This is a genomic window from Paraburkholderia rhynchosiae, assembly GCF_002879865.1.
GTDB lineage: Bacteria > Pseudomonadota > Gammaproteobacteria > Burkholderiales > Burkholderiaceae > Paraburkholderia > Paraburkholderia rhynchosiae.
This window is the reverse complement of the sequence record NZ_PNXY01000012.1, coordinates 1-57,671: the sequence shown is the minus strand read 5'-3', so window position 1 is coordinate 57,671 and position 57,671 is coordinate 1. Positions and strand designations below refer to the sequence as shown.

Genomic DNA, 57,671 nt, shown 5'->3' with positions numbered 1-57,671 from the left:
GCATTGGTCCGCCCACGACCTTCGACGCACGACCCGCACACTGCTTGCAACACCTGGTTGTCCGAACGAAATCGCCGAGGCCGTCCTCGGTCATGTCCAGCCTGGAATCATCGGTATCTATAACCGGCATACCTACGATAGAGAGCGGCGCGAGTGGCTCACGAAACTGTCGCATCGCTTGGAAGAGATCGAAGAACCCGTCGTTTTCCTTGGATGGTCTCCACATCAGATGAATCTGGACATCAAGATGCAGTATTTGACGGGTGGCGACAACGTGTTCGGTCCGGACTACGGAGCCGCCAAGGTCTACACCGTTCTGTCTACAAGCTTTTCAGGCACGTGCCCCAACGCGTCGAAGCTGCTGGCGCAGCTACGATTCACGCCCGATATGGAAAGCGAAATTATGGCTCAGATCATGGCGAAGAAGGACGCCACCGACTCGGCGAAGGCCTACCTTCGAAGCCGCCACGACTTTCTTTCTTCATGGCTTTCGGGAGTAACGACCATCGACGGCAAAGAAGCGCTTCCTGCAGTAAAGCGCTCGCTGGGCCTGTAAGGGGTCCGCTCCGTCTACTCAACGAAAGGAAGCATCGCAATGAACTCCATTTCCTTCTATGCAGACAAGACTAGCGCCCGCATCGACATCATCGTGGACGGTCAGCGCCGTCCGGTGAGCGCCCTCTGGCTGCGCGAGCGCAGCCAGAACCCAGCCCATCTCGACGCTGTCACCAAGCAGCGACTGTTTGACCCGCATGCTCTCGACTCGAACCTGCGCCTTGTTCGTGTTGACAGTGCGGCTGCTGATGAGATTACCGTTATCTTCAGCGACGGCTACACAGGGACATTTTCATCCAGCAACTTTCGAACGAAGACCCTGAGGGAGTCGAGTTGCTGGCCTCCGTATCGGTCAAGTTCCGTTTTGCGGACGCGGAGACGGAGCTCATTGCGCGCCGCACGATGATAGAGCTTGATCATCAGAAGCGCCCAAAGGGCGTGCACTACAGCCCGAGGCTCGACTATCTGCCGCTCATGGACGCGTTCACAACAGCGGCGTTTCATCGTGCACGGCGTCGCCTCGGCGAGCTCTTCTCGGACTCTCGCTATGAGATGCGCTTCAGGCTTCAGCCGGGCGAATTGATGATGTTTGATAACAATCGAGTCTTGCACGGTAGAACCGAGTATGACCCGAACGAAGGCAGACGACATCTCCAGGGCTGCTACATTGACCTCGACGGACCGCGCGGTCGCTATAAAGCACTTCGTCGTAAGCTAGCTACGGGAATTGCGACCATTGGCCCGGCTGTGGAGGCAGAGCATGAATGAGAGAGTCGCCTTTAGACAGATGAAGGATGGAACTGCAGACGAGTATTTGCTCTTGCGTCGTCTGGAGGAGCCGTTCCTCAAGCGCACCGCCGACCGCCTTCTGAGCGAGTTGCGACGTCAGCAGAACGAGACCCTTGAAGGCTACCGCATCACCCGATACGAGCATGCATTGCAAGCCGCGACCCGGGCAATGAGGGAAGATGCTGGCGACGACTGGGTTGTGGCAGCGCTGTTTCACGATATTGCGGATGGCATCGCGCCGCAGAATCATGACCGCGCTGCCGCCGAGATTCTCAGACCATTTGTTAGTGCCGAGGTGTGTTGGGTTGTCGAGCAACATGGTCTGCTCCAGACGTATTACTACGGCCATCACTACGGATGGGACAGGCATGCGCGGGAGCGCTTCCGTGAGCATCCGTATTACCAGCTAGCTGTAGATTTTTGCGAAAAATGGGACCAGGCGTCGTTCGATGACGAATACGTTTCCGAATCTCTCCAGACCTTTGAACCCATCGTGCGACGAGTCTTTGCTCGGCCTACTTACGGCGACTGACGTGATAATGTCTGAGAGGCGGGTATGGCAGTTATGAATGCGTCGCCGAACCGGCCGCGACGTTGCCTGAAACGCGATTGGTCCACTGGCAAGTGGCTGTTCTATCCCATAGCGCTGGTTGCGATGGGACATTCCTAGCGCACTTACAACTCCGGGTGACAAGAAAAGCAATGCCCGAAGCTTCCTCCCGGGTAGGCAAGCGATGATGGGCGATGAGGCCGAAGGAGGTCGCAAAAATGGTCTCTGTCACGATTAGTGGCCCAGCCAGCCCGATCGGAAGACTGTAGTGGTCTAATTTCCTCGTCGATTCCGGATCGTCCTCCTATCGACCTGTCCGAGGAAATTAGACCACTACACGGTACCCTCGGACAACGGCCGGCGCGACTACAAGCTAAGCCTTAACGTACGAAAAAATCCCCTTCTTAAGGGCCGCCCCAGTCAGCGCCTACGACGCTGGCGGGCGAGCCGCTCATTCCTCTGTAAGGTGGCGCAGGCTTGGCGACGATATAGCTATAGCCAGCGCATTTGTATGTCATGTGCGCATAGCACCTTTATGCAAGGACGATTGGAAAAAGAAAAGCCTTTTGCTATCCGCCTGGATAAATTGCGACAAACCCTCAATTCAGACCGCAAATTAGATTGTGCCGCAGGGCGCGGATTTCCTTCTGAATTTGTGAGGAAATCCTTACGTGCGCTTGCTCTGGACAGGAAAGCTCGTCCCAACCTATGGGCCCTGCATATCGGCGACTGTGGGCAAAACAGTCTCTGCACCGTTTAGTATCGCTGTTTTTAACGCAAGTTAGATTCGATGCTGTGACACACAAACCGGTGTCGTCAGTCCAACCGGCAACTCCTGATTGTTAAATCATGCAATACGTCGCTGTCAGGCGGTGCTTATTGTGGACAAACGAAATGCCTTATGAGAAAGTCCCAACGCGCACATATGTTTCAATTGCTTTCCTTTGCTGACCGACGGAAACCTCCTGTTGGTCCGCAGTGGGCGCAATGGTCGTCTCACAGGGTGCTTAGGATGTTGCAGAGAAAAGAGAAATGGCGCGCACACCCCGCATGAGAAGGCTGCCATGTGCACGCAGAGCAAACGTTTGCCATAAGATAATTAGGGACCGGTAATCATGGGTATTCCAGGCGGAATCGAGCCGCGCATGGGCTCGGCAGAACAATTATGTCAGTCACGCATGCAATGTGTGCTCCGCCGTCCGCTGTGCATCGCTATGCCACGATCATTCGGACCGCCGTAAAGCGAACCGCCACTGGCTGTCCAAGCCGTCGGCGCAACGCATAACGGGTCTTTTCGCCGCCCTTCACCGATCAGTTAGACGTTTCAATTCCTCGCTTTCGAGGACGGGATTCGCTCGCTTTAAAGATTCTTCTTGATCGAAGACGGAAGCCGGCTTCAAACCTAGTAAAGCGTCGTATCGCGGCTCGACTTATCAATCACAAATACATAGTCATCCTTCAGAAGAGGATGAATGCACACGCTCGTGCTGAAGAAGCCGCATTCCCCACAATACTATCGATTGAGGAAACGACCATGAACAAGGCATATCGCACAATCTGGAACAAGGCGATAGGCGCTTTTGTCGCCGCATCGGAGCTTGACCGGTCATGCGGCAAAGGCAAGTCGGGTGCCAATGCAGCCCTTTGCGATGGGCGAACCGTTTCCGGTGGCGATCCGCGGGTCATCGCCGCGCTGTTGCTGATCGGGCTCGGCGGATGGGGCACGCAAGCAGAGGCGCAGGTGAGCTGCGCTACCTCACCGTACAACTTTTATAACGGCAGCAATTCGTGCATGGGCCTGTCGTCCACCGCGAGCGGTGGGGGGGCCACTGCGTTAGGGTATGCCGCTAGCGCCATAGGAATTAATGCCCTGGGCGTCGGCTATCAGGCCATTGCGACGGCGACTAACGCCATCTACCTTGGCGCGCGCAGTGCTCCCGGTACCGGTGCGACCGCCCAGTCGGCAATTGCCATTGGTACGGATGTCGTTGCTAACGCGTCGGGTGCCATTGGCATTGGTGTGGACTCCGTTTCTAAGGGTACCCAGTCGACTGCTATCGGCCCACTGGCGACCGCATCAGGAACCAACAGCGTGGCACTGGGCACCAGCGCGGTCTCAAGCAACATCAATTCAGTGGCGCTAGGAACCGCTTCCACAGCGACATTAGCCGGCGATAGTGCGTTGGGCTCCTTCGCCAATGCCTCGGGCGGAAACTCCACCGCTCTCGGTTCCGGCTCCATCGCGTCGGGAGTCGCTTCTCTGGCGTCAGGGCGGTCGAGCAACGCGAGCGCGCAGAACTCCGTGGCTATCGGCTTTCAGGCCATTGCTAGCGGTTCCAATTCCATTTACCTGGGTCCGCGCGCCGTCGCGGGCACCGGCTCCACGGGGACGTCTTCGATTGCGATTGGCACTGACGTCACCGCTACCGCCGACTATGCCACCGCGATTGGCTACCAGACGGTCGGGAACGGGGTCGCATCTGTCGCAATGGGGTATATCGCCACGTCGTCCGGGACGCATGCCGTCGCTGTCGGCTTTCAGTCCATCGCCAGCGGCCTCAATGCCGTGTATCTGGGCGCGCGTTCCGTCGCGGGCACGGGCGCAACGGCGGCGGGCGCGATCGGTGTTGGCACGGACGTCACGGCTTCCGGCGCGTCTTCGCTAGCTGCGGGCACGCTCGCTGCCGCCAAAGCGGCGAACGCGGTGGCGCTCGGGGCGGGCGCCGTCGCATCCGGCGCGGGCGCACTCGGCATGATGAACGGCTCCAACGCCAGCGGCACGAACTCGATTGCGTTGGGTGCATACGATACCGTCGCGGAAGGCGGTTCGTCCGCACCCGCCGCGGTGGGAGGCGCCGCCGCATCGGGGATTCGCGCCATTGCATTGGGTACCGGCAGCACTTCGGCGGGTTCCTCGTCCATCGCGATAGGCGATTCTGCTGCGACGGGAACCAACTCGAATGCGATCGCGATGGGTACGAATGCATCGGCGTCTGGAAGTAGCGCGATCGCGTTGGGCAACCAGACGGTTGCGAGCGCCGGCAATGCGACGGCCATAGGCTTTACGTCGCAGGCGCTTGCGGCGTCGAGCGTGGCCATCGGCGACAGCAATAAGGTGGCGGCGGCGGCCGGCGCGGGATCGATCGCGGGCGGGCACAGTTCGCAAGTGCTCGCGGGCACCGGCGCGGTCGCGCTCGGTGAAGGCCAGACGGCAAGCGGCAACGGCGCGGTGGCGATTGGCGATCCGAACACGTCCATCGGCAACGGAGCGGTCACGGCCGGTGCCGACAACAGCGCGAACGGCCAGGGAGCGATTGCGCTCGGCAACGCCAATACGGCGAGCGGCCAGGGCTCGGTCGCGCTCGGCAATGCGTCGCTGGCGAATACCGCGGGTGCGGTAGCGCTCGGCGATAGCGCCGTGGTTCTGGGCGCCGCAAGCAGCGGCGTCGCGCTCGGTTCGCGGGCGACGGCAAGCATCGCCAACAGCGTCGCGCTCGGCGCGGGTTCGACCACGACCGCCGCCACGCCGACTTCTAGCGCGACAATTGGCGGCGTCAGCTACAACTTCGCAGGCGCGACTCCGACCACCGTCGTCAGCGTGGGTTCGGCCGGCGCGGAGCGGCAGCTCCAGAACGTGGCCGCTGGCCAGTTGAACGCCAACAGCACGGACGCCGTCAACGGCTCGCAACTCTTTGCAACCGATCAGCAGGTCACCGCCAACTCGACAGCCATCACCAACATTAACAACGGCGCTGGCATCAAGTATTTCCACGCGAATTCGACGCTAGCCGATTCGTCGGCCACCGGCACCGATGCCATCGCCGTGGGCGGCGCCGCGCAGTCCTCAGCGGCGAATGCGGTGGCCGTCGGCCGCGGCGCGGTAGCCAATATCGCCAACAGCGTTGCGCTCGGCGCGGCTTCCGTCACAACCGCAGCTACGCCGACGTCGAACGCGACAATTGGGGGCGTCAGCTACAACTTCGCAGGCGCGACGCCGGCAGGTGTCGTCAGCATCGGTTCGGCCGGCGCCGAGCGGCAGCTCCAGAACGTGGCCGCTGGGCAGCTCAATTCGTCCAGCACCGACGCCGTCAACGGCTCGCAACTCTTTGCAACCGATCAGCAGGTCACCGCCAACTCGACGGCCATCACCAACATCAACAACGGCGCGGGCATCAAGTATTTCCATGCGAATTCGACGCTGGCCGATTCGTCGGCGACCGGCACCAACAGCGTCGCCATCGGCCCGCTCGCGGTCGCGAGCGCAACCGACAGCTTCGCGGCAGCCAACGGCGCGCAGGCACTGTCGAACGGCGCACTGGCGCTCGGCGCGCAATCGACGGTGTCGGTGGCGGGCGGCGTCGCAATAGGCTCCGGCTCGCTGTCGGATCGCCCGACTGCTTCCGGCACCGGTTCGATCGCGGCGGGTAGTTTCTCGATCCCGTTCAACACGAGCGACGCAACTTTGCTCGGGGCAGTCTCGTTCGGCAACTCGACATCGGCCAGCCCGACTTACCGCCAGTTGACCAACGTTGCCGACGGTACCGACCAGCACGATGCGGTCACCGTCCGGCAGCTCGCCGGCGCACTTCAAGCCTTCGCCGTATCGCCGACCTTGTACTTCCATGCCAACTCGGCGCTGGCCGACTCGCTCGCGGTCGGCGCGAATTCGGTCGCCGTCGGTCCGACGACGGTGGTCAACGGCGATAACGGCATCGGCATGGGCAACGGCGCGATTGTCGATATGAACGCGCCGGGTGGCCTCGCCATCGGCCAGAGTGCGCATTCGGGCCAGGCCGACGCGATGGCGCTCGGCAGCGGCGCGTCGGCGCTCGGCGCGCAATCGATCGCGCAAGGGGCGAACGCGAGCACGACCGCTGCCGGCGGCGTCGCGCTCGGTTCGGGCGCGAACAGCAGCGCCGTCGATGGGCTCGCGCTCGGCTCCGCGTCGACGGCCAACATCGCCAACAGCGTCGCGCTCGGTGCGGCTTCCGTCACGACCGCAGCCACGCCGACCTTGGGCGCGACCATCGGCGGCGTCGGCTACAGCTTCGCGGGCACGGCGCCGACAGGCGTCGTCAGCGTCGGGTCGGCCGGCGCGGAGCGGCAGATCCAGAACGTCGCCGCTGGGCAGCTCAATTCGTTGAGCACCGATGCGGTCAACGGCTCGCAACTCTTTGCAACCGATCAGCAGGTCACCGCCAACTCGACGGCCATCACCAACATCAACAACGGCGCGGGCATCAAGTATTTCCACGCGAACTCGACGCTAGCCGATTCGTCGGCCACCGGCACGGATGCCATCGCCGTGGGCGGCGCCGCGCAGTCCTCAGCGGCGAATGCGGTGGCCGTCGGCCGCGGCGCGGTAGCCAATATCGCCAACAGCGTTGCGCTCGGCGCGGCTTCCGTCACAACCGCAGCTACGCCGACGTCGAACGCGACAATTGGGGGCGTCAGCTACAACTTCGCAGGCGCGGCGCCAGCTGGTGTCGTCAGCGTGGGTTCGGTCGGCGCCGAACGGCAGATCCAGAACGTCGCCGCCGGCCAGTTGAACGCCAACAGCACGGACGCTGTGAATGGCTCGCAGCTGTTCGCGACGGACCAGCAGGTCGACGCCAACACCACCGCCATCACCAATCTTAATAACGGCGGCGGCATCAAATATTTCCACGCGAATTCGACCTTGGCCGATTCGTCCGCAACCGGCGCCGAGGCCATCGCGGTCGGCGGCAACGCGCTGTCGTCTGCGGCGGACGCGGTGGCAATCGGTGCGCGTGCTGCCGCAACGACCGCGAACAGCGTCGCGCTTGGCGCGGGTTCGACCACGGCCGCGGCGACGCCGACTTCCGGCGCGACGATTGGCGGGGTCAGCTACAGCTTCGCGGGCGCGGCGCCGGCAGGTGTCGTCAGCGTCGGGTCGGTCGGCGCCGAGCGGCAGATCCAGAACGTGGCCGCTGGCCAGTTGAACGCCAACAGCACGGACGCCGTCAACGGTTCGCAGCTCTTCGCAACCGATCAGCAGGTCACCGCCAACTCCAACGCCATCACGAATATCAACAACGGCGCGGGCATCAAGTATTTCCACGCGAATTCGACGCTGGCCGATTCGTCGGCGACCGGCACCGACAGCGTCGCCATCGGCCCGCTCGCGGTCGCGAGCGCAACCGACAGCTTCGCGGCAGCCAACGGCGCGCAGGCACTGTCGAACGGCGCACTGGCGCTCGGCGCGCAATCGACGGTGTCGGTGGCGGGCGGCGTCGCAATAGGCTCCGGCTCGCTGTCGAATCGCGCGGTTGCCTCCAGTACCGGTTCGATCGCGGCGGGTAGTCACGCGATTCCCTTCGATACGACCGACCAGACACTGCTCGGCGCGGTGTCGTTCGGCAATTCGACTGCGGGAAGCGAGTCCTATCGGCAGTTGACGAACGTCGCCGACGGCACAGGCCAGCATGATGCAGTCACCGTCCGGCAGCTTGCCGGCGCGCTTCAGTCGTTTGCCGTCACGCCGACGATGTACTTCCACGCCAACTCGACGCTGCCGGATTCGCTCGCGGTCGGCGCGAATTCGGTCGCCGTCGGTCCGACGACGGTGGTCAACGGCGACAACGGCATCGGCATGGGCAACGGCGCGACCATCGATATGAACGCGCCGGGCGGTGTCGCCATCGGCCAGAGTGCGCATTCGGGCCAGGCCGACGCGATGGCGCTCGGCAGCGGCGCCTCGGCGCTCGGCGCGCAATCGATCGCGCAAGGGGCGAACGCGAGCACGACGGCTGCCGGCGGCGTCGCGCTCGGTTCGGGCGCGAACAGCAGCGCCGTCGACGGGCTCGCGCTCGGTTCCGGCGCGACGGCGTCGTTCGCGAACAGCGTCGCGCTCGGCGCGGGCTCGTTGACGACCGTCGGCGCGTTGAGCAACTACATCGCGTATGGACTGAGCAGCCCACAGTCGTCGGCGGGCGAAGTGAACATCGGCAACCGGCAGATCACCGGCCTCGCGGCGGGCCGGCTCAGCAGCGACGCGGTCAACGTCTCGCAACTCGACGCGGTCTCGACGCAGTTGACGACGCTGATCAACCAGCGCACCAGCAACAGCAACAGCAGCGGCGGGAGCTATACGTCGACGCCGTCGGGCAACACGACCGCGCCTTCGTCGACCGGATCGAATTCGTCGGCGGGCGGATCGGGCGCGGTTGCTTCGGGCTCGAACAGCACGGCGGTCGGCAACGGTTCGCAGGCAACCGGCAACGGCTCTACCGTGGTCGGCACCGGCGCGACCTCGACCGGTTCAAGTTCCACGGCGATCGGTTCTGGCAGTAACGACGGCGGCCGCTCGAACGTGGTCGCCGTGGGCGCGGCGGATTCAACGCGGCAGGTCATCAACGTGGCGGCGGGCACAGCGTCGACCGATGCGGTCAACGTCGGGCAGCTCAACAGCAGCGTGAGCAACGCGCTGTCGCAGGCAAACAGCTATACCGACAGCCAGGTAGCCGGGCTGCGCAACAGCCTCGACTCGTACCGTCGCGACGCCGACGGCGGCACTGCGACGGCGATGGCCGTGGCGGGCTTGCCGCAGCCTTCGGGTCCGGGCAAGAGCATGGTCTCGCTAGCGGGCAGCGTGTATCGCGGCCAGTCGGGACAGGCACTCGGCCTGTCGACCATTTCGGAGAACAACCACTGGGTGTACAAGGCCGCCGTATCGACCAACACGCGCGGCACCTACGGCGCGGTCGTCGGCGCGGGCTATCAGTGGTAAGCGGCGTACGTCACGACAGGCGTGCGGAACCGGATCATGCGGGCAAGCCGCGCCCGGGTTCCGCGCAAATCAGAACGTCATTGGGACTCTTACTATGAACATCAGATCGATTGCACTGTCATGGGCCACGCTTTCCTGCCTGGCGGGTCTTGCGGGTCTCGCCGGTTGCGTCGGACCACTCGGCACCGATACCGCGTTTCCGAAAGCCGACACTTCGACCTGGCCGGAAGGGTCGTTCCCGAACTCGGAAAACCTCGGCAAGGTCGCGCCCGGCATGACGAAGACCCAGCTTTACGAACTGGTCGGGCCACCGCATTTTCATGAATCGGTTTTCCATGTACGCGTGTGGAACTATCTGTTCCATTTCCGCACCGCGGACGGCATCGCGAACTGTCAATACCAGGTTCAATTCGACGACGACAGCCGCGTGCGCGCGACCCGATGGCGCGATCAGGCTTGCGAAAAGTTCAGCAGTTCGAGCAGCACGGCGACGAGCGAAAGCGCAGCCGTGCCTCTGAACGTCGAGCCGGCAAACTGACCGGCGCCGCGCCCTTCGTCGCTGGAAGGGCGCGGATTTGTTTCACCGGCGACCGGCCGCGCGGAAGCGTTTAATCTATGCGCTTTCGCGCGAATCGCAGGATTCGCAACCCGAACGGAGATGTGAATGAAGAGCATCAGCAGCGTGTACAGGCTGGCGGCAACCTGCATGTTCACGGCGTTTTCCATACTCGCCCATGCGGCGCCGGCCGGCGCTTCGCCCGACCAGCTGCTGCAGGAAGCCACGCTCGTGCTGCAGCAGATCGATGCCAGCCAGTACACGGCGCTCTGGCAGGAAACCGTGCCGTTCGTACGTTCGGCCTATACCGCCGACAGCTTCGCCAAAGGGCTGACGCAGTCGCGACAGTCGCTCGGCACGATCGATCACCGCAGTTGGGCGTCGATCACCCGGTTGACTTACTTGCACGACAAGAGCGTGCCGGACGGCGTGTATGCGAACGTCGACTACGCGACGCAACTACGCGACGGACGCATCGTCTATGAAAAGGTCAGCTTCCAGTTGGCCAGCGACGGCCGATGGCTTTTCACCGGCTATGCCCCGCGGCAGGACCAGGTCGCGGCAATGCAGCCGTGAACGATGGATCGCGTCATTTCATGCATGAGTTAAACACCGCCTCGGCTGCGAAGTGGTCGAACGTGCAGAAGCACTTCGAAGCGGGTGAACTGTTCGAAGCGTCCACGTTCATCGCCGACTGGTTAACGACAGCGCCCGCCGACGCCAACGCCGCCACCGCACAAGCGCAATTGCTGCGACTCTGCGGCCAGTATCAGCATGCGCAGGCCGCGCTCGATCGCGCCTTCGTGGCAGCACCCGAACACGGTCCAGCGTGCCTCGAAGCCGCGCGGCTCGCGGCTCAACTCGGCGAACTCGAACGCGGGCTTCACTGCTTCGAGCGGGCCCATCGCGCGATGCCGGATGCGACGCGCTGGCTCGGAGAATGGACCGCGCTGGCGCATCGAGCGCAGCCGGAGAGTGCCGTCGAGGTGGCGAAGCGGTGGTGCGAAGCCGCGCCCGAAGCCGCCGAAGCCTGGTTTGCGCTCGGGCTTGCGCATCAGCAGGCGAACGCGTTCGATGCGTCGCTCGACGCCTATCAGCAAGCCTTGGCACTGAATCCCGATCTGCCGATGCTGCGCAACAATCTCGTCGCGCTGCACTACAGCCGCGGCGAAAACGAGGCGGCATTGCGCATCGGCATGGAAGCGCTGCGCGCTGAACCGGATCACGCGCTCGCGTGGACCAACCTCGCCAACGTCAGCCTGAAATTGCACGAGCCCGCGAAGGCGCTGATTGCCGCGCGGCGCGCCGTCACGCTGGCGCCCGATTACAGCCTCGCGCTGCTGGCACTGAGCAATGCCGCGCGGGAATCGCAATTGTGGGACGAAGCATTCGAGGCCGCCGTGCGCGCGGCGAAAGCGCCGGGCGTCGATCCGCAAGTGCAGTTTTCTGTGGCGATGCTGCAACTCATGCGCGGCGATTACCGCAACGGCTGGATCAATTTCGAGGCGCGCTGGAGCGGCTCGCCGGAGCTGAAGAGCGTCGCGCCGTTTTGTCCCGAGCGGCGCTGGCGAGGTGAAGCGCTGGCGGGAAAAACGCTGCTCGTGTGGGGTGAACAGGGCTTCGGCGATGCGATCCAGTTCATTCGCTTCTTGCCGCTGATGGCCGAGCGGGCGCGCGCTGCGGGCGGAACCGTAATCTGCTGCTGTTTTCCTCCGCTGTACGAGCTATTCAAGCGCAGCCTCGGCGAATGCGACATTGAAGTGCTCCACAGCGACACCCCACGCCTGCCGCCGTTCGACTATCAGATTCCGCTTGGCAGCTTGCCGCTCGCGCTCGAAGTCACGCTCGAATCGCTGCATGCGCCGCCTTCCTATCTGCGTGCCGACGCTAGACGCGTGAGCCGCTGGCGCGACCAGATGGGCAGCAATGCTCCGATCCAAGTCGGCCTTGTCTGGACCGGCAGCCGCGGGCATCAACGCAATGCGCTGCGCGCCATCGCGCCAGAAAGCTACGCGCAGACCTTCGCGGGCATCGACGGCGTCGAGTTCCACAACTTGCAGCCAGGCGCAGCCGATGACCTCGCGATCATGGCAACGCACGGATTGCACGTGATCGACCGAAGCGGCGAATGGCAGAACTTCGACGATACCGCCGCGCTGGTATGCAGCCTTGATCTGGTGGTGACCGTCTGCACGTCGGTCGCGCATCTGGCGGGCGCGCTCCGCGTGCCGACGTGGCTGCTGCTCGACGTCAATCCGCACTGGCTGTGGATGCTTGAACGCGACGACAGTCCGTGGTATCCGTCAATGCAGATTTACCGGCAGGCGCAGTATCGCGAGTGGCTGCCGGTGCTGGGGCGCGTGAAGGCGGATCTGGTGGCGATGACGGAGCGGCGATTGGCGGCGGATTGACGCGACAGGGACGATTCCGTTTCCTTACTCACGCCATCGACACGTCGAATACGCGTCGAGAGTTCGTTTCAGTGCCCTCGGAGCCGTCCGAGGTCTTACCTGGAGGGCGCCATCCAACAATGATGCACCGGCGCTTTTATCACATAACTGCAACTGTTGTTCAGAACTACTAATGAGAAAAATGGGAAATCTGATCTCATCTGATCTGTGTTCCTTGGGGGCTTCTGGTCTTGGGTGCTGTGGATCGTCGTGGCGCTGCTTTGCTTTGTGTCCATAGTTGGAATTCCTTGGGGTCGCGTCTGCTACAAGGTGGCGGAATTCTCTGCTTCGCCGTTCGGACGGAAGCAATCCGACCGGCATCAATGAACGCAGCAAAAAGACATCGGCACGACAATTCTCGGGACGCCGGCAATCTGGGCTGGTTCCGGCTCATCGGCCGGTGGTTCGCCTTCGCGCACGTTGCAGCGGGCGTTCTATGCTTCGACACGATCACATGATTTCACGTTCAACGAACGAAAAAGGTGCATAAAGCAATTGTCGCGTTATTCACCGTTGTGGCGACTGCAACGTCCTACGCTTAGGACCTTCCGCTTCGATAGGTCGAAGGTCCGCTTCGCGCTCGAAATAGTCCGCCGAGCTTTCTCAGGCGGGACTTTCTCCGGGCTCCCCGGTTTTCGAGGAACGGGCGCGCCACTTTGCCGGCGTCGTGCCTACCTGGCGTTTGAACACGCGCTGAAACGCGGCTTCCGATTGATATCCCACCGCTTCGCCGATCTCGGCGACAGACATCCCTGTTTGCGCCAGTTTGCGCCCGGCAAGCGCCATGCGAATTTCGGTGAGCACGTCGCTCGCTGAGCGACTGATCGCTTCTTCGAAGTGGCGTGCAAACGTGGCGCGCGACATGTGACAGAGCTCGGCCAGTTGAGGAAGCGTCCACGGCTTCCCGGGTTCGTCGAACATGGCCGCCAGAGCCGGTTGCAGCCGCTGACGCTGCGCAAGCGCCAGCAGGCCGCGCGGCGCCTGGTCGGTATCGGAGGCGCAACGCAGGGTCAGCGCGAAGAGGGCGCCCGACAACTGGTTCACGACCGTCGCGCTGCCCGGGCGTTGCTCGAACGCTTCCTCGCGCATCAATTCAATGACTCGGGCAAGCCTGGTTGCTGCAAACGCGGCGTCGCGCGCCTCTCCGTCGCCTTCGGTCACGCTGCTCACGAGCAAACGCCCCGGCAGATGGTCGCGCATCAACTGCTGCGGCACTGCCGGCAGCACGAAGCGGCCGCACAGCACATCGGCGCCACCCCGTGCGCTGCCGTTCGTGACAATGGTGAGGCCGTCCTTGTCCTGCTCGCGCGCCGGGCGGGGCGAATTACCGCTGCCGTCGTGCAAGCTGTGCGCGCTGCCCGAAGGAAACAGCACGATATCGCCGGCTTTCATGCGAAGCACCGGTTCGCTTTTCCCTCCGGTGTCGCTTTCCACCACGGCCTCGCCGCGCAACAGCACGTGATAGGGAAACTCCCACTCGTTCGACTCTGGATGGTCGATGCGCCACGGCGAGCCGAAGTGGCATCGCACATCGAGCCGTCCGGTGACCGGCATCAGCGAGAGCAGTCGGTCCAGCAGTTCCATATGAGACGTTTGAGCATGAAGTTGCAGAAGTATGGCATTAAAGAACTCGCCGTGCATCCCTACACTGACTCCCATGCCACACGACATGGCTAAGCAGTTCAACCACCAACCTGAAGGAAGGAGTCAATCATGTCCCGTCTGACCACCATTCGCCCTGAAGAAGCAACCGGCGCGGCCGCTGAAGTGTTCGCGAAGATCAGGAAGGCTGTCGGCAAGGTGCCCAATGCGTACGCTACCGTCGGCACGCACAGCCCCGAAGCGCTCGGTGCGGCGCTCGCGTTCGACGCAGCGGTGGCTGCCAGCACGCTCGGCAAGGCAGACATCGAAGTCATCAAGCTGGCTGTCAGCGAACATGTGGGCTGTGACTACTGTGTCGCCGCTCATACATTGATGGGCAAGCTTGCCGGACTGTCGAGCGACGACATGAAGCAGGTGCGTGCTGGCGTTGCAACTGGTGACGCCAGGCGCGACGCCCTGGTGACGTATGTGCGTACGCTGGTCGGCACGCGTGGCACGGTGCCCGAGGCGGCCGTCGATGCGGTGCGGGCGGCTGGTTACACGGACCGCCAGATCATCGAAATCAACCTTGCCATCGCGTCGATTACGTTCACGAATCTCGTGAACCGCGTGAACGACACGACGCTCGACTTTCCGGCAGTCAAGTAATCCGTAGCTCCAGTACCCAGTCCCCGACAGGAGAGATTGTCATGCGCACCATTCGTACAGACGTCGCCGTTATCGGCGCAGGGACGGCCGGGCTGTCGGCTTACCGCAGCGCGAAAGCCGAAGGCCGCACGGCCGTGATCATCGAAGGCGGTGAATACGGCACGACGTGTGCGCGGGTGGGGTGCATGCCGTCGAAGCTGCTGATCGCGGCGGCGGAAGCCGCTCATGCCGCGAGCCACGCCGGCGCGTTCGGCGTTCGTGTCGAGGGGGTGCGGGTAGACGGCAAGGCGGTCATGGATCGCGTGCGCAGCGAGCGCGACCGCTTCGTCGGGTTCGTCGTGGACGGCGTCCACGCGTTGCCGGAAGCGGACCGGCTGGTTGGCCATGTGCGCTTCATCGACGACCGGCTGCTGCAGGTCGGCGGCGATACGCTGGTGCAGGCGGCGAGCGTGGTGATCGCGACCGGCTCGACCCCGGTCATTCCCGACGTGCTGCGTGGCGTGGGCGAGCGCGTCGTCGTGAACGACGACGTGTTTGCCTGGCAGACGCTGCCGCACAGCGTGGCGGTGGTTGGCCCGGGCGTGATCGGGTTGGAACTCGGTCAGGCGCTCGCCCGCCTTGGCGTGGAGGTGAGCGTGTTTGGCGCTCGCGGCGGGGTGGGACCGCTGACGGACCCGTTGATCGTGGAGCAGGCGCGCTCGACGTTTGCGCAGGCGTTCCACTTCGAGCCGCAAGGTACGCTCGAAGCGGCGACGGCGGTTGATGGCGGCGTGCAGATACGCTACGCGCGCGCCGACGGAAGCTACGTTGAACGCACCTACGAGTTCATCCTGGCAGCGGCCGGGCGACGGCCGAACGTTGCGGACCTCGGCCTTGAAAACACATCGCTCGAACTGGACGGTCACGGCGTGCCGCGCTTCGATCGCGACACGCTGCAAGCGGGCGCGCATCCGGTCTTCATTGCCGGCGACGCTAACGGAATCCTGCCGCTTCTGCACGAGGCCGCCGACGAAGGCCGTGCGGCCGGCCGCAATGCCGCGCTTTATCCCGGTGTGGTGCCGCTGGTGAGGCGTGCCCCGCTCGCGATCGTTTTCTCGGACCCTCAGATTGCCATGGTCGGGGCACGGTACCGCGATCTCTTGCCTGGCAGTTTTGTCGTGGGGGAAGTGAGCTTCGAAGATCAGGGGCGCAGCCGCGTCATGCTGAAGAACCGCGGATTGGCGAGGGTGTACATCGATCGTGCGACGCGGCGCTTCGTGGGCGCGGAATGGTTCGGCCCGGCTGGGGAACACATCGGTCATCTGCTCGCGTGGAGCTTGCAGATGCAGATCACGGTCGACGATATGCTCGGGATGCCGTTCTACCACCCAGTCGTCGAGGAGGGCTTGAGGACGGCGTTGCGAGATGCGGTAGCGCGGCTGTAAGCCGGCGCGTAAACGCAGACGTCTTGAGGACGAAGGCGGTCGAGAATCATCTGCGGGATGCGTCGAAGAACCGTGTGTCGGCGCTCGACGATCAAAACGAGATCGCGCGGAGAATCGACCGTCGCATCAGGCACGTCACGACCTATGCGCGCACCGGGCAGGACCACCCTCGGCGGCGGTGCCGGCTGGGTAAAACAGCACGCCTGAATCGAGGCTTGTCGAAGCTGCGCAGGCGAGAACAGCGCACCAGATTCCACGACTACAGTGTCCGCACGCTCCCTAGAGGTTATGCGATCGTGGTCCCGCTGTCGCGATGGGCATCCTTTCGTCGGTACGGTCAAACACCTTTTCCGGCTCGTCCGCTTCCTCTGGAGTCTCGTTATCCAACACCCGGCGCATTCTGGGTTGGTCGAGTTCGTTTGTCCACTTGGCGACCACCAGCGTAGCCACGGCGTTGCCGATGAAATTCGTCAGCGCGCGCGCTTCGGACATGAAGCGGTCGATGCCGAGGATAAGCGCAAGACCTGCAACGGGTACGTGTCCGACCGCGGACAGCGTTGCCGCCAGCACGATGAACCCACTGCCCGTCACACCCGCAGCGCCTTTGGAGGTCAGCAGCAATACGGCTAACAAAGTCAGCTGATGCGTGATGTCCAGCGGCGTATTCGTCGCCTGGGCGATGAAGATGGCCGCCAGTGTGAGGTAGATCGACGTGCCATCGAGGTTGAAAGAGTATCCGGTGGGAATGACGAGTCCGACAACTGATTTCTTTGCACCAAGATTTTCCAGCTTCACCATGACGCGGGGCAGCGCTGCTTCGGACGAGGAGGTTCCAAGAACGATAAACAGTTCCTCCTTGAGATACTTGATCAGCTTCCACACGCTGAAACCATGGAACCGGGCAATCAGTCCTAGCACGACGAAGATGAAGAACAGGCAGGTCGCATAAAATGTGAGCATCAGCATCCCCAGGGAGAGCAGGCTGCCAATGCCGTATTTGCCGATGGTAAAGGCCATCGCGCCAAAGGCGCCAATCGGCGCCACTTTCATGATGATGCCGACGATGCGGAAGAACACGTGTGAGATCTTCTCGACAAAATCGAATATCAGTGTGCCTCTGCCGCCGAACCAGTGCAACGCGAAGCCGAACATCAATGCGAACAACAGGACCTGAAGTATCTCGCCCTTGGCAAACGCGTCGACCACGGTCGAGGGGATGATGTTCATCAGAAATTCGGTTGTGCTCTCCAACTTCCGCCCGCTAGTGATCGCAGCCACTGCCTTCGCGTCCAGCGTGTTCGGGTCCACGTTCATGCCGGCGCCGGGCTGTACCACGTTGACGATCACCAATCCGACCACCAGCGCGAGAGCGCTGACGACCTCAAAGTAGAGCAACGCCAATCCCCCTGTCTTGCCCACCTTCTTCATGTCTTCCATGCCGGCGATGCCGATGACCACGGTGCAGAAGATGATGGGGGCGATGATCATTTTGATCAGTTTGATGAAGGCGTCGCCGAGCGGCTTCATCGCCTCGCCAGTGTGCGGGGCGAAAAATCCCAATGCCATACCGGCGACGATCGCGACGATCACCTGAAAATAGAGGGATTTGTAAAGCGGTTTGCGCGAAGCCATTTGAGCCCCAAAGCGATCACGTCAGTCGTCATTCAGGAGCATTGCTTGACACACCAGCGTGATCCGTATGGCGACGGGCAAGCATCCCGGCACCGAACTGTGAGTGCAGTCGAGATACCTGTGCAAGCTGTGCGGATCGAGAGAGCGGCTCGCTAATCCGGCAACCTGCGAATAGATTGTTACGAAATCATCACGAAGCCTATGCTTTGCATCCGCTCAGAACAACCGGGCAAACCCGAGCGTGCACTGCAGCGAACCAGCAGCAAACCTGTCGCTGCGTTGGCGCCGGGTTTGATCCCGGGTGAGTTCGCAAGCTGCGCAGTCCTGGCAGCCGAATAGTGACCTACGCAGACGATCCCGTCATCCTTTGCAAGCGAGGCAAGGCTGACGAGGCATTGCTGAAACTGCGCGAGATCATGAGCAAGCTGAAGCTGACGGTCAACCGCACCACGCGCCAAGTTCTGTCGCGGGGTCCGAATCCGCAGCTTGACGACCGCTCCCATCGCATGCCGCCGATCGCCGTCAGGCACTGCGCGGCCATTAACTGCCGCTCGCAGCTACATTTCCATCGAATGCCTTTGGCGATGAGCTAAGCTGATTTGATGGCGATCACCAACGCCGTCACGGTCTGGGTCCGCCGTCGCTAGCCATCGTGGTTGGCGTCCGGTTCTGAAACGTAAAACGACCCTCATTGGCCGCTTTCAAGCGGCGCATAAGAAGGGCAAAAGGCAATGGACATTCGTCGTCGCTGCTCCGGTTGTTGCTTGCTGATTCGTTAGCCCGTCCATACGGCAAGCGTTCTGTCGACACCCATGTTGTAAAGGAGGATGGCAATGAAATACATAATTAGCTGGTTCGAACGCACGCAAGGTTCCCCTGTAGAGTACGAGAATGCCCAGAAGCGAATCCTCGATGTATTTGGTCAGTGGAAGGCGCCAGACAACTTCAAGATCGAGTTTTTCGTGGTGCGCGTGGGAGAGTGGGGTGGGCACATGTTGGTTGACTGCGACGATCCATTGGCGGTTCACAAAGTTTGCTCGACATTCCCTGCATTTGAATTTCGGGCGCACCCCGTAGTTGCCGTCGAGGACGCAGTCCGGGTCGAACTCGAAGCGATCGCCTGGCGAGACGGACTGAAAAGTAAGTGACATCCGGAGGGTTATGTTGCTTTCACGGCGAGTGAGCCTGAGACACTGTGCTCTTTTGAGGTGGTCAGTGTTCTGGCATTGCCGCCGAGTCGCGGGCTTATTCCCGCTCAGTCGGACGGCCAACGGCCTGCACCCGCTGGCCGTCGTTGACCGTGAGTCCGCTTCAGGGAAAGATGAAGGGCTGGAGCGGGTCGATTGGACAGACACAGCCAACCATGGGTCGCGGCAATGGTCAATCACGCGTTCCTGGCGCACGGGGTGGTAGCTACCGACGAGGTCGCGCGCTCAATGGGATGACGCACAAAGTCAGGCCGGCTGACCGGCGAATGAACCGACACGTCAAAAATGGATGTTCCTGGGTCGGAGCGCTCATGCACTTCCCGGACGGACTGCCGACGGTTTACCTACGTCATCGCAATGCCTCGTACGGAACCAGTTCATCTGGAAAATCGATCATTCTGTAAGCGGCCACCTGACAAAGCGGCGTCCGCTTTTTTTTGGGGATGATCGCAGGTCCGATCGCGCCACATCGGATGCAAAGCTTTCCGGGTCGCGCGTGATTGCAACGGATACTTCCATGTCGCTGCGGGCAAACGCCTCTGCAAGAGCCAGGCCGATCCTGCCGAAGCCCGATAATTGCGTAGCTCATCCATTAACTTAAACCAACCAGCCTCCGCGATTCCCGGGGCGGTTCACGCTAAAACAAGCCGAAGTCGTCGTTGCTGTCGGGAATTGCGTTGAGCAAATCCCGAAGCGCGCGCCAGCCTACCAGTCCCACCAGAGTCAGCACGACCGCGAGCAAGCGGCTCACGTTGGCGCGCGTGCGCATCGTTCGGCATTGCAAGGCACAGGTCGACATATCGGTCTCCCGTTAAGCGCTGCGCATCAACCCATGCGGCACGATTGCGGCCAACACGTCGGCTAAGGTGGTCGAGGCGAATCGCCGTTCGCCGACGCCGGCCTGCACGTCGATATGCCCCGCGTTGTGAGCGTCGTAGAGATCGACGATGAGCCGCGCGTGCTGCTCACCGAGCCCGGCGCCTTCGAGCATCGCCGCCCATTGCTCGCGCGGCACTGCCTGTGCGGCGACCGGGCGGCGCGCCAGTTCGCTGATCGTGCGCGCGACGTCGAAAGCACTGATCCTCTCTTCACTTTCGATGCTCACTACGCGCGGCGAACGCTGCGGCGGTTCCTCATCGAGCAGCAATTCGGCACAAAGCGCGCCCACATCTCGCGCGGCAACAGTCGGAAAGCGCTTTTCCAGCGGATGATGCAGGCTCGGCAGCACACCTTTGGACAATGCTAGCGGCAGCACGCGTGCCCAGTTGTGCATATGCTCGGCCGCGCGGACAAACGTCAATCGCGCATCGACGGTAGCCAGTTGCACTTCGAGGTAGTGGAACAGCGTGGTGATGCCGGTGCCGCTCGCGTGCTCGGCGCCGTAATCGGAAAGCGCGAGCACATGTTGCGGCGGCTTCGCGCGCAGTGCATCGACGCTCACGTCGATCATGTGCCGCATTGCGGTCGCGGGATCGTCGTTATCGCGTGGCACCGGACACAGTAGCTGCACCGCGTGCGCATCTTCAAGGGCGGGCGACACTGCGGCCCGATCATGCAGATCGGCGATCGCAATCTCGCAGCCCATTTCCGCGAGAGGCCCGGCCTGCGCCGCGCTATGAATCACGGCGCGCACGTCGTGGCCCGCGCGCCGCAACGCGGCTGCGCTCACTCTGCCAACATTGCCGCCCGCTCCAAAAATCACGAACATGTGAGGCTCCTTGTCGGACCGTTATGGCTCGATCATAAGGACGTATCCAGCGAAAAACGCGCATGCGAAGATGTGAACGAGCAGATTCGGATGATGATTTGCTTGCCGCGCGAAGGCACTCACCCGTTGTATGGCCGTACCGAGCGGGGCCACGAAAAACCAGGCACAATGCACGCAGATCGAACGCCATCCGCGAGACAAACGATGAATGCCGTGATACCCATTGCACCCGCGCAGTCACCCTCTGCGATCCCGCTCGCGCACAGCGGCGCCCGTATTGCCCTTCGTTCGAGCAGGGCGCTCGGCTGGCAGGGCTTCGGCGCGGAACTGGTCAACGTGTCGGCGGGATTGCACCGGATACCCGCATTCAAGCATCATCGCGTCGGCGTGCATGTGGGCGCGCCAGTCAGGGCGCGCTGTCTTTGCAACGAAAAGCCGCACTCGCGCATTCAGGCGCACGGCGACGCCGATGTGATTCCCGCGGGTCTCGACGGACAATGGAGCGATGAGTCCGCCTGCACCATCTTCAGCGTATGGATCGGCGACGAATTCGCGCGCAGGACGGTCGAACAGTTGGCGCTAAAGACGAGCAACGCGCAGATTCGCCCGCAATTCCAGATGCGCGATCCGCGCTTTCAGCACCTCGCGTGGGCATTGCGCGCCGAACTCGAAGCCGACGAGGCATCCGATCCGCTCTACGCCGAAAGCCTGTGCACGGCAATGGTGGTGCGTCTGATCGGCGGCGCTCCTTCGCTCGACGATAAACGGCGGACGCTGGCTCCCAAAACAGCGGCGCGCGTGACCGAGTTTATCGAAGCACACCTCGACCGTCGGCTCACATTGAGTGAACTGGCTGCGCTTGCGGACCTCAGCGTGCCGCATTTCAAGGTGCTGTTTCGCGCGACGCTCGGCGTGCCTGTGCATCAGTACGTGGTGCAGCGGCGTGTTGAGCGCGCGCGAACGCTGTTGTTGCAAAGCCGGCTGAGCGCAAGCCAGATTGCGCTCGATACCGGCTTCGCGCATCAGAGTCACATGGCGCATTGGATGGGGCGGCTGTTAGGCATGACGCCGCGAGAGCTTATTAAGGCGGGCGCGCGATAAGGTCGCAAGCTAAAGCCGCATGCTAGCGGTGCACCCGCATCAACCCGGCGCCGCGCCCGTCAACTGCGAGTACACGGCATGCGAGAGCTGCAACAACTGCTTGCGGTCGATGCCGCCCGACACCGCATAGCCGAAATCGCCGTCGACCCAATAGAACACATTGACGGGTCCGTCCTGATACAGCTTGAACGCCGTCGTGTTCGCATTCACCTGGCGACGCGAGATGCACAGCGTCACGCGCTCACCATTCGGGCCGCGATACATGAACTGCGCAGTCGGGCCGTCCGCGCCAGGCAATAGCCGTCCGCCGGAGAGCGCGAAGCCGTCCTTTGAGAGCATCGGCGGATGCACGTTGGTGCCGAGTCGATTCGCGAGCCACTGCACGAAATCCTGCTCGTGATCCGCGCTCATGTCGGTGGGCCGGTCGACCGCCGGCATATAAACCACATGCGCGACCGCGGCCTGTCGCGCGAGTACTTCGGAACTGTCCGCACTCACAGGTCGCGTGTTCGACGAACTGGCGACCGGCGACAACACGTCCTGCCCCATATGCGCGCCCACGCCGATGCCGATACCCATCACGAGCGCCGCCGCCATCCCCGCGAATTGCGGCCAGTTAGCGGCAATGCGTGAGCGGCGCGGCGGGCTCGCCTGCAAACGCTTCGGCACGGGTTCGCTCAACACGCGGTCGTAGCGCTCATGGAACATGCTGTTCAGCGAAAAATAATCGCTGGCGCGCGTAGCCAGTTCGGGATTCTGTTCGAGCGCGCGCTCGACATCCGCACGCCGTTCTTCGGACAGCGTGCCGTCCACGTACGCGTGCAGATCTTCTTCGCTGATCGGCGTATGTTGCTCGCTCATCGCACCACCTGTAATTTCGCACCGGGCTGCGTGCCCGCCATCAACGCCCGAAGCCGTTCGCGCCCGCGCGAAAGCCGCGACATCACCGTGCCGATCGGCACGTTCAGCGCGAGCGCGACGTCGGCATAGCTCATTTCCTCGAGGCCCACCAGCAGCACCACTTCGCGCTGCTCGATCGGCAGACGCTGCAACGCGTAATCGAGGTCGCGCATTTCGAGCGAGCGGGCCTGTTGCGCCGGCACGGCGAACTCGCTTTCATGAACGCTTTCGTCGTCGACCGCCACGTGGATCGCACGTGACGATGCCTTGCGCGCCTGATTGGCGAACACGTTATGCATGATCGTGAAGAGCCACGCGCGCAGATCGGTGCCGGGCTCAAACATGCCGGTGCGGCCGAGCGCGCGTTCGAGTGTGTCTTGCACCAGATCGTCCGCGAGGTCGCGATTGTTGATCAGCGCCCGTGCGTAGCGCCGCAAACGCGGCACATGTTCCATCAACTCGTCACGCACATCCATTTTTCATCCCGATGAGGGGTCTCGTGGACACAGAGCGGCGGCGCTCCAGCGAACGCCGCACGCGTTCCAGATGCAAACACGCGTGAGCGCATTTTATTCCGTTGCGTCGGATCGATTGATGACATGCGCGCATGCGCTTCATTGCGCGGTCATGACGTCGGCTGCTCGCATCAGGCCGTGCGTGCGTGCATTGCCGACAACCACGAAACGCTGCCATTGCGCCGTCCAGGTCAGCAGACGCACGTCGCCGATTCGGCGCGCGGACCATTGCGGCTGCGCGGGCGCGAGCAGCGCGAGCGTCGACAGAACCACCACGGGCTGGTTGTCGCCATTCAAGTAGACGAATTCGCTGGCACGCTGCAATAGACCGAGCGATAGCACGCGCTGATCCACGAGCCGCAGTCCGATCGCCGCGAGGTTCGGCGCTGACGGATCCATGCGAGTTGGCGATGCCGCCGAAAAATGTGCGGCGGTGGTTTCGGCCAACGCCATCACGGCCGCGTTGTTGAGCGCCTGCGCGGTGACTTGCGTGCTTGCGAGCCACCCGCTCGCGGCGATCAACGCAATGACCAGCACGGCCAGCGCTTTAAGCGGCTTGCTCATGCCCGTCCTCGCTGCTTTGCCGATGCGGCCACCCGCGCCGCGCCGGCCTTTGATTGCGGCGGCCGCGGGTTCGTCGGCGGTCTGAAACGAACGCTGAATCTGCGCGTTCAGTTTGCCGTAGAAGGCCACGCGGCGTGCTTCCGCCGGATCGCGGCCCAGGTAGTCGCGCAGAAACGCGGCGCGCGCCGGCGACAGCGTGCCGTCGGCGTAGGCCTGAATGTCGGCTTCGGAAAGCGGCGAGTCGGCGGGGTCGGTCGGGTTCATGATGACGAGTCTCCGGTCAGAGTCCGGCTATTGAGGAGCGAACACGCGCGGACGCGGGTTTATTCCACTCTTTCTACGGAATCATGGCGAACATCTTTGAACGCGCCGGTATGACGTTGCTGGCGGCAGAGCAAACCCCTTCGCAAAACGCTTTATTCCGCGCGCCGAAAATGTTTTTCACGGGACGCTCGCTCAGGAATAAAAGTCCGTGGAGCGTGGTTCTCCCTGATGCGAACCCGCACAAAATTCACCGGAGTCCATCATGAAGAAGATCGCTTTTGCCGCATTGTCCGTGGTCGTTCTGGCTGCTTCCTCGAGTGCTTTTGCGCAAGGAAAAACGCGCGCCGAGGTCTACCAGGAACTAATCGAAGCACAACAAAACGGCCTGAATTACGTGACCGACGCATCGTATCCGGACGTCAACCCTGTCTTCGCGCGGCAGGTCGAGCAGCACAAAGAGGCGCTCGCCGCTCAGGCAGCCGCGAGCCGCGTGGCGAGCGAAAGCGCGTCGACGGGCAGCATGAATTGAAAGTGCCGATGGCCGGCGCGCCTGTTGAACCCTCTCGCGGGCGCGCTGTTTCATGGGCTCATCCATCGCGACGGCGTGCTTGCGAGTATGGCGCGCGATGGGCGTCAACCGCATGGCTAGCTTCTCACCCGTTCCGAGCGCGGATCATACGGCGCCTTCAGATGAAGCGCAGCCCCCAGCAATTCGCCGGCGACGTCGATTGCATAAGCGCCGCTCATCAGATACGCGGCGTCGGCCGGGCCATCCGGATTGTTCACATAGCCCATCGCGACCGGACAGCCGAGCGTGTGGCCGAACGCCGCCGAACTCACGAAACCGACGGGCTTGCCATCGCGGAGAATCGCTTCGCCGCCCCACAACATGCGATCCGCTGCGCCGTCGGCGGTCAGCACGACCATACGGCGACGCAGCGGTTCGTCGCGTAATTTCAGCAATGCGTCGCGGCCGCGAAACGCAATGTCCTTGTCGAGCTTGCACGCGAAAGAGAGGCCCGCCTCGAACGGATTGGTGTCCGGCGTCAGTTCACGCCCCCACGCGCGATAGCCTTTTTCGATGCGCAAGGAGTCGATCGCGTAGTAGCCCGCATTCACGAGTCCGAATGCTTTGCCTGCTTCATGCAAGCCTTCGTACACGCCGACCGTGAATTCGACCGGCACGTACAGTTCCCAACCGAGTTCGCCGACATAAGTGAGACGCGTGGCGCGCACCGTCGCATAACCGATGTCGATCTCGCGGCTTTGGCCGAACGCGAACGCTTCGTTGCGCCAGTCCGCTTTCGATACGCTTTGCAGCAGTTCGCGCGAGCGCGGGCCCATCACGGCGAGCACCGCATATTGGCCCGTCACGTCGACGAGCATGCAGTGCTTGTCGGGTGGAATCGCTTTTTCAATCACGTCGAAGTCGCGCGTGGATTGCGCGGTGCCTGTAACGAGCAGGTATTGATCCGCGGCGAGGCGCGTAAGCGTGAAGTCGGACTCGTAATTGCCGCGTTCGTTGAGCATGCCGGTATAGACAGTCCTGCCGACCGGCACGTCCACATCGTTCGCGACAAGGCCTTGCAGAACGCTTTGCGCGTCGCGGCCTTTGACGAGAAATTTGGAGAACGACGTCATGTCGAACAGCGCCACACCTTCGCGGCACGCGCGATGTTCGGCGCCGCTCCACGGCAACCAGTTCTGCCGGCCGAACGCGTAATGGATGTGCGCTTCTTCGCGCGTCGGCGCGAAAAAGTTGGCGCGCTCCCAGCCCATCTTGCTGCCGAAACAGGCGTCGTCATCGCGCAGCAAAGCGTACAGCGGCGAACGGCGAAACGGCCGCGCGCTGTCGAGTTCGCGATTGGGCCACGGCATCGCATAGTGCAAGCCGAGCGTTTCCTTCACCCGGTCGTGCAGCCACGTGTCGTTGCCATTGAAGCGCGCGAAGCGGCGGATGTCGACCGGCCACAAATCCATGGTCGGCTCGCCCGCGACGATCCATTCGGCGAGCGCCATGCCCGCGCCGCCCGCGGATGCAATGCCCATCGAGTTGAAACCCGCGCCGACGAAAAAGCGCCGCAGTTCGGGCGCTTCACCGAGTATGAAGTTGTTGTCGGGCGTGAACGATTCGGGGCCGTTGTAGAACTGCCGGACCTGTGCCGTTTCGAGCGCCGGCACGCGTTGGAGCGCGTTTGTCATCAGGATTTCGAACTGGTTCCAATCGTCGGGCAGCAGTTGAAATTCGAAATTTTCGGGGATGCCGTTCATGCCCCACGGCTTGGCATCCGGTTCAAAGCCGCCCATCACCAGACCGCCGACTTCTTCCTTGAAATAGATGAAACCATCCGGGTCGCGCATGACCGGCAGATCGGGATGCACGCCAGCAATGCGTTCGGTGACGATGTAATAGTGCTCGGCCGAATGCAGCGGCACGGTGACGTCGCACAGTCGGCCCACAGCCTTGGCCCATTGGCCGGCGCAATTCACGACGATCCAGCCGAGCTTCGTCAGATGGTAGGCAGCATCGCGAGCATTACCGGAACCCACCTGTGGAGCGTCATGCGACGCTTCTTCAATCACGCCGATGTCATTGGCGCCCACCACTCGCTGGCTGCGGAAAAATTGCGGCGGGCGAGCCCGCACTGGATGCGCCATACGCACGCCACCCATGCGCTTGCCCGAGGCGCGGAACTGACAACCGTGCGGGACAACCTGCGCCACGCTTCGATCGCGACTACCTCGATCTACCTCCGGAGCGACGAGGTCAAACGCGCCCGTCAGTTCACTCAGGCGTTCGCTGCACGTTAGCGGGAGCGCCGGTCGAGAAAGGGTCTCCAGGTCTTAACGTGCTTGATTTTCCGTTTTCTGAAGCGCCCCCAATGAGCGGCCATAAGCCGCTGCAAACGGAGTGGCGTCTGGCGATGAAACCCGTCGCTGCTTGAAACGCGTCTTCGTGCGAAAACGGCTGTCCGCCCGAAAACGCGACGCCGCGCCAAGCGCGTCCCGCAGGAAACCCTTTTGCGCACAGAACGCATCCCCGCACGAATCCCTTCCGCGCACAAAATCCGTAGCCGCATGAAACCGGTCCCTGCACAAAACGCGTGGCCGCACAAAACCCGCATGCGCGCAAAACCCGCCCCACACAAACCTCCACGCCAGCACCGCCTCGCACAGCCAAATCCCGCCAACGCGTAAAATGGCCGGTTATCACTGGCAATCGACGCTACGCAGAAAACGCACCGGCAGGCAGCGCGCCGTCCGCCGGGCCCATTGCGCTCGCGCCGCTTGCTTTGGCCGGCTTGAAGAGGATGCATGCTGATGTCGTCAGTTTTCTTTGATCGGGAACGGATTGCAGATTGGCTCGGGGATCACACCGTCGCCAAGGCGCGCGCGGTCGGACCCGTCAGCAATATGCACTGGCACGGCGCCACGCTGACGGGCGACGTGCAGGGCACCCAGCCGCTTCCGTACAGAACACGCGTGCGGTTTCGCACCGATGGCGGCTCGCCCTGGGCGCAGAGCGACTGCACCTGCCCGGTCGGCCGCAATTGCAAGCACGTTGCCGCGCTGCTGCTCGCCGAGCTCGAGTATCACGACGAGATGGACCACATCATCCGCGTGGACCAGGATGAGCGCGACGACAGCGCCGCCGCCTTTGCCAAACTGGCGGCGGCGGAAAGCGCCGCTCCGCAGCCGGGCGTGCGTCCCGAGCTGGTCAGTTGGCTCGAACGTTTCCGGGCGCGCGCCGAGGCGGCCGATGCAGCGGTCCAGAAGGCGAGCGCTGCGCGCACCGAGACACTCGCGTACCGGCTGAACTGGTCCGACTTCCATATGCGGCACGAGGTCGTGCTGTACCGCGCGCGCTGCCATCCGGAAGGCCGGGTGGTCTCGGTGGGCGAGAGCTGGGGCAATGTCGAGGCGGCGCTAGTCAAGCAGCCGAGATTCGTCTCGGACGAAGACCTGTCCATCTTGCGCGGTCTATGGCTCGGCCGTTCGCGCGAAGACTTCGGGCAATTCATTCTGCGCGGCGCGAGCGGCGCCGAGATGCTGCAAAAGCTGATCGCCACCGGGCGCCTGTTCGTCGACTTCAAGGTCGCGCCCGGTCATGACGGGCCCACGCCGCTCGCGCGCGCGGCTGACCGCCCCGGGCGCATCGAATGGGAACCGCTTGCCGACCAGCGGCTGCGCCCCGTTCTATGCACCGAGCCACGCGCCAGCATGGTGCTGCCGACGGAGCCCGTCTGGTACGTGGACGGCGTGGCCAACGAGGCCGGCATCGTGCACTCGTCGCTGCCGTTCCAGCAATTGCCCGATTACCTCGCCATGCCGCCGATCTCGCTCGCCGAAGCGCCGCTCGTCGCCTCGGTGCTGCGCGAGGTCGCGCCCGAATTGCCGCTGCCGCCCACGCAGGATGCTTCGGCGATTCGCGTCATCGATGTGGATCCCGTGCCGGTGCTTACGCTCAACAGCCACGCGCTGCCATCGACGGGCAAGGGCAAAGGCAAGGGCGAGGCGGTGGAACTGGCCGGCGTGAGTTTCGACTACGACGGTGTCAGCATTAATGTGGATAGCAGTGTGACGCTCGTGCCGGTGCCGGGCGGCGATGTGATTCATATTCGCCGCCGCTACGAGGCCGAGAAAAAGCGCCTGCTCGAACTGCGCAAGAGCGGACTGCAGAAAGTGCCGACCAGCCGCGTGTTCGCCTCGCGCCTGCAGCCCGACACGATGCTCGGGCTGCCCGATGCCGACGCGTGGTCCGCGTTCGTCAACGACGCCGTGCCCGATCTCGTCAGTAAAGGCTGGCGCGTGACGATGGCGCCCGAGTTCCGCTACAACATCATCGAGATCGATGCAATCGACGGCGCCGCACATCAGGCGGGCGACGGCTGGTTCGATCTGGAAATGGGCATCCGCATCGGCGAGCGTAACGTGCGGCTCGAACCGCTGCTCGCCGACCTGTTCCGGCGCGACCGGCGCTGGCTGAGCGGCGCGCTCGAAGCCATTCGCGACGACGAACCCATCGAGTTGAAGACCGAGGAGAACAAGCGTTTGCGGCTGCGCGCGGACCGGCTGAAGCCGGTGGTGCGCGTGCTGGTCGATCTGTTCGACTCGCTGGGCGGCACGCTGGCCGACGGCGCGCCGCTGCGCGTGCCTTCCGTCGACGCAGGGCGCCTTCAGGCGTTGAGCGATACCGGACGCTGGCAATTTCGCGGCGACGATTCGATCCGTCAATTGGCGCAGCGTCTGCAAGCCGGTCCTGGCTTGCGCGAGGTGCCCGTGCCGCGTGGCCTGCGCGCGGAACTGCGCGCGTACCAGCATCAGGGCCTGAACTGGATGCAGTATCTACGCGAGCAGGGTCTCGCCGGTGTGCTCGCCGACGACATGGGTCTCGGCAAGACTGTGCAGACGCTCGCGCATATTCTTGCCGAGAAGGAAGCGGGGCGGCTCGACCGCCCCGCGCTGATCGTGGTGCCGACCACGCTCGTGCACAACTGGCGCGAGGAAGCGCGGCGCTTCGCGCCCGAACTAAAGGTGCTGGTGCTGAACGGCCCGCAGCGCAAGGAGCGTTTCGAGCAGATCGGCGAACACGAACTGATCCTGACCACGTATGCATTACTGTGGCGCGATCAGAAGGTGCTCGCCGAATACCAATATCACTTGCTGATTCTTGACGAGGCGCAGTACGTCAAGAACGCGACCACGAAAGCCGCGCAGGCAATTCGCGGCTTGAGCGCGCTGCACAGGCTGTGTCTGACCGGCACGCCGCTCGAAAATCACCTCGGCGAATTGTGGTCGCAGTTCGATTTTCTGCTGCCGGGTTTTCTCGGCAGCCAGAAGGACTTCACGCGCCGCTGGCGCAACCCGATCGAAAAGAACGGCGACGGCGTGCGCCGCTCGCTGCTCGCGCGCCGCATCCGGCCATTCATGCTGCGGCGTCGCAAGGACGAGGTCGCCAAGGAGTTGCCGGCCAAGACGACGATTGTCTGCTCCGTCGATCTCGAAGGCGCGCAGCGCGATCTGTACGAGACTGTGCGCACGGCGATGCAGGAGAAGGTGCGCGCCGCGGTCAGCGCGCAAGGTCTCGCGCGCAGTCACATCATCGTGCTGGACGCGCTGTTGAAGCTGCGGCAGGTCTGTTGCGATCCGCGTCTCTTGCGCACGCTGAGAAGCGCGAGCGAGGTCGACGAGCGCAGTCGGGATGCGGCCGGCAAGCCGGCGAGTCCCGATAAAGCGGAGAAGGGCGCAAGAGGCATGCGCTCTGCCAAGCTCGATCTTTTGCTGTCGATGCTGCCGGAGTTGATCGACGAAGGGCGCCGCGTCCTGCTGTTTTCGCAGTTCACTGGCATGCTCTCGCTGATCGCCGAGGCACTCGAAGAAGCCGCCATTCCATATGTGATCCTGACCGGCGATACGACGGACCGGATCACGCCCGTCGAGCGTTTCCAGCAAGGCGAGGTGCCCTTGTTCCTGATCAGTCTGAAGGCGGGTGGCGTGGGCCTGAACCTGACCGCCGCCGATACTGTGATCCACTACGACCCGTGGTGGAATCCAGCCGCTGAAAACCAGGCGACCGACCGCGCGCATCGGCTGGGGCAGGACAAGCCCGTGTTCGTCTACAAGCTGATTGCGGCGGGCAGCATCGAAGAAAAGATCGTGGAGTTGCAGGAGCGCAAGGCGGGACTCGCCGACAGCATTCTCTCCGAAGACGCCGCCGGCGCCGCCAAGTTCTCGGACGACGACATCGACGCTCTGTTCGCGCCCATGCCGGAGATCGAAGGCGGAAGATGAAGCACACGGTCTTCAGGACCGTGTGCGGCCTCCGCGTCTCGCGGACGTCACTAGCGAACAGCCATCAGAAGCCATCACAAGCCGGGCCTCTTCGCGGCATTCAATATCACCACATCTGACTCCCAATTGTTCAAAGGCGTCACAAATCGTCAAGGAATGCAGAGTTTCCCTTGATGCCGTCAACGGTTTCTTTCGGCACTCGTTGAACACGCGACCATCAACAGGTCAGTCAACGAATACGTTAAGGAAAAACCGTAATGAACAAGCAACTTCTCGCCGCCGCCGTCGCCGGCCTGTTCTCGATCGCCGCGTTCGCACAGGCTTCCGCGCCCGCAGCCGCGCCCGCACCGGTTGCTGAATCGTCGCAAGCCGTTGTTGCCACTTCGCATGAAGGCAAGCCGGCAGCGAAGCATCATCACGCGAAGAAGCATCACAGGCACGCGCACAAGCATGCGGCATCTGCGGCTAAGAGCGCAGACAGCGCCGCACCGTCGAGCGACGACGCAGCACCCGCCAAGCCGTAACTTTTTCGCCGATTAGCGAGCCTGTGAAGACGCGGGCCGGTGCGTGTCATCGGCCCGCACGCCCCCCGCGAATCCGCTCGCCGCGCAAAGCGCTCTTTGTATGCGGCCCGTGCGGCCCGTGCGGCCTTCGTATCCGGCCTCCATATACGGCCTCCATATATGGCCTTCGTATGCGGTCGACGCCCTCGATCACCGCCGTCAATCGTTCCGGATCCTGTCGTTCAGCGTCATATTGATTTAGTTAGGAGTATTGCGTGAATCGTTTTTGTCTTTCCGTCGCGATTGCCTCTGCGATGAGCCTGTCCATTGCCGCTCACGCGAACGACTTCGGCCTCGCAATCGGTCCGTCCACGCCCCGCACGGTTATGACCACCCCCGTCGAGCATGCCACGCTTGGCTCGCGTGACGGCCGCTATTGGGACGGTCATCGCCAGGAGAGGCGCGCGGAGTGGGAAGAACATCAGGTGCCGGCAAACAGTAGTCAGAACAGCGGCCATGACAGGTATCGCTTCGACAGCGACGCTCACTGCCCGCCGGGCCGCGCGAAGAAACACGCGTGCTGAGACGCCGCTCGGCACCCCCACGATCCGCTCTGATTGCTCCAATGAAAATCTGTTTGCGCCGATGCGCCAAACCGGCTGTCCCCGTCCTGCTCGCGCTGTCACTGGCTGGCGCCCTGAGCGGCTGCTCGCTCTTTTCGCCGAGTGGGCCGTTGCCTGAGTCGAGAAACGACTTGCCGCCGGATTCGTTATCGGCCTGGACTGCCGGCAGCATGCTTGCTACACCGAGCGAACCGGCGGTGCCCGCAGGGTTTTATCGTGTGAATCCGCACGATACGCTGACTGCCATCGCGAGAGGGTTTGGCCGCGACGCATCGGCGATTGCACAGTGGAACCATCTGCCTGCGGACGGGGCGCTGCGGGCCGGGCAGATGTTGCGTGTCGCGCCGCCAGTGACGGTCGCAAGCGGGCCGGCCATATCGACTGCGGGCGCGGCAACTGGCGGGGATAAACGTGCGGACGCGGCTTTGGGCTCATCGGGCATTGCTAAAGCGCGGCTCGCATGGCCTGTGGACGGCGCATTGAGAGGGCCGTTCGTTGCCGGCAAAACCAAAGGCATCACAATCGCTGCGCGCGCCGGCGAGCAGGTGAAAGCCGCGGCTAGCGGCAGGGTCGTCTACGCGGGCAGCGGCATCACGGCTTATGGCCGGCTGATCATCATCAAGCACGACTCACACCTGTTGACCGCTTACGGCAACAACCGTGCGTTGCTCGTCAAAGAAGGCGCCGCCGTCAAGAAAGGGCAGGCGATTGCAGAAGCTTCCGCCGACGCCGCCGGCGACGCCTACGCGCGCTTCGAAGTGCGCGACGACGGCAAGCCCGTCGATCCGCTTACCTACCTTCCCAAACGCCATTAATCCGGCGTTTTCGCGGCATCGCCGCTTCCCGAACTGGACTCGACGCGGCCTGCAGCAATGCAGTTAGACGCGCGATGCGACGCTCATGATCTTCAGCTTTGCCAGTTTTCCCGCAGGCCGTCTCTCGCCCACACTGACGCTGATGCTGGCGTCGCTCGGCGCCGTATTCACGCTTGGCGGCTGTGCGCAACCGGACGTTGAATCGGACCCGTCGAACGCAAACTACGCCGACATGCGGACGTCGGAAAGGGCAGTACTGCATCCGTTGCAATATGACGATGGCGTCGACCGGAATAAGGCGCCGCGTTCATCGGCTGATGAGCCGCAATCGGATACGCAATCCGATATGCAGCCCGACGTGCGGTCCGCGAACGATGATTCGCCAATCGTACCGGCTTGTGCTTGCAATAAGCGCTTTCAGCAGACCGGCATCGCGTCGTGGTACGGGAAGATGTTCCATGGCCGCCGCACCGCGAGCGGCGAGCGTTACGACATGCATGCGCTGACTGCCGCGCATCGCACGTTGCCGCTGGGTGCCTGCGTGCGTGTGACGACGCTCGGCCGCGCGCGTTCGGTGGTGGTTCGTATCAATGATCGCGGGCCGTTCGTGCACGGACGGATTATCGATTTGTCATATGCCGCCGCCGAGGCGCTCGGCGTGCGAGTCGCGGGCAGCTTGCCCGTCAAGCTCGAACCTATTGCGCCGACGCATGACGCGGCCGGCGCGCGCCGCTGCCTCGATCAGTCGGCGTGAGATCCGACGCATACGGCCCAGTGTGCGTGGATTTCACTCGCCTTACGCTTGGGTGATACGGGTCCGGGTCGTTCGTCTACTGTGTGGCGATGCGACTGTAACAAATCATCGCGGTCTGTAAATGCGCGAATTCCCGCGCGTTTTATCGTAAGTTTTTCATCCCGCGTGCGGCGCCGCTTCCGTGCGTCTGGCTGTAAGGTGCTACGTAATAAGTACCGCGTGCCTCGTTACAAACGCAGTTCTTTCATCTTGAGGAAGATTGTAGTTGCGGTTATTTTTGTTCACTCGTGAGGCAAGCCCCCGCGAGCGTGTGGTGTTTTTTGAGCGGCGTCGTCTCTTACCGAGGACGACGCCGTTTTTTTACATGCCGCGCCGCTCGCACCGATTTACGTATTGTTCCCGCTTCGCCCCGCACAACCGTCATCCCTTTACGCTGTCACAGTTCTATCATGCGGCACGAAACTATATAACCCGCGCGAGACCATTCCCGACGCCAGACATCTTCAAGGTCAGTGGCGGGGCCAGCCCCACCAGTCGTGATGGTCAAGGTTGCGCAGAAGTTGTCGCCGACGCTGCTCGCGCCGATAGTGGCCGGCTACAAGCATGGATGCAATCACCAGCACAGACGAACCCATCACAATGCCTATCCATGAGTCGCTCATCGCGCTCTCCCGTGCAGTTGCCGTTACGGCCTCGACGATCCGCCGTAGCCCGTTCATCCGGGCGGCAGGCTTGGCTCGCCATTCCTGTTGTGCGGAGAGCTGGCGGCAAGCCAGCTCTCCTCCTTCGCCCGGCTGCAAGCCGGTTGTTTCACTGCAGATGCTGGCCGCCGTTGATCGCGATGTTGGCTCCGGTCACGAAAGCCGCCTCGCGCGAGCATAGGTAAAGAACAAGCGCGGCGACTTCTTCCGGCTGCCCGAGGCGGCCGACCGGAATCTGTGGAATGATTTTGCTGTCGAGAATGTCCTGGGGCACCGCTGTAACCATCTTCGTGGCGATAAACCCGGGCGAGATCGTATTCACGGTGACGCCTTTCTTCGCGACTTCCAGTGCCAGTGACTTCGTGAAACCATGCATACCGGCTTTTGCGGCGGCGTAGTTCGTCTGACCGAAACCGCCCTTGCTGCCAATGATCGACGACACATTGACGATGCGGCCCCAGCCTCGTTCCGCCATGCTGTCGCACCACGGCTTCGTCATGTTGAATACCGAGTCGAGGTTGGTGCGGATCACTGCATCCCAATTGACTTTGTCGAGCTTCCTGAAACCCGAGTCCCGCGTGATGCCGGCGTTATTGACCAGGATGTCGACCGGGCCGATTTCCGCCCTGATCCGTTCCGCGCACAGTTGGCACGAGTCGTAGTCTGCGACATCGACGGCATAGGCGCGGAACTTTCGCCCGCCGGCTTCCATGCGGGCCAGCCACTCGTCGGCTCCGGTATTCTGCGGCGAGTAGGTGACCACAACGGTATAGCCACCGTCGTGGAGTCTGATGCTGATTGCTTCACCGAGTCCGCCCATTCCACCTGTCACCAGCGCAACCTGTTTCGTCATCTCTCTTGTCTCCTATAAAGGGAGGCGATCCTCGCTCGTATAGAGGGATGGTCGCCTTATGACCGCCGGATGCGTTCCACATCCGCAGGATTTCTTGTCCAACGCAACGGACTGACACGGGCGCGAGGCCCGCGTGGACGATTATCGTTTGGTGCCCGCCGACGCTTTCTCGCCTGCGCGCCGGACGGTGTCCGATGCAGCGGTCCCGACGGCCTCCAGGCTGCTTTCGGCAAGTTCCACCGCCTGCTGACTGGTTTTTTGCAGGGTTTCGATGAAGGTATTCGAAGCGCCGATCGCGGACTTCCATCCGGCGATCGCGGCTTCCGAACCCGCCGGTGCGTTTTTGGCAACGTCCTCGACGAGCGTTTGCACCCGGCGGTTGTAGGCGTCGTATTGCGTCTGTGCAACCTGTGCGATCTCGCCTTGAGTGGCCGACAGAATCTCGAACAGCTGACGGCTGTACGACTGCACTTTCTCTACTGACGGCGCAACGAGCCCCGCTTGCAGCGCGAGCCACTCTTGCGGATCTCTGGCGGAAAACACTTTCTGCGCGTTCTGCTGCGTCTCGGCCAGCGTCGACTGAATCGTTTTCAGATTCAGGTCGGCCAGCTTTTCAAACCCCGCGACTACCTTGTTGGCCAGCCCGTAAGCGATATCAAGGTTGGCCTTCTGGGACGCTGCGATCTGCTCTGGGGTCGATAGATACATCGTCAAACTCCTAAGGAAGCGACCCGGCACCGATTAATCGGCAATAGAGTGCACTGCGGTCGCGCAATTGGACTGGCGGGAAGCTCGAGTGCAACGCGGAATTGCACGCTGCACCCAGCAGGCTGATTAATAGTGGTACTAATTGCTTATTTGCTCACTGCTTCCGGTAAAACGGACCGCATTGATTACGCCGGAATTTATATGCGGAGAGTCGTCAACTGACAGAGCTGCTAACTCAAGCGCATGACAATCTTCAGTACAGAAACACCGTCGCTGGTTAACTGGGGGCGCTGCTGACCGGATGGGAGGGTTTCCAATGCGACAAGTTGATGTTCGAGCAGAATGTCCAGATCTGAACGATCGAGACCGACCTGATCGGGGGCGTCCTTGACTAGCATCAAGGTTGCGAACTCATGAGGACTCAGCATCTTTGTCTCCTGGTGATAGGCCAATGCTGGAAAGCTCAACCGTTCTCGCGTGACGGCCATCATCGCGGCTCGCGAAATGTGATTTTTAGATTCACGCTAACCGGATGCCGACTGCGCGCCCGGGAGGTCATCTTAATGCCTACCGGTCCGCATATCAATATGTGGGATTTAACTTTTTCGCACCAACGCGTTGGAACCGGACATCACGCGCGCATTCGGCTGTGTGTCTGTCTGAAAAGGCACTGATGCTTCTCGAACAATCGCTTGGTGAGCTTGTTGCAGGTTGTTCAGAGGTGAGCGATGCGCGTGCATTTCATCTGACAATACTAGGCGTCGAAAATGGGAAGCGCAATATCTGTCGAGCGAAAAGAGAAGACATCTGGTGGATTGAAGCATTGGTTTTCGGACTACCCATGCGCTACAGATATCGTCTGCGATTGCGACGGTATGCGCCCGATCGCTCATCGCTGACCGCGTGGAGAGAATGCCCGCCGCCAGCGCTAAGCTGTCGGCGATTCGTTATCGCAAGCAGCGCCAGGAGTGACGTTTTTTTGCTTTCGATCTCATCGGTGCGCTGCGTCACAGTCGGCCGTTGCTCAGCGCGAAATAATTTATGCACAGTGCTTGTTAGCCACCGGCGCTTCATGCTTCGGCCCGGCATAACGACCGCCTTGGAGGTGCGCTGTGATCGACCAGACGCTTCGCTCGTTGTTTCACGCTCTCGTGATAACTGCGCTTCTCTATGGCTGCCCATGTCTGACGTCAACGGCGATCGCCGCGCGCGCCGCCCCGCTGCCTGCCAAAGAGAAGCGGGTCTCTCCCGCCAACGGTGCCGCGCCTGTCGACTTTCCTGCAATCGTGGAACGCTACGGGCTGGCCGTCGTCAACATCAGTGCGGCTGCCCACGACCAGCAAGCATCGGCGCCAGTCCTTGTGGCGCTCGATTCTGACGATCCTCTGTCCGCATTCTTCAAGCGCGCGGCGCAGCAGCCGCAGGAGTCGCAAGGCAACCCGCCAGGTGCGTTATCGGGTGCCGGCTCGGGGTTCATCATTAGCCCCGACGGTCTGATTCTGACCACGGCTCATGTGGTGGATCAAGCCACCGAAGTGACGGTCAGGCTGACCGACCGGCGCGAGTTCAAGGCAAAAGTGCTGACTGTCGACGCACAGAGCGACGTCGCGGTGATTCAGATCGACGCCACGAAGCTTCCGACCGTCAAACTCGGCGACTCATCGCGAGTGCGCGCCGGCGAACAGGTGCTGACGATAGGGTCGCCCGAGCGCTTCCAGAACACGGTGACTGCCGGCCTGGTCAGTGCGACGTCTCGCACGCTGTCGGATGGCAGCAATTTTCCCTTTTTCCAGACCGATGTCTCCGCCAACCCCGACAACTCGGGTGGACCTCTGTTCAACCGCGCCGGAGAGGTGGTCGGCATCGACGTGCAGATTTATGCGGATTCGGACAGATACCCCATCCTTACCTTTGCGATTCCCATCAACGTGGCGAACAAAGTGCGGGCGCAGTTGCAAAGCCAGCGCACGACATCTCCGGGCGGACTGGGCGTGGAGGTACAAGACGTCGGCTCCGGCTTGGCGGTGGCCTTTGCCCTGCCGCGACCGGCCGGGGCGCTGGTCAATTCCGTGGATCCCGGCAGTCCGGCTGCCGCAAGTGGCGTGAAGCCAGGCGACGTCATCGTGCAGATCGGCGACAAGACGATCGATCGCTCTGCGGAACTCATCGAGGAAGCTGCGCGTCTGCCGACCGGCACGAAAAGCACACTCAGGCTGATCCGCAATCGAAGACCGATGACAGTTGTGCTTGTGATCGGCGCACCGGTAGAGAAGGCGGACATTCGACAGAACGAAGGCGGCGCAACGGATCGTCTGGGCCTGATCATGCACCCGCTGAGCGAGGCCGAGCGACGCACGACCGGGCTGGCCGTAGGTCTGATGGTCGACGCGGTGGATGGACCCGCAGCCCGCGCCGGCATCCGGCCCGGCGATGTCGTCCTGTCGCTCAATGGCGACCTGGTCGAAACTCAGGAGCAAGTGACCGCGCTGGAAGCAAAAGCGGGAAAAGCGATAGCCGTGCTAATCCAGCGCAACAACGCGCGCAGTTTTATTTCGGTCGACCTCAGATGAACAGTGACGCGCGGGCTGCGTTGATGGCGCGAGAAAACGGCGGCGGCTGTTTTCGTCGACACCACCATCCGCACCATGCCGGATAGGGCACAATGATCAAGCCACGGCTGCCTGCATCGCAGGTGTGAAGGTGCGCATCACTCGCCAGCGTATGGTCGGAAAAACCGCCCGACACAGTGGCGCGGACATAGCAGCCGGAGTAACGCCCGGCCGTCCGTGGCATTCCACTCCGGTGCTCCGTCGCCGGAGACGCCGCTGAACCTGAAAGGCAACATGAGACGACGGTTCGTCGCTGCGCTCGCAGCCACCTCTTTCGCGACTTGCGTTCATGCGCAAAGCAACGCGTCCGGCCCGCTCGGCACGCCCTCGGGCACACTGCAATTCATGCGGGTCGAGCGCGACTTCGTGGCGATGCTCGACAAGGAAATTTTCGATCGCTTTGGCGCGAACACGCTCACGCATTTCGATGACGCGGGTAACGCAAATGACACCATCGCGCGTACGCTGGTGCAGACCGATGCCGGCCCCGTGCTGTACGACTTTCGCCACCGTCCGCCACTTGTACAGCGCAGTGGCACGCGCATGACGGTCAAGCGCGTGTTCTGGCAAGGCGATGAAGTCGTGATGCAAAGCTCGCAAGGCTGGTTCGGATTCAAGCGCGGCGTGTTGACCAGACTGCAATCGTCTACCACGACGTACCACTGAGTAGGCGGATGAACTGGTATTTGACTCGGCCAATCGTTTGAGTCAGTCGCAACAAGCTGTTTGAGTTTTGGCGATAGGGCAGTTTCTTTGAAAAGGGCGGGGCGCTTCGTCTGCTGGCGTGGTGCGAGAGGTCGGCCAGATGGCGACTCTGTTAACGGTTCGATGGTCAACGACCACCACGAAATCTCACAGCGCAGGAAACGCGTGCCACTACCGCGTCGATTCAAGCACTCGTCCACTCAAACCATTGTTTTTAAATTATTTCGGCGTACTGCGTGTTGCGACGTGTATCTGCATTTCGCGGCATCAAACCGATTTGACAATCCTTAAACGATTTATTTTGAGACTGTTTCTATACTGACTCACAATTGTCAAATCGCTGTTTCCGAATCCGGACGGCGGTTTGAAAAAACGAAAGGCGGCGGGGCCGCCCAGCGCGAGAGAGACCACTCGATCCATTGCGCGAGAGAGACCACTCGACTCATATATAGCGAGCCCATACGGGCCGAGGCGATAGCCGGCAATAGCAGGCAAGACCTGAGAGGCGCCGGAAACCAGGCGGAAGTCGGCACAAGCGGCACGCAATCGGACAGCCGCCGCCGGCTAGCCGTTTAATGGCATTGCACAAATAACGGGCGTCTTTTCGATTATGATTATCTGCCGTCTGGATAATCGCCGCCATAAGTGAAAGAATGCGCGCTAATTTTGAGATAGGTGGCGGCAGGCCGTACGGGGCGCGGGGCGAAGGACCATTAGTCGAAAGAAAGTCGAAGAAACTTCGAACTGAAGATGAGTGGGAGGCCGGATCGCCGGCGCCAGCCAGCACCGCATCCGGGCCGATCCGCCGGTTTGCCGGCCACCGGTCAAGCGGTTGCCGGTCTGCCAGTTATAAATGACGAAGTCGCGTTGCGGGGTTTTATGAGAATTGCTGTCCTGGATGACGATTCGGCTCAGGCCGATCTTGTTTGCCAAACACTGTCGGCGGCAGGTCATGTCTGTCACGCATACGGCGCGGGCCGGGAACTGGTGCGGCAGTTGCGGCGGCAAACGTTCGACCTGCTGGTGCTCGACTGGAACGTTCCCGACATGTCGGGCGAAGAAGTTCTGCGCTGGGTCCGGGAAAGCCTGTCGGAACGTTTGCCCGTGCTGTTCATGACGAGCCGCGGCCATGAGAGCGACATCACGTCGATTCTGAACACCGGCGCCGACGATTACGTCGTCAAGCCGGTCTCGGCGGCGCTGCTGCTGGCGCGCGTCGGTTCGCTTCTGCGCCGCGCCTATCATCTGAAGCCGCCGGCGGCGAAGGAAATTTTCGGCGACTTCGAGTTCGATCTGCAGGTCAAGCATGTGCTCGTGCGGGGCGAGAAAGTGGCCGTCACGCAGAAGGAGTTTGAACTCGCGCTGCTGCTGTTCCAGCATCTGAGCCGGCCGTTGTCGCGCGCGCATATTCTCGACGTCATCTGGAAGCAGGCCACCGACATCCCGTCGCGCACCATGGACACGCACGTCTCGATGCTGCGCAGCAAGCTCGGTCTGCGCCCCGAGCATGGCTACCGTCTCACGCCGATCTACGGCTATGGCTACCGGCTGGAACGGCTCGAATCCGCAAGCGAGGCGCGGGCAATCGCAGGACGTCCCGAAGCGGGGCAGGCGTGACGTTTTCCGTGGATGTGGCTGTGGCTTTGGCAATGCGCGGCGGAACCGGTCCGGCTGGTCGTCGCGCGGGCGCCTTGCTGGCGGCTGCCGGAGTGCTCGCGATGACCTGCTTCGTGCCCATTTCGGCGCATGCGCAGTCTTCCCGCGCACCGAAGCAGCGGGCGAAAGCCGCGCCGCCTGCCTACGTTTCCTATATGACGCACGAAGGCGACACGCTTTATGACATTGCCAGCCGCTATCTCAGCGATACCGCCGACTGGGCCGTGCTCAGCCGCCTGAATCGCGTGCCCGCGCCCCGCCGTTTGCCAGCCGGCATTACGCTGCGTCTGCCCGCCAACAAGCTGAAACAGGATCGCGAATCGGCGCGGGTAATCGCAACAAGCGGCCCGGCCGAACATGCGTTCGGCGCGAGCCCTTACGTGCCGCTCGCGGTGGGCGAGGCGCTCGCTGAGGGCGATCGCATCCGTACCGGGCCAAATGGCTTCGTCACGCTGGAACTGTCCGACGGCTCGCACGTGACGATGACGCAGGACGGCAAGCTCGATATCGGCAAACTGCGGCGCACCGCGCTCACGGGCGCGGCGGATCGCTTGCTGGAATTGCATCGCGGGGAAGTCGAGAGTCAGGTGACGCACGCGACGAAAAAAGACGACCGCTTTCAGATCCGCTCGCCGTCGGTAGTCGCGGGCGTGCGCGGGACGCGTTTCAGGGTCGCATACAACGGCGACGAAGAAACCACAGCGGTCGAAGTGCTGGACGGCGCGGTCGGTGTCGACCCAGCCCTGGCGGGAAGCAGTGCGTTAGGACAGGTGCCGGGCGTGCCGCTGCAGGCATCGGCGCAACTGCTTGCCGCGCGGTTTGGCAGCATCACGCGCGCCGGCCGCGCGATCGGCGATGCCGTCGAGCTGCTCGCCGCGCCCGCGCTCAGGCAGCCGGCCCGCGTGCAGGACGGCAAGACGGTCGCCTTCGACCTGATACCGGCGCAGACCGCCGAGGCCGCGCAGCATGCCGCGGCCTACCGCGTGCAGATTTCGCGCGACGCCGACCAGCTCGACCTGATCCGCGACTTGCGCGTGAGCGAGCCGCATGCGGACTTCGGCAATCTCGCCGACGGCACGTACTTCGTGCGCATCTCCGCCGTGGATGCTAGCGGGCTCGAAGGACTGCCGCAGGTCTACGGCTTCGAGCGGCGCCAGTTTGGCCTTGCGGCGTCGGCGGCGCCGCGCGCCGGCAACCGCAACTATGAGTTCCGCTGGTTCGTCAGCCAGAGCGCGCCTTCGGTGGAAACACGCTTTCGCTTCGTTATGGCGACAACGGACGATCTGCGTCATCCGATCGTCGATCGTACCGATCTGACGGGCGGTCAATTCGTGGTGAGCGATCTGCCGCCGGGTGTCTATTACTGGATGATCGTCGCCGAGCAATTCGAGAATGGCCGCTTCTACGAGACGAGCAGCGCGGTGCGCTCGTTTACGCTGGCGCGCTGACGCTGGTAGATTCACGGGGCCGGCTGGGTCCGGCCCACTTTCTGGCTCTTTGAACGTCCCCAAACGCACGCTTTGCAGAACCCATCCACGCGCCTGAGCCTCGACCCGCGCGCCCGTCTCGGACGGCGCGCCGGACGGCGTTTCCTGATCGAATGGGCGGCCATTGGCTGCCTCGGCCTCGTGGTGATCCTGCTCAGTTCGCTCGGCCGGATGAGCGCGAGCGTCGATCACCTCGTGTACGACCGCTTGCTGAGTCTGCATGCGCGGCCGGTGCTGCCCGACATCGTCGTGCTCGAAATCGACAATGACAGCATCGCGCAGCTCGGCCGCTGGCCCTGGCCGCGCAGCGTCCATGCAAGACTGCTCGAACAGATCGGGAAGGCGAAGCCCGCTGCGGTCGTCTACGACGTCCTGTTCACTGAAGCCAATCCCGACGATGCCCAGCTTGCCCGCGCGATCGCGCTGAGTCCGACCTATCTGCCGGTGCTGCTCCCGGCCGCCGGGCGGGACGGGGAGCGCGTCGTGGTGGAACCGGTGGCGCCGCTCGCGCGTGCCGCAGTCGGCCTCGGGCATATCAATCTGGAAGTGGACAGCGACGGCATCGTGCGCAGCGTCGCCAAGTTCGAAGGCGACGCCGACTCGCGCTGGCCGCAACTGATGGTGACGGTTGCGCGAGCCGCCGAGCGGGGCACGCTGCGCCTGGATGCGCGGCCGGCGAGGCGCCTGTCGTTTGAAGCGGCGAGCGACGCGGGCGAAGACAGCGCCGGCACGAACAACGACCCGGCCGGCGAAGGCCGTTTCCTGATTCCATTCAGCCGGAACGCGCAAAGCTACGCGAAGCTGAGTTTTTCGAGCGTGCTAGCCGGCGATGTCCCTCTGGAGAAGCTGCGTGGCCGCATCGTCGTGATCGGCGTGACCGCGTCCGGCCTGTATGACCGGTTCGCAACGCCGGTGTCCGGCGAGCTAGGGCCGCTGCCCGGCGTCTATATCCATGCGAACGTGCTTGATACGCTGCTCACCCGCCGCGAAATCGCGCCGGCCGCGCGATGGCTGCTGTTGGTTGTCTCGCTGCTTCCGCTTGCGGCGTTGCTTGCGGGTTTTCTCGTGTTGTCGCCGCGCCGCTCGTTGTTGCTGACCGGCGCGCTGTGCCTGCTCGCGATGTCGGGTAGCGCGATCCTGTTGTATGGCGCGCGGCTGTGGCTTTCGCCGGTGCCGGCGATCATCGGCGTGGTCGTCGTGTATCCGATCTGGAACTGGCGGCGCCTTGAAATGACGATGGCGTACCTGCGCGGAGAACTGCAGCGCCTCGCCGATGAACCGCATCTGTTGCCGCAGACGCCGCGGCGCCGGCGCGAATTCGGCGGCGACGTGCTGGAACAGCACATGGCGCTGATGGCGCAAGCCGCGCAACGTGTGCAGGACATGAAGCGCTTCGTTTGGGATAGCCTCGATAGCATGCCCGAGCCGATTCTGGTCAGCGACCTGCAGGGCGTCGTTGTGATCGCGAACCATGCCGCCAGAGCGCATTTCGCGCGGCTCGGCGCGCCGATGCCCGAGGGCCGCTCGATGCAGTCGGTGCTGGGCGGCCTGACGCTCGTCAAGGCAATCGACAGCGGCGCTCCAACCGACGCTGAAAACAATCTGCTCGCGCACGCGCAGTGGCCGGCGCTGCTCGATCCAGCGCGCCACGAATTTGCCGCGCTGATGGCGCAGGGCGTTGAAGTGCGCGACGCGAATGAGCGCGATCATTTGCTGCGTTACGCGAACTGCACCAACGCACAAGGCGAGACGACCGGCTGGATCGCCGGCCTCGTCGACGTGTCCGCGCTGCATGCGGCCGAGCGCCAGCGCGAAGACGCGCTCCGGCTGCTGTCGCACGATATGCGTTCGCCGCAGGCGTCGATTCTCGCGTTAGTGGAGATCGAGCGCGCCCGTGACGAGCCGGTGCTCGCGCGGGGCTTGCTTGAGCGCATCGAACGCTATGCGCAACGCGCGCTGACGCTCGCCGACGACTTCGTCCAACTGGCGCGCGCCGAATCGCAAACCTATGTGCTGGAGCCGGTGAATCTTGCTGAGCTGATGATCGACGCGAGCGACGAGGTCTGGCCGCAGGCGCACGCCAAGCGCATTACGCTGCATACGGAAACGGACAGCCGAACTGGCGACATTAGCGGTGACATTAGCGGTGACATTAGCGGTGACATTAGCGGTGACATTAGCGGCGACATTAGCGGCGATGACGGCCACTGGATCTGCGCCGACCGCTCGCTGATGACGCGCGCGCTCGTCAACATCCTGAACAACGCGGTCAAATACAGTCCGCCGGATACGCGGATCACGTGCGAGGTTGCGTGCGAGGTTGTGGGCGTGACGCGCACGTGCACGCCCACGTCCGCGCCATCGGCGAAGCATGCCGTTGCAACCGCAACGTCACGCGGCGCGGCGAAGCGCGTATGCTGCACGATCCGCGACCAAGGCTATGGCATTCCGAAGGAACAACAGGCGAGCCTGTTCGAGCGCTTCAGGCGTTTTCATGAAACGGAACGGCCGGAAGTGGGCGGCGCCGGGCTCGGCATGGCCTTCGTGAAGACCGTGGTGACGCGCCACGGCGGCGACGTCGAAGTGGCGAGTGCGCCTGGTCGGGGCACGGCTGTCACAATCTATCTGCCGGTACTCGAAGACACGCAATCGGACCTGCCGGTGCGTCCTCGTCATGACGTATGAGCACGCACTTTATCGAAGCGAGGAATGAACGGTGAAAGCGCTGAAAGCGATCCTTATCCATGCCGCGCTGACAGCGGCGACGCTCACCGGTTGCACCGGCATGCACGCCGACGTGCACACCGCGACGCCCGCGGCCAAACTGCCAGGCGAGCGCACGTACACGATCGCGCGCATGCCGACGCAGGATGCGAGCGCCGACCACGCGCAGTTGGAAACGGCGCTGCGCGACGAACTGACGAAGAAGGGTTTCGCGGATACGGAAGACCAGCCCGCGCATTATCTGCTCTCGGTCGCGTACGCGACGCGGCCGGCGCAAATCGGCGTCGATGTGAATGACTGTATGGCGAGCGATTGTGGCCGGCAGAACGGCGCGCCTTTTTCCCTCTTCGGCGGACGGGTCTATCGGCATTCGCTGACGCTGCGGTTCTTCGAACGCGCGAGCGGACGCGAGGTCTACAAGGTCAGTGCGGCGAGCGACGATCGCGACGCCGATCCGCTGCACGCGATGCCCGCGCTGATAAAGAGCGTGCTGGCCCGATTTCCATTCGACGCACCCGCCAACTGGCGCGTGAAATTGCGCATGGATGACGCGCGCGGCGTGCCGGATGTGGTCTCGGTCACGCCTCTGCAAAGATAACGCCGCAACGAGGCGATCGCGGGCGGCTACTCCTGCGTTTTCAGGTCTTCCGGCCAGCGGTTGTCGAACACGCAATCGGCTAGCGGCATGCGGTCTGCCCATCGCTCCGTTTGCAGCATCGGCTCGCTGTAAAACCGGTCGACGTGGCCAACACACAGTACGGCGACCGGCCGCGCGCCTTCGGGCATGTGCAGGAGCCGGCGCACCGCATCGACGTCGAAGAGGGACACCCAGCCCATGCCGAGCCCTTCGGCGCGCGCGGCGAGCCACATGTTCTGGATCGCGCAGGCCACCGACGCGAGATCCATCTCGGGCAGCGTGCGGCGGCCGAAAATGTGCCGCTCGCGGCCGTCCATCAACGCCATCACGAGCAGTTCGCCGCATTCCAGCATGCCTTCCACTTTCAGCTTCATGAACTCTTCGCGGCGCTTGCCGAGCGCGTCGGCGGTGGCGAGCCGTTCGCTTTCGACGGTCGCATGCAAGGCGCCACGTAAGGCCGGATCGGTGATGCGTGCAATACGCCATGGCTGCATGAAGCCCACGCTCGGCGCGTGATGCGCGGCGTCGAAGAGACGCTGCAACACAATCGGGTCCACGGGATCGCGCACGAAGTGGCGCATGTCGCGGCGCTCGTATATCGCGCGATAGACCGCGTCGCGGTCGGCGTCGTTAAAAGGCTTCGCCATCGAACAGGGCAGCCGTGAAGGCCGGGTTGGAGGGCCAGTAGGCGTGCATGTATGTCGCGACGATCGAGCCGGCGCGATACACCGCCTCGCCGGGGGCATCGCCTTGAGGCCGGGTGGCTGAACGCAGCGGCACGAGCGCCGTGCTCAGCTTCGAGTAGTGAAACGTGTGGCCGGTCATTGGGCCATGCACGCTGTCGATCTGCTGCATGCCGAGCGCGGTGAAGCGCGTTTGCATCGTCGCATGACCGGGCAGCAGGCCGAGCATCGGCGTGCTGACGCCCTGCGTGTCGGTGAGCTGATCGAGCAGATACAGCATGCCGCCGCATTCGGCGACCACCGGTTTGCCGGCCTGCGCATGGGCGCGAATCGCGGCCGCGCTGCGGGCGTTGCCGGCAAGCGCCGCGGCGTGCAGTTCGGGATAGCCGCCGGGCAGGTAAAGCGCGTCCGTGTCGGCAGGCAACGCTTCGTTCGCGAGCGGCGAAAAGTAGTGCACGTGCGCGCCGAGCGCTTCGAGCAGCGCGACGTTGGCCGGATAGATGAACGAGAACGCGGCATCGCGCGCGATGGCGATCTTCCTGTCTCGGAGAAGGCGCGGCAGCACTTGCGGTGTAGGCGCGCCGAAGTCGACCGCGGGCGGCAAATCGGCCAGCGCGGTCTGGCTGAGCGCATCGGCGGCGCGCTCGAGACGCGCGTCGAGATCGTGGATTTCCGCGGCCTGGTGCAAGCCGAGGTGACGGTCGGGCAACTCGATTTCATCGCTCGCGGCAATGTGTCCGCACCAGCGCAGCCCCGGCGGCAACGACTCTTTGAGCATTTGCGCGTGACGGGCCGAGCCGACGCGGTTCGCGAGCACACCGTGAAACGGCACTTGCGGCCTGAAGTTCGCGAGACCGAACGCAACCGCGCCGAAGGTCTGCGCCATCGCCTTCGCCGAAATGACGGCGAGCACCGGCACGCCGAACGCGGTGGCGAGATCTGCGCTGCTCGGCGTGCCGTCGTAGAGACCCATCACGCCTTCGATCAGAATCAGATCGGCTTCGGCCGCCGCTTGCGCGAGCAGATTGCGGCAGGCGTCCTGGCCGACCATCCACAGGTCGAGCGACGGCACGGGTGCGCCGCTCGCGCGCGCGAGAATCATCGGGTCGAGGAAGTCCGGCCCGGTCTTGAACACACGCACGCGCCGCCCCAGCCGCCGATGGTAGCGCGCAAGACCCGCGGTAATCGTGGTCTTGCCTTGACCCGACGCGGGCGCGCTGATGAAGAGCGCGGGGCAGGCTGACACGCTCAGAACTCCACGCCGCGTTGCGCCTTGACGCCTTGCTCGCGGTACGGATGCTTGACGATTCGCATCTCGGTGACGAGGTCGGCGGCTTCGATCAGCGCATCCGGCGCGTGACGGCCGGTCACCACCACATGCAGCATCTCGGGGCGCGCGCTCAGAACGGACAGCACTTCGTCGAGCGGCAGATATTCGTACTTGAGCACGGTGTTCAGCTCGTCGAGGATCACCATCTGATAGTCGCCGCTTTCAATCATCCGGCGCGCTTCGTCCCAGCCTTTGCGCGCGGTGGCGATGTCGGCGTCGCGGTTCTGGGTGTTCCAGGTGTAGCCGTCGCCCATCGTGACGAAATCGCAGTTGGCAATTGCGCCCAGAAAATCGCGCTCCGACGTATGCAGCGCGCCCTTGATGAACTGCACGACGCCAAGGCGCATGCCGTGCCCGAGCACGCGCACGGCCATGCCGAAGGCGGCGGTCGTCTTGCCTTTGCCGGTGCCGGTGTTGACTATCAGCAGACCCTTTTCGACAGTCGCGTTGGCCTGCTTCTTCTCGTGACCCTCGCGCCTGCGTTCGGTCATGCGTTGATGCGATTCGGGATCGGTCTTCATGAAAGGTCCTGTTGGGTGATGGTAGCGCTGTCTGCTTGCACGCGTGTTGCCGATGCAATCGCCACAGTCACGCCGGCCAAAACGGTCTTGCCGACGATGAGGCGTGCGGTGGTTGCAGCGGGTGTCTGTGTTTGTTGACGCGCGGTGATGTTCGCGCGAGTTTGAACCGACGCGTCAGGCGAGGCCGCGAGCAACGCGCAGGGCTCGCAGACACCGTCCACGCCGAGATGCTTGCGCGCGACCGCGCACGGCTCGCCGGCATTCATCGCGGCAATCTGCTCGCGGCTAAACAGCTTTAACGGCAACCCGTGGCGCGCGCAGAAATCGAGCAAGCCTTGCTCATGCGATTTCGTTTCGATTGAAGCGACGGTCGCGATTTCTTCGAATGCATGCGAACCGAGCGCTGCCCGCACTGCCGTTTCAACGTCGTCCGCCGACGTATGCAAGCGGCAGCCAATTCCAACGCTAAGCGTTTTCATTGTGCATCCGGCGCGCGAGCCGTATCCGATGAACCTGCCGCCGCAGCACGCGCGAGCGCCAGCGACGCCACGCCGCCGATCACCACGATCGCGGGCGAGCCGAGTCCCGCGCGCGCGACCGCATCGGCGAATTCGCCGAGCGTCGCGAGCGCATGCCGTTGTTCGGGACGCGTCGCCGATTCAATCGCCGCGCAGGGTGTATCGGGGCGCATGCCAGCCGCGAGCAATGCGCCGCCAATATCGTTCAGCCGCCGCATGCCCATATAGATCACAAGCGTCATGCGCGTGGCGGCCAGCGCGGCCCAATCCGGCTCGCTGCTGCTCGCGCCATGCCCGGTGACGAACACCACGCCTTGCGCATGGTCGCGGTGCGTGACCGGAATGCCAATCGCCGCCGGCGCCGCGATTCCCGCTGTGATGCCGCTGATGACTTCGACTTCGATGCCCGCGTCATGCAGCGCCTGCTGCTCCTCGCCGCCTCTGCCGAAGACGAACGGGTCGCCGCCTTTGAGTCGCGCCACACTGCGCCCCGCGTGCAGATGCTCGAGCATCTGCGCGACGATGCCTTCTTGCGGCGTCGACGGATGACCGCCGCGTTTGCCGACGTATACGACGGACGCATCGGCGCGCGCGAATTGCAGCACGTCCGGGTTCACCAGATCGTCGACGAGTATCACGTCGGCTTGTGCAAGTGCACGCGTTGCCTTGAGCGTCATCAGTTCGACGTCGCCGGGACCCGCGCCGATCAGCCACGCGCGTTTCATCGCGGCTGGCGAACGTGGGGCGGCAGGAACGGCGCGCACGATGCCGCCGTGGACGGAACTGTGCGGCGCGCGAACGGGCGCAATACAGTAGAGATCGAAGTCATTCGAAGCTAGATATTCAGGCACGACGGCAAACGCGGGTTGCGAACCCATTCGCGACATCGTGCTTCAGCGCCTTCACATCCGTCCCCCGCGGATTCCGGCGGCCGGCGGCGTGACGTCATGAAACGCACGGCCGCCTCCGCGTCTGGCCGGTATCCGGGCTGGCGGCCTCACGCGCTTTGCCTTCCCGTCCGCATTCGTTGGAATGTGTTGGACAGTGGCCTCCAAAACGCATGCGCGGCGCAACAAAATTGCGCCGCAGGTCGCTTACCGTTGCGGGGACAGCACAGGTAGAGCGCGCAAGCGCTGCCTGTTTCCCGTTTAACTGCACACGCGAACGCATGTGCGAGCACCAAACGCGCGCCTACGATAGCACACGCAGGCCCGCGCCGGGCTTGCGTTTCCTTGACGGCGTGAGGCTCGGGGCCTACACTCGCACGCACTTCTCGTGCTCGTGTGCGCGCTCGTGCGCATGCAGTTAAACGGGAAACAGGGCGCCCGCCTGCCATGGATTGGGTCAACCTGTGCTGCCCCCGCAACGGTAAGCGAAAAGTGACGTCATGGCGATTTGCATGGCGCCGCGGAGCCGGCTTCGATGTCCACGCGCAAGGCCGCGTCGGCATATCACCACTGGGCGAGAAATCACTCGTCCGGGAAGGGGAAGCGGCGCTTTCGCCAGCCCGGATACCGGCCGGAACACGAAGGACGAACGCCGCGGGGATGCGGCGCTGCGTTCATGACCTCATGCCCGTTTTCAGGTTTCTGCTTTCTGTTGTTGCGGCAACGCCGTCGTTCGTCCCCGTGTTTTGCGATGCAAAAACATGATGCGCGCCAACGCGCGCTAAAGCACCGGCGTGCACGTGCAACTCCTACGGATGGACCTCACGATGCAAACTCAAATGCGCAAGATCCCCGTCACCATCGTCACGGGCTTTCTCGGCAGCGGCAAGACTACGCTGCTGCGGCACATTCTTCAGCATGCGGGCGGCAAGCGCATCGCGGTGATCGTCAACGAGTTCGGCGAACTCGGTATCGACGGCGAAATCCTCAAGGGCTGCGGCATAGGTTGCGACGAGAACGGTGTGGAAAACGAAGGGCAATTGTATGAACTCGCGAACGGTTGCCTGTGCTGCACGGTGCAGGAAGAGTTCTTCCCGGTGATGGAAAAGCTCGTGGAGCGTCGCGAGCAGATCGACCACGTGCTGATCGAAACGTCGGGTCTCGCATTGCCGAAGCCCTTGGTGCAGGCATTCAACTGGCCGCAGATCAAAAGCAGTTTCACCGTCGATGCTGTAGTGACAGTGGTGGACGGCCCCGCTGCGGCAAGCGGCCAGTTCGCCGGGAATCCGCTCGCCGTCGACGCGCAACGCAAAGCCGATCCGAATCTCGATCACGAGTCGCCGCTGCACGAGTTGTTCGAAGATCAATTGTCCGCGGCCGATCTGGTCATTCTGAACAAAACCGATTTGCTCGACGAGGCGCGGCAACATGCGGTTGAAGCCGTGATTCGCGGAGAGATTCCGCCGCAAGTGAAGATTGTGCGGGCGCAGATGGGGCAGCTCGATCTGCACGCGTTGTTGGGGCTCGAAGCCGCGTCGGAAGAAACGATTCACTTGCGCCACGATCATCACGGTTCGGCGGACGACGCCGACCATCATCACGATGAATTCGACTCTGTGGTCGTGCACGCAAACGTGCCGTCACGTGAGGCGGCGATCGCCGCGTTGCAAGCGCTCGTGGAAAGCAACACGATTTACCGCGTGAAAGGTTTTGCGGCATTGCCGGGCGCGGCGATGCGCCTCGTGATTCAAGGCGTGGGCCGCCGCTTCGACAGTTATTTCGATCGACGCTGGCAAGCGGGGGAAGGCGGTGAAAACGCTCAGAGCCGCTTTGTACTGATCGGTGAAGACCTCGACCAAGCCGCTCTGCAACGCGCGTTCGACGCGGCGCTCGGCGTGCAGTCGGGCGCGATAGCGCCGGGCGCCGTAGCGCAACAGGCGTAAGCGCAGATGCACTTACTGCGCACCACGCCCGGCGGTTTCGTCGACGATACGCAAGGCGTGATCCGTATCGATCAGCGGCCCGCGCACATCGTCGTGCTCAGTTCCGCGGATACAACGCTGTCGCTGCTGGCGAGCGTGTTTCCTCGTCTCGGCGAGGGTTTTCCAAGCGTGCGCCTCGCGAACGTCACGTATTTGCGGCAACCGGCATCGGTCGATTTCTACGTCGAAGATGTGCTGCAACATGCTCGCGTCGTAGTGGTCGATCATCTTGGCGGCGAAGCGTATTGGCCGTATGGCATCGAGCAGGTCGTCGCGCTCGCCGAGCGCAAACAGCAGACGCTCGCGATGTTTTCCGGCGATCTGCAGGAAGATCCCAATCTCCTCGCGCGCAGCACGGCGGATGCCGATCTATGCCATCAGCTATGGCGTTATCTGCGTGAAGGCGGGCCGCAGAATGCTGAGGCGTTTCTGCGCTGCATCGCTCATCGCGCGTTTGGTTGGGGGCAGGAGCCTGCGCCGCCGCGCGCGTTGCCCGCCGCGTCGCTCTTCCATCCCGAACGCGATACGCCGACTATTGCCGACTGGCAGGCGCGCTGGCAGCACGACGCGCCCGTCGCCGCGATTCTGTTCTACAAGGCGCATCTTCAGGCGGCCAACACGGCCGTGTTCGATGCGCTGATCGAGGCGCTCGAATCGCAAGGTCTGAACCCGTTGCCGATTGCGATCACGTCGCTCAAAGATGCGATGAGCCGCGAAGTCGTGCAGTCGCTGTGCGCGCAACATAACGCGGCATTGGTGCTTAATACGACTGCGTTTGCCGCGTCCGCCATCGACGACCCCGAGCCGCTCGCACTCGCCGGCGATGCACCAGTGCTGCAGGTAATCCTGAGCGGCGGCAATCGCGAGGACTGGCTCAAGGACAATCAAGGCCTCAATTCGCGCGACATCGCCATGCATATCGCGCTGCCGGAAGTGGACGGCCGCATCATCACGCGCGCGATCAGCTTCAAGGGACTCGCGTATCGTTGCCCGCATACAGAAGTGGATGTGGTCCGTTATCAGCCGGATCTCGAACGCGTGGGTTTTCTCGCTGAATTGAGCCGCCGCTGGTGCCGTCTGCGTTCGGTCGATAACGCGGACAAGAAACTTGCGCTGATTCTCGCCAACTATCCGATGAGCGAAGGGCGTATCGGCAATGGCGTCGGGCTCGACACGCCGGCGTCGGTGATCGGCATTCTGTCGATGCTGCGCGATGAAGGTTATCGTCTCGCCGAAGTGCCTGCGAATGGCGACGCGCTGTTGAAAAAGCTCACCGACGGCGTGACCAACGACCCGGTCGTGCGCGATTTACGGCCGGCGTTGCAAAGCCTTGCACTCAGCGATTACCTCGCGCATTTCAACGCGCTGCCTGCCGAAGCGCGCGACGCATTGAACGCGCGTTGGGGTCCGCCCGAGCAGGACCCGACAGTGCGGCGCGGGCGTTTCATGATTGCGGGCTGGCGCTGCGGCCACGTGTTCGTCGGTATTCAGCCGTCGCGTTCGCGCGAGCAAGGCGATTACGCGAGCTATCACGACGCCGAACTGGTGCCGCCGCATGCGTATCTGGCGTTCTATTTCTGGCTGCGCCATCAGTTCGGCATCGACGCGGTCGTGCATGTCGGCAAGCATGGCAACCTCGAGTGGCTGCCCGGCAAGAGTGTCGCGTTGAGCGATACATGCTGGCCCGATCTGATTCTCGGGCCGCTGCCGCATCTGTATCCGTTCATCGTCAACGATCCCGGCGAGGGCAGTCAGGCAAAACGCCGCGCGCAAGCCGTGATTATCGATCACCTGATGCCGCCGCTCACGCGTGCCGAGACCTATGGGCCGTTGCAGGATCTCGAACGCCAGGTCGACGAATACTATGAAGCGCTGATGGTCGACCCACGCCGCTCGAAGCTGTTGCGGCGCACGATTCTTGCGACGATCGTCGAACATAAGCTGCATGAAGAACTGAGTCTCTCCGAGCCGAATGGCGAGGACGATGAAGACGTGCTGCTCACGCGCGTCGACGCGTGGCTTTGTGAATTGAAGGAAGCGCAGATTCGCGACGGTCTGCACACGTTCGGCCAATCGCCGCAAGGCGTGCAACGACGCGATACACTGCTCGCGTTGGGGCGTTTTCCAGTGGGCGACGGGCAAGGCGGCAAAGCCGGTCTGATCGATGCATTGGCCCGCGATCTGCGGATCGATCATTTCTTCGACCCGTTGTCGGTGGATTGGTCGGCGCTGTGGACCGGCCCGCGGCCCGACATGCTGCAACACGTGAGCGATGTGCCCTGGCGGCATTGCGGCGATACGCGCGAGCGTCTCGAACTGCTCGCGGCAGAGATGCTGCGTAGCGTATGCGACGAGCAGAGCGACGCGTCGTCGACTGCATTTGCCGAAGCAAATTTGCCGCAAGCGCAGCGCGTGATCGAGCGTCTGCGCAACGACGTGCTGCCGCGGCTCGACGCATGCGGTCCGCAGGAAATGCTGCATTTGAAGCGCGGCCTTGAAGGGCGTTTCGTGCCGCCAGGGCCGAGCGGTTCGCCATCGCGTGGGCGGCCCGATGTGCTGCCCACCGGCCGCAACTTCTATTCGGTCGACACGCGCGTGGTTCCGACGCAAGCCGCGTGGTCGCTCGGTTTGAAATCGGCGCAGCAGTTGATCGAGCGGCACTTGCAGGAACACGGCGATTACCCGCGCGCGATCGGCCTTTCCGTATGGGGCACCGCGACGATGCGGACCGGCGGCGACGACATCGCGCAGGCGCTCGCGTTACTCGGCGTACGGCCGAAGTGGGCGCCGGGCAGCCATCGCGTGACCGACTTCGAAATCATGCCGATCGAAGCGTTCGATAGGCCGCGTATCGACGTCACGCTGCGAGTATCCGGCTTTTTCCGTGATGCGTTCGCGAACGTGATGCATTTGTTCGATGCAGCGGTGCAGGCCGTCGCCGAACTCGACGAACCGGAGGAACTGAATCCGATTCGCGCGCGCGTGCTGCGCGAGCGCGATGCTTTGATCGCACGGGGCATGGACGCAACGGAAGCGCGCAAGCGTGCCGGCTGGCGCGTATTCAGCGCGCGGCCCGGCGCCTATGGCGCGGGCTTGCAGGACATGATCGACTCGCAGCAATGGCAGACCGACGCGGATCTCGCGAATGCCTATCAGGCGTGGGGCGGTTATGCGTACACGCAGAAAAGCGCGGGCGAAGAGGCGCGTCACGCGTTCGGCGCACGCCTCGCCGCGATGGATGTCGTGTTGCAGAATCAGGACAACCGCGAGCACGATCTGCTCGACTCGAACGACTACTACCAGTTCCAGGGCGGCATGGTTGCGGCCGTGCGGCATCTGGCGGGCAATCAGCCGAGCGTTTATCACGCCGATCACAGCAATCCGGCTGCGCCGCGCGTGCGCACGCTACATGAGGAAATCGCGCGCGTGGTCCGCTCCCGCGTGGTCAACCCCAAATGGCTCGATGGCGTAAAGCGTCACGGTTATAAGGGCGCTGCTGAGATCGCCGCGACCGTCGACTATCTGTATGGCTACGACGCGACTGCGCGCGTGGTCGCGGATCATCAATATGCGCTCGTCACCGATGCTTATCTGAACGACGCGGACACGCGCGAGTTCTTGCAACGGCACGATCCGCATGCGCTGCATTCGATTTGCGAGCGTCTGCTCGAAGCGATGCAACGCGGCCTGTGGCAGGCGCCTGGCAACTACCGCGCGCAAGTTGAACAGCACCTGCTCGCGAGCGAACAGCAGATTGAAGGAACGCAGATATGAATGCAGTCACGCAAGATGCACAGCAACACGCGGCACAGCGGCCCGCGTTTCCGTTTGCCGCGTTGATCGGCCAGGCGTCGTTGCAGCAGGCGTTGCTGCTCGCCGCGATCGATCCGGGACTCGGTGGCGTGCTCGTGAGTGGGCCGCGCGGCACGGCCAAGTCCACGGCGGCACGCGCCCTCGCCGAGTTGCTGCCAGAAGGGCAACTGGTGAATCTGCCGCTTGGCGCGAGCGAGGATCGCTTGATCGGCACGCTCGACATCGAAACCGTGCTGCGCGACGGTGCTGTGCGTTTCTCGCCGGGGCTGCTCGCGAAAGCGCATCGCGGCGTGCTGTATGTGGATGAGGTGAATCTGCTTCCCGATGCGCTAGTCGATGCATTGCTCGATGCCGCGGCGAGTGGCGTGAATACTGTTGAACGAGATGGTGTTTCGCATAGTCATGAAGCGAGCTTCGTACTGATCGGCACCATGAATCCGGAGGAGGGCGAACTGCGGCCGCAATTGATCGACCGTTTCGGCTTGATGGTCGAATTGCAGAACTGTTTCGAGCCGCGCGTGCGTGAGGAGATTGTGAAGGCGCGGCTCGCGTTCGATCTCGATCCGTCTGGTTTTCGCGCGGGTTATGCGGGACAGCAGGCACAGTACGTCGAGCGAATTCACGCGGCACGCAACGCGCTGCCGCAGCTTTCTTTCGATGATGCCGTGCATGCGCATGTCAGCGCGTTGTGCATCGACGCGGCCGTGGATGGCTTGCGCGCCGACCTCGTGATGCTTCGCGCGGCCCGTGCGCTCGCGGCGTTCGAGCAGGCGGAGGCGGTGAGTTCGCAGCATGTCGAGCGGGTCGCGGAGGCGGTGCTCGTGCATAGGCGGCATCATCGCGAGACATCATCGGCTGGCGATGTGCGCGATAGCCAATCTGAAGCGGTGGCGGGGGATCTGCCGCAGCGTTCTGCCGTATCTCGGTCTGCCAATGCTGCCGGCGATTGCGATTGGGGCTATCTGCCGCCAGAGCCGACTGCGACCGCGCACGTCAAAGGCGTCATACCGCTTAGTGTAAAAAAACGCTGAGCCATCGGAAGGGCTCCGCCGCTGACTCTCGCAGCGGTTTCCGATGGCGGCAACGGGCGGGCACGCAATCGTGTGTGTGTGTGGATTCGCACGGCGATTCACGGGGTCATCCGCGTGGCATGCATGGCCGGCGTATCGCATGGCCGCAGACGTTTGCGGCGATGGGACAGGTGGGACGAAAGGGGCAACACGCATTGACTGCCGAGCATCTGCGTTTCGTGCGCGAGGCGCCGCGCGGCGGCGTACTGCATTGCTTCGTGCTCGATTGTTCCGGTTCCATGCTGGCCGGCCAGCGGCTTTCGCTTGCCAAAGGATTGCTGATTGCACTGTTCGACCGCGCCAGCGCCATGCGTGCCGAGGCTGCGCTTGTTTGCTTCGGCGGAGCGGGCGCGGACCTGCGTTTCGGTCCCGCAGTGCCGCGCTGGTGGAATGAGCGTTGGCTTGGGCCAGTCGGCGGTGGTGGCGGCACGCCGTTCGCGTCCGGCGTTCGACGCGCAACGCAATTGCTGGAGCGCAGTGCGCGCCGCAAACCCGCGCAGCAGCGCTGGCTCTGGATTCTGACCGACGGCCGCACGACTGATGAGGCGACGCGCCCGCTGAATGCGGACGAGGTTGTATTCGTCGACTTCGAGCGCGGCACGGTACGGCTTGGCCGCTGCGAAAGATTGGCTCAGGCTTGGGGCGCGCGGCGCTTTACGCCGGAAGAATTGATCGGGTGAGCGGCGAGTAGGTACGGCACCGTCATTGCGTGGTTACGAGTGAGGCAGTGAAGCCTCGGGAAATAGATCGGATATCTAACTATTTCTTCTCGTTAGAAGAAAGGGCGGTTTCTCGCAGTTCTGAAATTTTCGAAAATAATTTCACTGAGGGGGTTGACGGGGTGCGGGCCACATCGCATAATTCGCCTCCCGTTTGATGACGGACGCGAAGAAAGCAGAGCTTCCAAGCGAATGATCTTTAAAAATTAACAGCCGATAAGTGTGGGCGCTTGATGCGCGACGCGAGGTGGATCCTTCGGGGTCTGCCGTAAAGCGGAAGTATCAAGTCTCACACAGTAATGAAAGGAAGGTCAGGCCGTTGAAAGATGGCTGGACACTTCGTCAGTACGTTGAGTGAGCGACCG

The 57,671-nt window shown here is 62.9% G+C and carries 48 protein-coding genes, 1 pseudogene and 2 riboswitches (1 of these 51 running past the window's edge); of the genes and pseudogenes, 31 read left to right on the top strand and 18 right to left on the bottom strand.

The features are described 5' to 3' along the window. Together C0Z16_RS38775 and C0Z16_RS38770 are read left to right on the top strand one after the other, a co-directional pair. A pseudogene (locus tag C0Z16_RS38775) lies at positions 1–190 on the top strand (tyrosine-type recombinase/integrase) (its annotated part extends 1,053 nt beyond the left edge of the window); the annotation flags it as partial. 39 nt (positions 191–229) lie between these two features. Continuing rightward, entirely contained in the window at positions 230–556 is a 327-nt protein-coding gene (locus C0Z16_RS38770; RefSeq protein WP_102633618.1) for a glycine betaine ABC transporter substrate-binding protein, read from the top strand. An 18-nt stretch (positions 557–574) separates the two neighbouring features. Here the strand turns inward: C0Z16_RS38770 and C0Z16_RS38375 are convergent, their stop codons facing one another. After that, complete coding sequence (locus tag C0Z16_RS38375) at positions 575–754, bottom strand: hypothetical protein (RefSeq protein WP_208638631.1); 180 nt, start codon at positions 752–754, stop codon at positions 575–577. 134 nt (positions 755–888) lie between these two features. Between C0Z16_RS38375 and C0Z16_RS38370 the strand changes: the two genes are divergently transcribed. The 7 genes from C0Z16_RS38370 (at position 889) to C0Z16_RS39570 (ending at position 12,977) form a co-directional block, all read left to right on the top strand. After that, positions 889–1,323, top strand: a complete 435-nt coding sequence (locus C0Z16_RS38370) for a TauD/TfdA family dioxygenase (RefSeq protein WP_208638630.1) — start codon at positions 889–891, stop codon at positions 1,321–1,323. Beyond that, the gene (locus C0Z16_RS18010; RefSeq protein ID WP_102633475.1) at positions 1,316–1,876 is read left to right on the top strand and encodes an HD domain-containing protein; all 561 of its coding nucleotides are present in this window, start codon (positions 1,316–1,318) and stop codon (positions 1,874–1,876) included. The genes C0Z16_RS38370 and C0Z16_RS18010 overlap by 8 nt, the downstream gene beginning before the upstream one ends. A 1,552-nt stretch (positions 1,877–3,428) precedes the next feature. Beyond that, complete coding sequence (locus C0Z16_RS18005) at positions 3,429–9,644, top strand: YadA-like family protein (protein ID WP_102633474.1); 6,216 nt, start codon at positions 3,429–3,431, stop codon at positions 9,642–9,644. Between the two features lie 94 nt (positions 9,645–9,738). Next, positions 9,739–10,182 (top strand): outer membrane protein assembly factor BamE, encoded by a 444-nt coding sequence (locus tag C0Z16_RS18000; RefSeq protein ID WP_102633473.1) that lies wholly within the window; start codon positions 9,739–9,741, stop codon positions 10,180–10,182. Positions 10,183–10,308: 126 nt separating this feature from the next. Further along, the gene (locus C0Z16_RS17995; RefSeq protein ID WP_102633472.1) at positions 10,309–10,776 is read left to right on the top strand and encodes a DUF4019 domain-containing protein; all 468 of its coding nucleotides are present in this window, start codon (positions 10,309–10,311) and stop codon (positions 10,774–10,776) included. 20 nt (positions 10,777–10,796) lie between these two features. Continuing rightward, entirely contained in the window at positions 10,797–12,611 is a 1,815-nt protein-coding gene (locus tag C0Z16_RS17990; protein WP_102633471.1) for a tetratricopeptide repeat protein, read from the top strand. 207 nt (positions 12,612–12,818) lie between these two features. Further along, complete coding sequence (locus tag C0Z16_RS39570; RefSeq protein WP_102633470.1) at positions 12,819–12,977, top strand: YccF domain-containing protein; 159 nt, start codon at positions 12,819–12,821, stop codon at positions 12,975–12,977. Between the two features lie 276 nt (positions 12,978–13,253). Here C0Z16_RS39570 and C0Z16_RS17980 read toward each other — a convergent pair whose 3' ends face one another. Next, positions 13,254–14,234, bottom strand: a complete 981-nt coding sequence (locus C0Z16_RS17980; RefSeq protein ID WP_244201270.1) for a cupin domain-containing protein — start codon at positions 14,232–14,234, stop codon at positions 13,254–13,256. Positions 14,235–14,363: 129 nt separating this feature from the next. On the opposite strand from C0Z16_RS17980, the gene C0Z16_RS17975 reads away from it, so the two are divergent. Further along, positions 14,364–14,900, top strand: a complete 537-nt coding sequence (locus C0Z16_RS17975) for a carboxymuconolactone decarboxylase family protein (RefSeq protein ID WP_102633468.1) — start codon at positions 14,364–14,366, stop codon at positions 14,898–14,900. Between the two features lie 41 nt (positions 14,901–14,941). Further along, entirely contained in the window at positions 14,942–16,324 is a 1,383-nt protein-coding gene (locus tag C0Z16_RS17970; protein ID WP_102633467.1) for a dihydrolipoyl dehydrogenase, read from the top strand. Between the two features lie 279 nt (positions 16,325–16,603). On the opposite strand, the gene C0Z16_RS17965 is transcribed toward C0Z16_RS17970, so the two are convergent. Beyond that, a complete protein-coding gene (locus C0Z16_RS17965; RefSeq protein ID WP_102633466.1) occupies positions 16,604–17,956 on the bottom strand; it encodes a dicarboxylate/amino acid:cation symporter in 1,353 nt (450 codons plus the stop codon). A gap of 338 nt (positions 17,957–18,294) precedes the next feature. On the opposite strand from C0Z16_RS17965, the gene C0Z16_RS17960 reads away from it, so the two are divergent. Then, entirely contained in the window at positions 18,295–18,549 is a 255-nt protein-coding gene (locus C0Z16_RS17960) for a hypothetical protein (protein WP_102633465.1), read from the top strand. A gap of 240 nt (positions 18,550–18,789) precedes the next feature. After that, positions 18,790–19,104, top strand: coding sequence for a DUF3303 domain-containing protein (locus C0Z16_RS17955; protein WP_102633464.1), 315 nt, complete (start codon positions 18,790–18,792; stop codon positions 19,102–19,104). A gap of 697 nt (positions 19,105–19,801) precedes the next feature. Here the strand turns inward: C0Z16_RS17955 and C0Z16_RS38195 are convergent. Together C0Z16_RS38195 and C0Z16_RS17945 are read right to left on the bottom strand one after the other, a co-directional pair. Continuing rightward, positions 19,802–19,963: a hypothetical protein gene (locus C0Z16_RS38195; RefSeq protein ID WP_167403539.1), complete on the bottom strand. Its 162-nt coding sequence runs from the start codon at positions 19,961–19,963 to the stop codon at positions 19,802–19,804. Between the two features lie 12 nt (positions 19,964–19,975). Then, the gene (locus tag C0Z16_RS17945; protein ID WP_102633463.1) at positions 19,976–20,872 is read right to left on the bottom strand and encodes an NmrA family NAD(P)-binding protein; all 897 of its coding nucleotides are present in this window, start codon (positions 20,870–20,872) and stop codon (positions 19,976–19,978) included. A gap of 204 nt (positions 20,873–21,076) precedes the next feature. On the opposite strand from C0Z16_RS17945, the gene C0Z16_RS17940 reads away from it, so the two are divergent. Beyond that, positions 21,077–21,973: an AraC family transcriptional regulator gene (locus tag C0Z16_RS17940; protein ID WP_102633617.1), complete on the top strand. Its 897-nt coding sequence runs from the start codon at positions 21,077–21,079 to the stop codon at positions 21,971–21,973. A 39-nt stretch (positions 21,974–22,012) separates the two neighbouring features. On the opposite strand, the gene C0Z16_RS17935 is transcribed toward C0Z16_RS17940, so the two are convergent. From C0Z16_RS17935 to C0Z16_RS17925, 3 genes are all read right to left on the bottom strand, one after another. Further along, complete coding sequence (locus C0Z16_RS17935; RefSeq protein WP_102633462.1) at positions 22,013–22,834, bottom strand: anti-sigma factor family protein; 822 nt, start codon at positions 22,832–22,834, stop codon at positions 22,013–22,015. After that, positions 22,831–23,349, bottom strand: coding sequence for a sigma-70 family RNA polymerase sigma factor (locus tag C0Z16_RS17930; protein ID WP_102633461.1), 519 nt, complete (start codon positions 23,347–23,349; stop codon positions 22,831–22,833). The genes C0Z16_RS17935 and C0Z16_RS17930 overlap by 4 nt, the downstream gene beginning before the upstream one ends. 138 nt (positions 23,350–23,487) lie before the next feature. Continuing rightward, positions 23,488–24,216, bottom strand: a complete 729-nt coding sequence (locus tag C0Z16_RS17925; RefSeq protein WP_102633460.1) for an anti-sigma factor family protein — start codon at positions 24,214–24,216, stop codon at positions 23,488–23,490. A 262-nt stretch (positions 24,217–24,478) separates the two neighbouring features. Here C0Z16_RS17925 and C0Z16_RS17920 point away from each other — a divergent pair, with 262 nt between their 5' ends. Beyond that, positions 24,479–24,745, top strand: coding sequence for a DUF4148 domain-containing protein (locus C0Z16_RS17920; protein ID WP_102633459.1), 267 nt, complete (start codon positions 24,479–24,481; stop codon positions 24,743–24,745). A 116-nt stretch (positions 24,746–24,861) separates the two neighbouring features. Here C0Z16_RS17920 and C0Z16_RS17910 read toward each other — a convergent pair whose 3' ends face one another. Beyond that, complete coding sequence (locus C0Z16_RS17910; protein ID WP_244201269.1) at positions 24,862–26,799, bottom strand: GcvT family protein; 1,938 nt, start codon at positions 26,797–26,799, stop codon at positions 24,862–24,864. Between C0Z16_RS17910 and C0Z16_RS17905 the strand changes: the two genes are divergently transcribed. From C0Z16_RS17905 to C0Z16_RS17880, 6 genes are all read left to right on the top strand, one after another. Beyond that, positions 26,779–27,027: a tyrosine-type recombinase/integrase gene (locus tag C0Z16_RS17905; RefSeq protein ID WP_407070679.1), complete on the top strand. Its 249-nt coding sequence runs from the start codon at positions 26,779–26,781 to the stop codon at positions 27,025–27,027. The two genes, C0Z16_RS17910 and C0Z16_RS17905, sit on opposite strands and share 21 nt — an antisense overlap. Before the next feature lie 510 nt (positions 27,028–27,537). Beyond that, the gene (locus C0Z16_RS17900) at positions 27,538–31,008 is read left to right on the top strand and encodes a DEAD/DEAH box helicase (RefSeq protein ID WP_102633616.1); all 3,471 of its coding nucleotides are present in this window, start codon (positions 27,538–27,540) and stop codon (positions 31,006–31,008) included. 257 nt (positions 31,009–31,265) lie between these two features. Continuing rightward, entirely contained in the window at positions 31,266–31,532 is a 267-nt protein-coding gene (locus C0Z16_RS17895; RefSeq protein WP_102633458.1) for a hypothetical protein, read from the top strand. 254 nt (positions 31,533–31,786) lie between these two features. After that, positions 31,787–32,095, top strand: a complete 309-nt coding sequence (locus tag C0Z16_RS17890; protein ID WP_102633457.1) for a hypothetical protein — start codon at positions 31,787–31,789, stop codon at positions 32,093–32,095. A gap of 41 nt (positions 32,096–32,136) precedes the next feature. Next, entirely contained in the window at positions 32,137–32,949 is an 813-nt protein-coding gene (locus C0Z16_RS17885; RefSeq protein WP_102633456.1) for a peptidoglycan DD-metalloendopeptidase family protein, read from the top strand. Between the two features lie 85 nt (positions 32,950–33,034). Continuing rightward, positions 33,035–33,703 carry a septal ring lytic transglycosylase RlpA family protein gene (locus C0Z16_RS17880; protein ID WP_167403538.1) on the top strand — a complete coding sequence of 223 codons (669 nt, stop codon included), beginning with the start codon at positions 33,035–33,037 and terminating at the stop codon, positions 33,701–33,703. Between the two features lie 509 nt (positions 33,704–34,212). On the opposite strand, the gene C0Z16_RS38190 is transcribed toward C0Z16_RS17880, so the two are convergent. The 4 genes from C0Z16_RS38190 to C0Z16_RS17860 form a co-directional block, all read right to left on the bottom strand. Then, complete coding sequence (locus C0Z16_RS38190; RefSeq protein ID WP_167403537.1) at positions 34,213–34,365, bottom strand: hypothetical protein; 153 nt, start codon at positions 34,363–34,365, stop codon at positions 34,213–34,215. Between the two features lie 148 nt (positions 34,366–34,513). Further along, complete coding sequence (gene phbB / locus C0Z16_RS17870) at positions 34,514–35,257, bottom strand: acetoacetyl-CoA reductase (protein ID WP_102633454.1); 744 nt, start codon at positions 35,255–35,257, stop codon at positions 34,514–34,516. A gap of 141 nt (positions 35,258–35,398) precedes the next feature. Beyond that, positions 35,399–35,965 carry a phasin family protein gene (locus C0Z16_RS17865; RefSeq protein WP_102633453.1) on the bottom strand — a complete coding sequence of 189 codons (567 nt, stop codon included), beginning with the start codon at positions 35,963–35,965 and terminating at the stop codon, positions 35,399–35,401. A 230-nt stretch (positions 35,966–36,195) separates the two neighbouring features. Next, entirely contained in the window at positions 36,196–36,393 is a 198-nt protein-coding gene (locus C0Z16_RS17860) for a hypothetical protein (RefSeq protein WP_102633614.1), read from the bottom strand. A gap of 684 nt (positions 36,394–37,077) precedes the next feature. On the opposite strand from C0Z16_RS17860, the gene C0Z16_RS17855 reads away from it, so the two are divergent. The 6 genes from C0Z16_RS17855 (at position 37,078) to C0Z16_RS17830 (ending at position 45,744) form a co-directional block, all read left to right on the top strand. Next, the gene (locus C0Z16_RS17855; protein WP_102633452.1) at positions 37,078–38,535 is read left to right on the top strand and encodes a trypsin-like peptidase domain-containing protein; all 1,458 of its coding nucleotides are present in this window, start codon (positions 37,078–37,080) and stop codon (positions 38,533–38,535) included. A gap of 273 nt (positions 38,536–38,808) precedes the next feature. Then, the gene (locus tag C0Z16_RS17850; RefSeq protein WP_102633613.1) at positions 38,809–39,240 is read left to right on the top strand and encodes a hypothetical protein; all 432 of its coding nucleotides are present in this window, start codon (positions 38,809–38,811) and stop codon (positions 39,238–39,240) included. Positions 39,241–40,158: 918 nt separating this feature from the next. Beyond that, positions 40,159–40,896 carry a response regulator transcription factor gene (locus C0Z16_RS17845; RefSeq protein WP_102633451.1) on the top strand — a complete coding sequence of 246 codons (738 nt, stop codon included), beginning with the start codon at positions 40,159–40,161 and terminating at the stop codon, positions 40,894–40,896. 32 nt (positions 40,897–40,928) lie between these two features. Next, complete coding sequence (locus C0Z16_RS17840) at positions 40,929–42,383, top strand: FecR family protein (protein WP_102633612.1); 1,455 nt, start codon at positions 40,929–40,931, stop codon at positions 42,381–42,383. Positions 42,384–42,455: 72 nt separating this feature from the next. After that, entirely contained in the window at positions 42,456–45,107 is a 2,652-nt protein-coding gene (locus C0Z16_RS17835; protein WP_102633450.1) for a CHASE2 domain-containing protein, read from the top strand. Positions 45,108–45,138: 31 nt separating this feature from the next. Continuing rightward, positions 45,139–45,744, top strand: coding sequence for a DUF4136 domain-containing protein (locus C0Z16_RS17830; RefSeq protein WP_244201267.1), 606 nt, complete (start codon positions 45,139–45,141; stop codon positions 45,742–45,744). Positions 45,745–45,770: 26 nt separating this feature from the next. Here C0Z16_RS17830 and bluB read toward each other — a convergent pair whose 3' ends face one another. From bluB to cobA, 5 genes are read right to left on the bottom strand one after another with little or no spacing between them, the layout of a single operon-like run. After that, positions 45,771–46,430: a 5,6-dimethylbenzimidazole synthase gene (bluB, locus tag C0Z16_RS17825; protein ID WP_102633449.1), complete on the bottom strand. Its 660-nt coding sequence runs from the start codon at positions 46,428–46,430 to the stop codon at positions 45,771–45,773. Beyond that, positions 46,414–47,712, bottom strand: coding sequence for a cobyrinate a,c-diamide synthase (locus tag C0Z16_RS17820; RefSeq protein WP_102633448.1), 1,299 nt, complete (start codon positions 47,710–47,712; stop codon positions 46,414–46,416). Before C0Z16_RS17820 ends, bluB begins: the two co-directional genes overlap by 17 nt. 2 nt (positions 47,713–47,714) lie before the next feature. After that, complete coding sequence (gene cobO, locus C0Z16_RS17815) at positions 47,715–48,317, bottom strand: cob(I)yrinic acid a,c-diamide adenosyltransferase (RefSeq protein ID WP_102633447.1); 603 nt, start codon at positions 48,315–48,317, stop codon at positions 47,715–47,717. After that, positions 48,314–48,796: a cobalamin biosynthesis protein gene (locus C0Z16_RS17810; RefSeq protein WP_102633446.1), complete on the bottom strand. Its 483-nt coding sequence runs from the start codon at positions 48,794–48,796 to the stop codon at positions 48,314–48,316. The genes cobO and C0Z16_RS17810 overlap by 4 nt, the downstream gene beginning before the upstream one ends. Continuing rightward, positions 48,793–49,560: a uroporphyrinogen-III C-methyltransferase gene (gene cobA, locus C0Z16_RS17805; protein ID WP_102633610.1), complete on the bottom strand. Its 768-nt coding sequence runs from the start codon at positions 49,558–49,560 to the stop codon at positions 48,793–48,795. Before cobA ends, C0Z16_RS17810 begins: the two co-directional genes overlap by 4 nt. Positions 49,561–49,792: 232 nt before the next feature. Beyond that, positions 49,793–50,034, bottom strand: a riboswitch (cobalamin riboswitch). A gap of 65 nt (positions 50,035–50,099) precedes the next feature. Then, positions 50,100–50,372: riboswitch (cobalamin riboswitch) on the top strand. A 177-nt stretch (positions 50,373–50,549) separates the two neighbouring features. On the opposite strand from cobA, the gene cobW reads away from it, so the two are divergent. From cobW to C0Z16_RS17785, 4 genes are all read left to right on the top strand, one after another. After that, positions 50,550–51,665, top strand: coding sequence for a cobalamin biosynthesis protein CobW (gene cobW, locus C0Z16_RS17800; protein ID WP_279635068.1), 1,116 nt, complete (start codon positions 50,550–50,552; stop codon positions 51,663–51,665). Positions 51,666–51,671: 6 nt separating this feature from the next. Next, entirely contained in the window at positions 51,672–55,478 is a 3,807-nt protein-coding gene (cobN, locus tag C0Z16_RS17795; RefSeq protein WP_102633444.1) for a cobaltochelatase subunit CobN, read from the top strand. Continuing rightward, the gene (locus tag C0Z16_RS17790; protein WP_102633443.1) at positions 55,475–56,548 is read left to right on the top strand and encodes an ATP-binding protein; all 1,074 of its coding nucleotides are present in this window, start codon (positions 55,475–55,477) and stop codon (positions 56,546–56,548) included. The genes cobN and C0Z16_RS17790 overlap by 4 nt, the downstream gene beginning before the upstream one ends. A 119-nt stretch (positions 56,549–56,667) precedes the next feature. Beyond that, the gene (locus tag C0Z16_RS17785; protein ID WP_102633609.1) at positions 56,668–57,267 is read left to right on the top strand and encodes a vWA domain-containing protein; all 600 of its coding nucleotides are present in this window, start codon (positions 56,668–56,670) and stop codon (positions 57,265–57,267) included. Positions 57,268–57,671 lie beyond the last annotated feature (404 nt).

Bases quoted from the DNA above. Each gene is read 5' to 3' on its own strand.
- C0Z16_RS18010 (WP_102633475.1), top strand. From the start codon at position 1,316: ATGAATGAGAGAGTCGCCTTTAGACAGATGAAGGATGGAACTGCAGAC.
- C0Z16_RS38770 (WP_102633618.1), top strand. From the start codon at position 230: ATGAATCTGGACATCAAGATGCAGTATTTGACGGGTGGCGACAACGTG.
- C0Z16_RS17905 (WP_407070679.1), top strand. From the start codon at position 26,779: ATGCGACGCTTCTTCAATCACGCCGATGTCATTGGCGCCCACCACTCG.
- bluB (WP_102633449.1), bottom strand. From the start codon at position 46,430: ATGGCGAAGCCTTTTAACGACGCCGACCGCGACGCGGTCTATCGCGCG.
- C0Z16_RS17995 (WP_102633472.1), top strand. From the start codon at position 10,309: ATGAAGAGCATCAGCAGCGTGTACAGGCTGGCGGCAACCTGCATGTTC.
- C0Z16_RS38195 (WP_167403539.1), bottom strand. From the start codon at position 19,963: ATGTCGACCTGTGCCTTGCAATGCCGAACGATGCGCACGCGCGCCAAC.
- phbB (WP_102633454.1), bottom strand. From the start codon at position 35,257: ATGACGAAACAGGTTGCGCTGGTGACAGGTGGAATGGGCGGACTCGGT.
- C0Z16_RS17790 (WP_102633443.1), top strand. From the start codon at position 55,475: ATGAATGCAGTCACGCAAGATGCACAGCAACACGCGGCACAGCGGCCC.
- C0Z16_RS17840 (WP_102633612.1), top strand. From the start codon at position 40,929: ATGCGCGGCGGAACCGGTCCGGCTGGTCGTCGCGCGGGCGCCTTGCTG.
- cobW (WP_279635068.1), top strand. From the start codon at position 50,550: ATGCAAACTCAAATGCGCAAGATCCCCGTCACCATCGTCACGGGCTTT.
- C0Z16_RS17845 (WP_102633451.1), top strand. From the start codon at position 40,159: ATGAGAATTGCTGTCCTGGATGACGATTCGGCTCAGGCCGATCTTGTT.
- C0Z16_RS17980 (WP_244201270.1), bottom strand. From the start codon at position 14,234: ATGGAACTGCTGGACCGACTGCTCTCGCTGATGCCGGTCACCGGACGG.
- C0Z16_RS17860 (WP_102633614.1), bottom strand. From the start codon at position 36,393: ATGCTGAGTCCTCATGAGTTCGCAACCTTGATGCTAGTCAAGGACGCC.
- C0Z16_RS17990 (WP_102633471.1), top strand. From the start codon at position 10,797: ATGCATGAGTTAAACACCGCCTCGGCTGCGAAGTGGTCGAACGTGCAG.
- C0Z16_RS17885 (WP_102633456.1), top strand. From the start codon at position 32,137: ATGAAAATCTGTTTGCGCCGATGCGCCAAACCGGCTGTCCCCGTCCTG.
- C0Z16_RS17935 (WP_102633462.1), bottom strand. From the start codon at position 22,834: ATGAGCGAGCAACATACGCCGATCAGCGAAGAAGATCTGCACGCGTAC.
- cobO (WP_102633447.1), bottom strand. From the start codon at position 48,317: ATGAAGACCGATCCCGAATCGCATCAACGCATGACCGAACGCAGGCGC.
- C0Z16_RS17850 (WP_102633613.1), top strand. From the start codon at position 38,809: ATGAGACGACGGTTCGTCGCTGCGCTCGCAGCCACCTCTTTCGCGACT.
- C0Z16_RS18000 (WP_102633473.1), top strand. From the start codon at position 9,739: ATGAACATCAGATCGATTGCACTGTCATGGGCCACGCTTTCCTGCCTG.
- C0Z16_RS17895 (WP_102633458.1), top strand. From the start codon at position 31,266: ATGAACAAGCAACTTCTCGCCGCCGCCGTCGCCGGCCTGTTCTCGATC.
- C0Z16_RS17785 (WP_102633609.1), top strand. From the start codon at position 56,668: ATGCATGGCCGGCGTATCGCATGGCCGCAGACGTTTGCGGCGATGGGA.
- C0Z16_RS38190 (WP_167403537.1), bottom strand. From the start codon at position 34,365: ATGAGCGACTCATGGATAGGCATTGTGATGGGTTCGTCTGTGCTGGTG.
- C0Z16_RS17920 (WP_102633459.1), top strand. From the start codon at position 24,479: ATGAAGAAGATCGCTTTTGCCGCATTGTCCGTGGTCGTTCTGGCTGCT.
- C0Z16_RS17945 (WP_102633463.1), bottom strand. From the start codon at position 20,872: ATGTTCGTGATTTTTGGAGCGGGCGGCAATGTTGGCAGAGTGAGCGCA.
- C0Z16_RS17880 (WP_167403538.1), top strand. From the start codon at position 33,035: ATGATCTTCAGCTTTGCCAGTTTTCCCGCAGGCCGTCTCTCGCCCACA.
- C0Z16_RS17965 (WP_102633466.1), bottom strand. From the start codon at position 17,956: ATGGCTTCGCGCAAACCGCTTTACAAATCCCTCTATTTTCAGGTGATC.
- C0Z16_RS17865 (WP_102633453.1), bottom strand. From the start codon at position 35,965: ATGTATCTATCGACCCCAGAGCAGATCGCAGCGTCCCAGAAGGCCAAC.
- C0Z16_RS17940 (WP_102633617.1), top strand. From the start codon at position 21,077: ATGAATGCCGTGATACCCATTGCACCCGCGCAGTCACCCTCTGCGATC.
- C0Z16_RS17810 (WP_102633446.1), bottom strand. From the start codon at position 48,796: ATGAAAACGCTTAGCGTTGGAATTGGCTGCCGCTTGCATACGTCGGCG.
- cobN (WP_102633444.1), top strand. From the start codon at position 51,672: ATGCACTTACTGCGCACCACGCCCGGCGGTTTCGTCGACGATACGCAA.
- C0Z16_RS17900 (WP_102633616.1), top strand. From the start codon at position 27,538: ATGTCGTCAGTTTTCTTTGATCGGGAACGGATTGCAGATTGGCTCGGG.
- C0Z16_RS17970 (WP_102633467.1), top strand. From the start codon at position 14,942: ATGCGCACCATTCGTACAGACGTCGCCGTTATCGGCGCAGGGACGGCC.
- C0Z16_RS17930 (WP_102633461.1), bottom strand. From the start codon at position 23,349: ATGGATGTGCGTGACGAGTTGATGGAACATGTGCCGCGTTTGCGGCGC.
- C0Z16_RS38375 (WP_208638631.1), bottom strand. From the start codon at position 754: ATGCGGGTCAAACAGTCGCTGCTTGGTGACAGCGTCGAGATGGGCTGG.
- C0Z16_RS18005 (WP_102633474.1), top strand. From the start codon at position 3,429: ATGAACAAGGCATATCGCACAATCTGGAACAAGGCGATAGGCGCTTTT.
- C0Z16_RS17955 (WP_102633464.1), top strand. From the start codon at position 18,790: ATGAAATACATAATTAGCTGGTTCGAACGCACGCAAGGTTCCCCTGTA.
- C0Z16_RS17975 (WP_102633468.1), top strand. From the start codon at position 14,364: ATGTCCCGTCTGACCACCATTCGCCCTGAAGAAGCAACCGGCGCGGCC.
- C0Z16_RS17925 (WP_102633460.1), bottom strand. From the start codon at position 24,216: ATGAACCCGACCGACCCCGCCGACTCGCCGCTTTCCGAAGCCGACATT.
- cobA (WP_102633610.1), bottom strand. From the start codon at position 49,560: ATGAAACGCGCGTGGCTGATCGGCGCGGGTCCCGGCGACGTCGAACTG.